Below are 47,346 nucleotides of genomic sequence, written 5' to 3'. Positions count from 1 at the left end.
GTGCGCTAAAGCCTCCAGCACGCCCTTGATCGAAATATCGTATGCCGGCTTAACCTCGAAGCTGAATACATCGAGGATCTTGTCGGGCAAGAACTCGTATTTCTTCACCCCGACCACGACAAGATCGGGACGCGACCAACTGCCGCCAGTATCACGCCGCCCCTGCAACGCAGTGATCTCGCAATGGGACTCGTACAGGCCAAGCCTCGCTGCCCAGCTTTTCTGAAGCTGCCGCAAGACAGGTTCATAAAGTTCAAGTTCACGGATATCGGTCTGAGCAAGCGCGCTGGCTTCGGAAATCAGTTCACTGACCTTTTCCTGACGCGCCGCCGCCTCTGCCACGACAACCGGATTGTCATTCCCAGCAAGGATGACTGTGCCGCCGTTCCCTCGGCCTTTTTCAATCTTGCCGGCCTCGAAAAGCTGCTGGTGGATTCCCCAGTATTTCTCGTCGGCCCAGCCCAGCAATTCGCGCAGCGCCCGGTTCCCAATCCTGCCATCCGCCGCCCGGACGGCATCGAGGAAAACATCAATATCCTTTTTTCGCGCCACGGGACTTCTCCACGCTGTCCAGATCTATCTATATTTTTAGTACAACGCCCCGTCACCGCGGCACCTGAACCACCTTGACCGCACCGCCCTGCGCGGAAAGCGCGATCTCGCCCGAGGCGAGCCGCAGCGCGTCGCGGCCGAAGACCTCGGCCCGCCAGCCGGTCAGCGCCGGCAGGTCGCGCGCGCCCGAGGCGATGGCGTCCAGTTCGGCGGCCGAGGCGATCAGCCGCGGCGCCACCCCGGCCGCATCGGCCTTGGCCTTCAGCAGCACTCGCAGCAGATCGGCCAGCGCGGCATTGCCGGGACGGCCCGGTTCATCGGGGGGCGGCTTGGGCAGGTCACGCGCCTCGACCCCGGCCTTGACCGCCGAAAGGATGCCGTTGGCGATCTCGCCCCGGCGGGCATCGCGCAGAAGCAGCCGGGACTTGGCCAGATCGGCCTCGGTCAGCGGCTTGGTTGAGGCCAGCTCGATCAGCGCGTCGTCCTTGAACACCCGGGTGCGGGGGATGTCACGCTCCTGCGCATAGGTCTCGCGGAAGCGGGCCAGTTCGCGCACCACCGCCAGGAAGCGCGGCGAGCCCGAGCGGGTGCGCACCCGCTCCCAAGCCTCCTCGGGGCGGGTGATGTAGGTTTCGGGGTTCAGGAGCACCGCGACCTCCTCGGCCAGCCAAGGCGCGCGGCCGGTCTTGTCGAGCTGGGTCGAGAGGAACTCGTAGATCGCCCGCAGATGCGTCACATCGGCCAGCGCATAGGCCGCCTGCGCATCCGAAAGCGGCCGGTGCGACCAGTCGGTGAAACGCGACGACTTGTCCAGCGGCTGGCGGGCGATCTTCTTGACCAGCGTTTCATAGCCGACCTGCTCGCCGAAGCCGCAGACCATGGCGGCGATCTGGGTGTCGAACAGCGGATCGGGCATCACGCCGGCGTCGTGGAAGAAGATCTCCAGATCCTGCCGCGCCGCATGGAACACCTTGACCGTCGCCTTGTGGCGGAAAAGCTCGTAGAGCGGCTCCAGCGACAGCCCGTCCGCCAGGGGGTCGATCAGCACGGCGGAGCCGCCCGCCGTCTTCACCGCCGAGGCGGGGGGCAGCGCGGCCTGGATCAGGCAAAGCCGGGAATAATAGGTCCGCTCGCGCAGGAATTCGGTGTCAAGCGTGACATAGGGCTGGGTCTTGGCCAGGGCACAGAATTCCGCCAGTTCGGCCGTGGTGGTGAGGGTGCGAATCTCGTGTTTTTGATCGTTCGTTGCTTTTGCGGGCATAGGGTTCTTTCAGGGGAGCGGTCTTTCCGCCGGCGATTCTCATCGGGATTATCGAAGCTTCGCCGAAATTCAAGGCACGACCCGGCATTTCACAGTGGATCGATGTCGCCCTGTGCCCGCATTGCCTCGAATTCGGCGACAAAGCCGGCCAGGGCGCCGCGCCCGATGGCATCGCGCAGCCCGGCCATCAGCTCCTGAAAGTAATGCAGGTTGTGCCAGGTCAGCAGCATGCCCGAGATCATCTCGCCGGTGCGGAAAACATGATGCAGATAGGCACGCGAATAGCCGGTGCAAGCCGGACAGGTGCAATCTTCGTCCAGCGGGCGCGGGTCGTCGGCATGCCGCGCGTTCTTGATGTTCACCTGCCCGCGCCGGGTCCAGGCCTGCCCCGTGCGCCCCGAGCGCGAGGGCAGCACGCAATCCATCATGTCCACGCCGCGCAGCACCGCGCCGACGATGTCGTCGGGCTTGCCGACGCCCATCAGGTAACGCGGCTTGTCCTGCGGCAGGAAGCCCGGCGCATAGTCCAGCACCCCGAACATCGCCTCCTGCCCCTCGCCCACCGCAAGGCCGCCGATGGCATAGCCGTCGAAGCCGATGGCCTTCAGCGCCTCTGCGGATTCCTCGCGCAATTCGCGGGTCACGCCGCCCTGCATGATGCCGAACAGCGCATGGCCGGGCCGGTCGCCGAAGGCATCGCGCGAGCGCTGCGCCCAACGCATCGACATGCGCATGGATTTCGCCACCACCTCTTCGGTCGCCGGCAGCGCCGGGCATTCGTCGAAGGCCATGACGATGTCCGAGCCCAGCAGGCGCTGGATCTCCATGCTGGTTTCGGGCGAGAGGTGATGCTTGGAGCCGTCGACATGGCTAGAGAAGGTCACGCCCTCTTCGGTCAGCTTGCGCAGGCTGGACAGCGACATGACCTGGAAGCCGCCCGAATCGGTCAGGATCGGGCGCGGCCAGTTCATGAACTTGTGCAGCCCGCCCAGCCGGGCGATGCGCTCGGCACCCGGGCGCAGCATCAGGTGATAGGTGTTGCCCAGCAGGATGTCGGCACCGGTGGCGCGCACCGATTCGGGCAGCATGGCCTTGACCGTGGCGGCGGTGCCGACCGGCATGAAGGCGGGGGTGCGGATCTCGCCCCGCGGCGTCTGGATGACACCGGCGCGGGCGCGGCCGTCAGTGGCCGAGACGGTGAATTGGAATCTGTCGCTCATGCCCGCGCAGATAGGCGGTTTCGCGGCCGGATGCAAAGCCGGCTTACGCCCCCGCCGCGCGCAAGAGCTTCGCCCGCCCCGGCGGAATGGCGCGGATCTCAAGCCCGGTGAAGACATGCAGCGTGTCGAGCTGGCGGTCCACCACCGCATGATCGCTGACCCAGCCCCCCATGGCGAGATAGGAGCGCAGAAGCGGTGGCATGGCCGCCATGGCCCGGCGCGGATCCGCCTGGCGCAGCCGCAAGGCGCGGGCAAAGCGAAACACCTGCGGCGCCTTGACCCGCGGCAGCCAGCGTTTCGGCGCCAGATGCCGCTCGCGCAGCATGGCAAAGGCGTCCTCATAGCCATGGGTGTCGGTGCCAATGAAGCTGGAGCAGCCGAACAGCATATCGATCCCCTGCGCATCGACATGGCGGGCCAGCGCACCCCAGGCCAGGCGCAGGATATCCGGGTCATGCCGTTCAGGATGGATGCAGAAACGGCCGATCTCGACCATGCGGCCGCGGAAATCGCGCAACCGCGACAGGTTGTAATAGCGCGCCGCATAGCTGTCGCCGATCTTGGCTCCGTCCGACAGCGTCAGCATGCGAAAGCACGCAACCAGAGCGCCGCTGCCGCCGTCGCGAATCAGCACATGGTTGCAGCGGTCGTCGTAATCGTCGGCATCCAGCGCCTCGGGCGCCCCTGCATCCGGATGGCGGCTCAGGAAGCAAAGCCAGCGCAGCCGTTGCGCCTCGCGGATTTCCTGGGCGTTTTCGGCAAAGCCAACCTGGTAACGGCCCTTGCTCAGTGACATCATGGCGTCCCCGCCCGGCCCGTGAACCGGCCCCGCTCCGACTTGCTACTGCCCATACTGCGCCTATCTTGTAACAGCAGCATAGCAGGAATGAAGGGCCAAGATGTCAGAGCGGATCACCAAGACCGATGCGGAGTGGCGGGCGCAGCTGGACCCGGAAACCTATCGCGTGACCCGGCAGGCGGGGACCGAGCGGCCGTTCTCGCATCCGGGCTTTCCCGAGGGGCCGGGGCATTACGAATGCGTCTGTTGCGGGGCGCGGCTGTTCGACGGCGACGCCAAGTTCGAAAGCCATTGCGGCTGGCCCAGTTTTTCCCGGCCCAGTTCCGCGCAAGGCAGCGGCGCCATCGACGAGCATCGCGACGCCAGCCACGGCATGATCCGCACCGAGGTGCGCTGCCACCGCTGCGACGCGCATCTGGGCCACGTCTTCCCGGACGGGCCGCCGCCGACCGGCCTGCGCTATTGCATCAACGGCGTGGCGCTGCGCTTCGTGCCGGAACCGGCCTGAAACGGAAAAGGCCGCCCAGCGGCGGCCGTCCCGGTCAATCCCCCAGGAAATCACCGGCCTGGACGCGGCCGACATTGCCCAGAAGCTGGCGGATCAGGCCAAGGCTGGTCACGCCGGTATCGGTCACGCGGCGCGACAGCACCACCACCTGCCCGCGCTCCAGCCCGAACCGCTCGATATTGCGGACCACGCCGTTCTCGGCAAAGCTGATGGCGACCACCTGGCGGTCGATCTCGCGCGGCTCGCGAGGACCATAGAACTGCCAGCGCGAGCCGACGTAATACCAGGCCGAGCCGGTCAGCAGCCCCTGCGCCGAGGGCCGGCCGATCAGCCCCTCAAGCTCGGATTGCGCGGTCTGGCCGACGACCACCTGCGCCAATTGCTCCTCCGGGGGGATATAGCCATGGTTGCGATAGGTGGCCTGGCAAGCGGAAAGGCCAAGAGGTGCGGCCAGTGCAAGACCCATGAGCTGCCGCCGGGAAATCTTCATCTTCTCTCTGTCCCTTTACGCGCCTGTTGACGCCGCGCGACCGGCTTAGCAAACTCATGCCCCACGCTCAAGAATATCCAGACCCAGGGCGAACCCGCCCGCGAAAGGCCACCGATGACCGATTCCAAAGCCCCGCATACCCGGTTCCGGGTGGCCCATCTGAATCCGCGCCAGCCCACCGAGTTCGCGCTTTCTCCCGCCGCCCCGGCACGCGCGGCGCTGGCGGCCGAACTGGGGCTGAGCGCCCTGCCCCGGCTGCACTTTTCCGGCCGCATCCGCGCGCTGGCCAGCGACGCCTGGGAGGTGACCGGCGAGCTGGCGGCCCGCGTCGTGCAGCCCTGCGTGGTCACCCTGGCGCCGGTCGAGACCGACCTGCGCGAGGATGTGCATCGCGTCTTTTCGCCCCATATCGGTACACCCGAGGAAGACGAGGCCGAGATGCCCGACGAGGAGCTGGAGCCCCTGGGCCAGTTCATCGACATCGACGCGATCATGGCCGAGGCGCTGGTGCTGGCGCTGCCGCTTTATCCGCGTGCCGAGGGAGCCGCGCTCGACGCCCCCGAAGCCGAGCCGGAGGCGCAGACCCGCAAGCCCTTCGCCGGGCTTGCGGACCTGCTAAAGAGCTCCAAGAACGAGACGTAACCTAAGCCGATCGCTGGAGTTTTCTCCAATCCGGAGAAATCTCCGGCCCCAGGTTCAGCGGCGCCAGCATGCCTTGGCCCAGGATGTGATCGGCGGCCTTCTCGCCGGTCATGATCGAGGGCGCGTTCAGGTTGCCATTGGTGATGCGCGGAAAGATCGAGCTGTCCACGACGCGCAGCCCCTCGACGCCAATCACCCGCAGCTCGGGATCGACCACCGCCATCGGATCGTCGGCCCGGCCCATGCGCGCCGTGCCGCAGGGGTGAAAGGCCGACTCGGCATGTTCGCGGATGAAGGCGTCGATCTGCGCGTCGCTCACCACGCCGTCGCCCGGCTGGATCTCGTAGCCCTTGTATTCGGCAAAGGCCGGCTGCGCGAAGATCTCGCGGGTCAGCCGCACGCAGGCGCGGAACTCGGCCCAGTCGTCGGGATGCGACATGTAGTTGAAGCGGATCTCCGGCGCGTCCTTGGGATCGGTGGATTTGAGCCGCACCGTGCCGCGCGACTTCGACCGCATCGGCCCGACATGGACCTGGAAACCATGGCCCTCGGCCGCCGCCTTGCCGTCATAGCGCACGGCGAGCGGCAGGAAGTGATACTGGATGTCGGGATATTCCACCCCCGCCGCCGAACGGATGAAGCCGCAGCTCTCGAACTGGTTCGAGGCGCCGAGCCCCGTCCCGGTCGCCAGCCATTGCGCCCCGATCGAACCTTTCCCCCACAGGTTCCAGTGCTTGTAAAGCGTGATCGGCTTGGTCGCGGTATATTGCATGTAGATTTCCAGGTGGTCCTGAAGGTTCGCGCCCACCCCTGGCCGATCCGCCCTGACCGCGATGCCATGCTCGGCCAGATGCTCGGCCGGGCCGATGCCCGACAGCATCAGCAGCTTCGGCGTATTGATCGAGCTGGCCGAAAGGATCACTTCATGTTTGGCGCGGAACACATTGACGCCGCGGGTATTCCTGACCTCGACCCCCACGGCGCGGCCATCCTCGAAGATCACGCGCTGCGCCAGGCCGCGCCGCAGCCGCAACAGCCCGGTCGCCTGGGCCGGGCGCAGATAGGCATTGGCGGCCGACCAGCGCCGGCCCTCCCAGATCGTCGCCTCCATGGCGCCGAAGCCCTCCTGGCGGGCGCCGTTGTAATCCTCGGTCGTCGGATAGCCCGCCTCGCGGCCGGCGCGAATGAAGGCGTTGAACAGCGGGTTCCTGCGCGAGCCGCGCGTCACATGCAGCGGCCCCTCGGTGCCGCGATAGTCGCTGACCGCGCCATGCGAGGTCTCCATGCGCTTGAAATAGGGCAGCACATCGGCATAGGCCCAGCCGGCCGCACCGCTCTCGGCCCAGAAGTCGAAATCCTTGGCATGGCCGCGCACGAAGACCATGCCGTTGATCGAGCTCGACCCCCCGACCACCTTGCCGCGCGGCGTGACCAGCCGGCGCCCGCCCAGATGCTCCTCGGGTTCGGACGAAAACCCCCAGTCGTAACGGCGCATGTTCATCGGATAGCTCAGCGCCGCCGGCATCTGGATGAAAGGCCCGACATCGCTGCCGCCATATTCGATGACGTCCACGCGCTTGCCGGCCATCACCAGCCGGTAAGCCAGCGCGCAGCCGGCCGAGCCGGCGCCGACGATCACGTAATCCGGGATCATGCCTGTCTCCCCTGCACCGCCATTGCGGGCTTCTCCGTTGCCCAAATACCCATGCCCACCGCGCCACGGGCGCGGCGCCGATCAATAGGGCGCATCGACGCCTCCCATGCCGACATAGACGGATTTCAGCTGCGAATAATGCTCGATGGCCGCGGCCGAATTCTCGCGCCCGATCCCCGACAGCTTGACGCCGCCGAAGGGCGCCTCGACCGGGGTCAGGTTATAGGCGTTGATCCAGGCCGTCCCGGCCTGCAAATGCGCCGCGACCCGGTGGCCGCGCGCCAGGTCGCGGGTGAACACCCCGGCCGCCAGCCCATAGGGCGTGGCATTGGCGCGGGCGACGGCCTCGTCCTCGGTCGCGAAGCCCAGCACCGACATGACCGGGCCGAAGATCTCCTCGCGCACGATCCACATGTCATCGGTGGCATCGGCAAAGACGGTGGGCGGGATGAAGGCGCCCTCGCCCGCGCCCCCGCAGACCAGCCGCGCGCCCTCCTCGCGGCCGCGCTCGATGGCGGCGCGGATCTTCGCTGCCTGGCCCGGGCTGACGATGGGGCCGTGCTGGGTCGCCTCGTCCAGCGGATCGCCGATCCTGATCCGGGCGACGCGCTCGGCCAGCCGGTCGAGAAAGGCGGGCAGGATGCCACTCTGCACGAAGACCCGGGTGCCGTTCGAGCAGATCTGGCCCGAGGAATAGAAATTCGCCAGCATCGCCGCGCCGACCGCATCCTCCAGCGAGGCGTCGTCGAAGACGATCAGCGGCGACTTGCCGCCCAGTTCCATGGTGACATGGCGCATGCCCTCGGCCGCCGCGGCATAGACCCGCTGCCCGGTGGCGACCGAGCCGGTCAGCGACACCTTGGCGACGCGCGGATCCGTGACCAGCGCCGCCCCGACCGCGCCACGGCCCTGCACCACGTTGAAGATGCCCGGCGGCAGCCCGGCCTCGGTCAGGATCTCGGCCAGTTTCAGGGCGCCCAGCGGGGTTTCCTCGCTGGGCTTGAACACCATGGCATTGCCCATGGCCAAGGCCGGCGCCGCCTTCCAGCAAGCGATCTGACTGGGATAGTTCCAGGCGCCGATGCCGACGCAGACCCCCAGCGGCTCGCGGATCGTATAGACGAAATCGCCGCCCAGCGGGATCATCTGCCCGGTCACGGTGGGCGCCAGCCCGCCGAAATATTCCAGCGCATCGGCGCCCGAGGGCCAGTCGGCCACCCGCGTCTCCTGGATCGGCTTGCCGGTGTCCAGCGTCTCCAGCCGCGCCAGTTCCTCGGCCCGCTCGCGGATGATCTGCGCCGCGCGAATCAGCACCCGGCCGCGCTCGACCGGGCGCAGCGCCGCCCAGGCCGGCTGGGCGGTCGCCGCGGCGGCGGTGGCGCGCGCGACCTGGTCGCGGGCCGCCTCGCGCAGCCGCGCGATCACCGCGCCGGTATAGGGGTAATGCACCGGCAGCGCCTCGCCCTCGCCCTCGACATAGGCACCGTCGATATAGAGGCTCGCCTGCGGTTGCGCGTCATGGCTCATGGCAGCACCTTCTCCAGATAATCCAGCGTCATGCGTTCGGCAGCGGCGGCATCCGCCTCGTTGGACAGGGCCGCGCGCAGATAGAGTCCGTCGATCAGCGCCCCCAGCGTGCGGGCGATGCGCTCGGCCCCCGCCCCGGCCAGCGGTCGCAGCGCCACCAGCAGGTTCGAGCTGAGCCGCCGGTGATAGACGCGGAGCAGCCGCGCCGCCTCGGGCTCGACCAGCGCCAGCGCATAGAAATTCAGCCAGGCGGCGATGGTATCGCGCTCGAAATTGGCGCTGTCGAAACTGGCGGCGACGATGGCGTCCAGCCGCTCGCGCGGCGTCACCGCACCCTTCAGCGCCGCCCGCGTCGAGGCGCCGTATTGCGTCAGGATATGCCGCATCGCCGCCAGGAAGATCCGCTCCTTGGAGCCGAAATAGTGATGCGCCAAGGCCGAGGACATGCCCGCGGCGCGCGCGATCTGCGCCACGGTCACGTCCAGCGAGCCCGCCCGCCCCACAGTGGCAATCGCGGCGTTGATTAGCGCCGCTTTTCGGATAGGTTCAGCGCCAAGCTTGGGCATGACAGGACACCATTGTGCAGTTTCGTTCGAAAATTCGCGCAAGAGACCCGTATCTGGCAGATCTTTGATTGACTCGTCAATCAATGAAAGCCTTAATTGACTCGCCAGTCAACAAACCAGGGAGAACAAGATGACATTTCGCCACACCGCCGCAGCTCTTGCCGCCGGGCTGGTCGCCTCGCTCGCCACGGCCTGCATCGCCACGGCACAGGAGCCGATGGAGTGTCGCAAGGTCGTCTTCTCGGATGTCGGCTGGACCGATATCAGCGCCACCACAGCGCTTGCCTCGACCGTGCTCCAGGCGCTGGGATACCAGACCGAGGTCAAGATCCTCTCTGTGCCGGTGACCTATACCGCGCTGTCCACCGACGATGTGGACGTGTTCCTGGGCAATTGGATGCCGACGATGGAAGCCGATATCGCCCCCTATCGCGAGGCCGGCACCGTCGAGGTGCTGCGCACCAACCTGACCGGGGCGAAATACACCCTGGCGACCAACAAGGCCGGCGCCGATCTGGGCATCGACGATTTCGGCAAGATCGCCGCGCAGAAGGACGCGCTGGACGGCAAGATCTACGGCATCGAGCCGGGCAATGACGGCAACCGCCTGCTGCTGGAGATGGTGGCCGAGAACAAGTTCGATCTCGGCACCTTCGAGGTGGTCGAGAGCAGCGAACAGGGCATGCTGGCCCAGGTCGCGCGCGCCGATGCCTCGGGCAAGCCGGTGGTGTTCCTGGGCTGGGAGCCGCATCCGATGAACAGCCAGTTCCAGATGACCTACCTGTCCGGCGGCGACGAGGTCTTCGGCCCCGATTTCGGCGGCGCGCGGGTCGATACCAATGTGCGCGCCGGCTATGCCGAGGCCTGCCCGAACATCGGCACGTTCCTGCAAAACCTGGAATTCACCCTGCCCATGGAAAACGAGGTCATGGGCCTGATCCTGAACGAGGGCCAGGCGCCGGCCGACGCGGCGCTGCAATGGCTGAAGGCCAACCCGGACGCCGCCAAGCCCTGGCTGGCCGGCGTGACCACCGCCGATGGCGGCGATGCCGTCGCGGCCCTGGACAAGGCCCTGTCCGAGTGAGATCCGGCGGCGGCCCGGCAGCCTTGCTGCCCGCGCCGCCATGCTCTTGGGGCGGTTGCCTCTCCCCTAGCCGGGATATCGCGTCCGGGCCGTGTTGCCGCAACCTTTCGGCACCTGCCGGCCCCCCGACGCCCGAACACCCCAAACGGCAGAAAGAAAGGGACGCATGGACCAACTGACTGCACTTCTGACCGACACCAAGATACCGGTGGGCCGGACGGCCAAGGCGATCTTCGACTGGCTCAATGCCAATGCCGCGGTCGTCTTCAACTTCATCTCGACGCTGATGGACGGGCTGATCGGCGGCATCCTGAAGATGCTGGTGTTCCCCCATCCGCTGGTCTTCACCCTGCTGGCGGTGGCATTGACCTGGGGGCTGCAACGCAGCTGGAAAACCTGCCTGCTGGTCGCCCTGGGCTTTCTGTTCATCCTGAACCAGGGCTATTGGGACGCGACCATGCAATCGCTGACGCTGGTGCTGTCGGCCTGCGTGGTCTGCATGGCGATCGGCGTGCCGCTGGGCATCGCCGCCGCCCACCGGCCCCGGCTCTACGCCTGGATGCGGCCGGTGCTGGACCTGATGCAGACGCTGCCGACCTTCGTCTATCTGATCCCCGCCATCGTGTTCTTCGGCATCGGCATGGTGCCGGGGCTGATCGCCACGGTGATCTTCGTGCTGCCGGCGCCGATCCGGCTGACGCATCTGGGCGTCAGCTCGACGCCCAAGGCGCTGGTCGAGGCCGCCATCGCCTTCGGCGCCACGCCACGCCAGCTGTTGTGGAAGGTCGAGCTGCCAAGCGCCACGCCGCAGATCATGGCCGGGCTGAACCAGACCATCATGCTGTCGCTGTCCATGGTCGTCATCGCGGCGCTGGTCGGCGCCTCGGGGCTGGGCGTGCCGGTGGTGCGGGCGCTGAACAGCGTCAACACGGCGCTGGGATTTGAAAGCGGCTTCATCATCGTGGTGGTCGCCATCATGCTGGACCGGATGCTGCGGGTAAGAGGGCACGATGACTGAACGCATGCAAACCGCGCAGACCGCGGTCGAGTTCGACAATGTGAACATCGTTTTCGGCGACGCGCCCCAGACCGCGCTGCCGCTGATGGACCAGGGCCTTGATCGCGGCCCGATCAAGGCCGAGACCGGTCAGGTGCTGGGCGTGCACAATTGCTCGCTGACCGTGCGCGAGGGCGAGATCCTGGTGCTGATGGGCCTGTCCGGCTCGGGCAAGTCCACGCTGCTGCGGGCGGTGAACGGGCTCAACGCCGTCTGCCGGGGCGAGGTGCGGATCTGGGACGGCGACCGCATGGCCTCGGTCACGAAAGCCTCGGGCGCCGAGTTGAGGCGGCTCAGGCGCGAGCGCATCGCCATGGTCTTCCAGCAATTCGGCCTGCTGCCCTGGCGCTCGGTGCGCGAGAATGTGGGGCTGGGGCTTGAGCTTGCCGGTATTCCGGCCGCCGAGCGGCGTAAGCGCGTCGATGCGCAGCTCGCCACCGTCGGCCTGGCCGAATGGGCCGAGCGCAAGGTGGGCGACCTCTCGGGCGGCATGCAGCAGCGCGTCGGCCTGGCGCGCGCCTTCGCCACCGAGGCGCCGATCCTGCTGATGGACGAGCCCTTCTCGGCGCTGGACCCGCTGATCCGCAACCGGCTCCAGGACGAGTTGCTGGAATTGCAGCAGCGGTTCCAGCGCACCATCATCTTCGTCAGCCACGACCTCGACGAGGCATTCCGCATCGGCAACCGCATCGCGCTGATGGAGGGCGGCCGCATCGTCCAGGTCGGCACCGCGCGCGAGATCATCGCCAATCCGGTCAACGCCTATGTCGAGGATTTCGTCGCCCATATGAATCCGCTGGCGGTGCTGACCGCCGAGGACATGGCCGAGCCGGGCGAGGCGGCAGGCGAGCCCATCGACCGCGAAACCCCGGTGCGCGAGGTGATCCAGATGATGACCCAGACCGGCGTCGAGATGCTTCCCCTGCAAGGCGGCGGCCAGGTGACCCGACAGGGCATCATGGCCCGTCTGGTGGCGCAGCGCGGCCGGACCGGCGGCGCCGTCGAGCACTAGCGCGGCCACCATGGCGGGCCGCGCCCGGTCGGGGGCTGGCGCATGGGTCGCCAGGCCCGCGGCACCGAATGGTGATGCGGGCCTGCTTCAGGCGCCTCCCTCGCGCAGAATGCCCGGGCTGAAGAACGCGAGCGCGACTTACCAAGAACGCCAACCTTCCACTGCTTGTCCGCAAGGGATTGGCCCGGATTGCAAGGGTGAAACCGGAGCAAACCTTGTCCAATCCATCCAACAGGTTGGGCAAGGTCGCCCCATAACCGCATGAAAAGAGCGACGGATCATGATGAAGTGGCAGCCCGTAGGGGAGTCGAACCCCTCTTTTCAGGTTGAAAACCTGACGTCCTAACCGATAGACGAACGGGCCACGCCTGCGCCCGCACTATGGCTGGCGACACGGGCGCTCTTTAGGCCAGGTCGCAGGGTTGTGCAAGAGGCTCCGGCGCGTTCTGCTGTGGGTAACTATCAGAACGCATCGCAGCCACGGGCCGCGGCGATCAACCCTCGCGCACGTAGCGCATCAGCATCAGCGCCAGCGCCGAGCAAACCAGCGTCGCCAGGATGATCGGCCGGGCCGTCCCATCATAAAGCAGCCCGACCGGCGCCGCGATCACCACCGCGCCCAGCGTCGAAACCGCGCCGATGACCGAGGCCGCCATCCCCGCCACATGGCCCATGCGCTGCAACGCCATGGCATTCAGGTTGCCGAAGGTCACGCCGGCCATGAAGAACACGCTGACCGCCCAGAAGAAGAACGCCGGAAAGCGCAACGGCTCGGGCAGCAGGTCGCAAAACACCAGAAGCGTCATCGCGCCCGAGACCAGCACCTGCATGCCATAGGCCCAGCCGACGATCCGCCGCATGCCCAGCCGCATGACATAGCGCGCGTTCAGGACCGTCCCGCTGCCCGACAGCAGCGCCATGGCGGCGAACCACAGCGGAAAGCTGTCGCCCTTGCCATAGGTATCGGCGAACAGCTGCTGGGCCGAGCTCAGCAGCGCGAACATCTGCCCGAAGCCCAGCGTCATCACGACGGTCACCAGCTGCACTTGGGGGTTGCCCATGACCTCGCGCGCGGCAGAGGCCAGGCTGCGCAGGTTCAGGGGCCGGCGCACGGCCTCGGGCAGGGTCTCGGGGCGGCGCAGGTTCAGCCATAGGCTGCCGATCAGCGCCAGCACCACGAAAGAGCCGAACACCCCGCGCCAGCCGACGAAATGGATCACCACCGCGCCGATCGAGGGCGCCACCGCCGGCACCAGGATGAAGATCATCATGACGAAGCTGGTGATTCGCGCCATTTCGCGCCCCTGATACAGGTCGCGCACCATGGCCAGCGCCACGATGCGCGGCGCGGCGGCGCCGATGCCCTGCACGAATCGCGCCACCAGCAGCAGCTCCAGCGAATCGGCAAAGATCGCGGCCACGGCGGCAATGGCGTAAAGCGCGAAACCCGCGGTGATGACCGGCTTGCGTCCCAGCGCGTCGGAAAGCGGCCCGCCGACGAACAGCCCCAGTCCCAGGCCGCCGACGAAAGAGGTCAGCACCAGCTGCGCGCGGTTGACGTTCTCGGGCGTCAGGGCGGCGGCGATCTCGGGCAGCGCCGGCAGCATGGAATCGATCGAGAAGGCGATGACGGCAAAGATCAGCGCCAGCATCGCGATGAATTCCGGCAGGGATTGCCTGCGGATCGGTGGAGCAATCGGATCGGACATGATGTTTCCCACAACCAGCACCCGGGCGTAACGCCGCGGGCCGCCGGGTTCAAGGCCCGGCGGCGCGGCCGGGCCAAGCGAGCCAGCCGGTTGCACCGGCCCGCCGCCGGGCTATATCTGGCGCATGAGCGCATCCCTGAACCTGATGAAACTCTGCGTCGGTTGCGACGATCCGGCCGAACTCGCCGCATGGCAAAAGCACCGCTTCGGCGGCGGCCCGGCCCGGCACGTCACCCGCATGTGGCCCAAGCGCGAGGCCGAATTGCTGGACGGCGGCTCGATCTACTGGGTGTTCAAGGGCGTGATGCAGGCCCGCCAGCGCGTCCTGGAGTTGCAGGAGGTGCAGGGCGAGGACGGCATCCGCCGCTGCGCGCTGATTCTCGACCCCGAGTTGGTGCGCGTCGCCGCCGTGCCCCGCCGCCCCTTCCAGGGCTGGCGCTACCTGCCCGGCGCCGAGGCGCCGCCCGACCTGCCGGCGGGACGCGGGGACGAGCCGGACTTGCCGCCCGAAATCGCCCGGGCGCTGGCCGAGATGGGCCTGCGCTGAACCACTTCGCTTTTCAGGAAAGGCTGGAGCGGGTGAAGGGAATCGAACCCTCGTCTTCAGCTTGGGAAGCTGCGGCTCTACCATTGAGCTACACCCGCGAGGCCCGGCTTGCTTACTGTCTCGTGCCAGTCGCCGCAAGGCCAATCTGCGCCCGGCGCTTCTTCGTTCCCCCAATCCTCCCCGGGCCCGGCCGAAGCGGCAAGCGGCATTCCCTGGCAGCCCCGCCGCAGGGACCGGGCTTGCCCGCGGCTTTCCGCGGGGTTTTGCCGGTGGCGTAACGTCTCGGTCCGAAACGGTTTTGGGATTGATAATCCTGTGCGAAGCTGTTCGTTATGCTGGCGTCAGCAAATGCCGGAGCAAAACGATGTTCACGCTATCGCGCCGCATGGCGATTTCCGTGATCCTCCCGCTTGCGACGGGGTTTTTCCCCGTGGCGGCCATAGCGCAGGACCCCTCGCAGATGCCGCCGCAGCCGGTGACCGTGGTGACACTTCACGCGCAGGACGTGGCCCTGACCACCACCCTGCCCGGCCGCGTTACCGCCTCGGCCGAGGCCGAGGTGCGGCCGCAGGTCAACGGCATCGTCACCGAGCGCCTGTTCGAGGAAGGCAGCCGGGTGAAGGTCGGCGACCCGCTGTTCCGGATCGACGCCACCACCTATGAGGCGGCGGTGGCCCAGGCCGAGGCTGCCGTTGCCCAGGCCCGTGCCCAGGCCGAGGCGGCGCGCCGCGAGGCCGAGCGCGTCGGCGCCCTGCGCGACCGCCGCGTCGCCAGCGAAAGCACGACCGACAATGCCATCGCTGCCCGCGATTCCGCCGAGGCCGCGGTCAAGGTCGCCGAGGCGCAGTTGCAGACCGCCCGGATCGAACTGGAACGCACCACGATCCGCGCCGAGCTGGACGGCGAGATCGGCCTGGCGCAGACCAGCCAGGGCGCGCTGGTGACGGCCAGCCAGCCGACGCCGCTTGCCGTGATCCGCAAGCTCGATCCGGTGCATGTGGACGTGACGCAATCGGCGGCCGAACTCATCCGCTTTCGCCGCGAGATGGCGGCGCAAGGCGCCGAGGGCCAGCTGGACCGCAAGGTGACGCTGCGGCTGGCCGACGGCACCGAATACGGCCACGAAGGCCGGCTGACTGCCGCCGAGCCCTATGTGAACGAGACGACCGGCGTGGTGACGCTGCGGCTGTCCTTCGCCAATCCCGAGGGCATCCTGCTGCCCGGCATGTATGTGCAGGCCGTGGTGCAGCAAGCCACGGCGCGCAACGTGATCCTTGCCCCGCAAGAGGGCGTCACCCGCGACCGCCGCGGCCAGCCCATCGCCCTGGTGGTCGATGCCGACAATGCGGTCGAGCAACGCCAGTTGACCATCCTTCAGGACATGGGCAACAGCTGGATCGTCAGCGAGGGGCTGAATGACGGTGACCGCATTATCGTCGAGGGCTTGCAGAAGATCGGCCCCGGCATGACCGTCGCCCCCGAGGAACGCCAGGCCGCCGCGCCTGAAGCCGCGCAGGACGGGGCCGCGCAGGACGCGGAACCCGCCGCCGAGGCGGGGGCCGAAGGTGCCGGCGAACAGCCCGCGCCCGAAGCCGGGGCCGCCGACCAGCCGACAGAACCGCCCGCAGACCAGCCCGCCGCCGAAGACGCGGGGGCAGAGACCGCAACCGAGGCCGGCGCCGAACAGCCGGCGAACTGACCGCGGACGCCGCGAGGGAACAGCACAGGAACCGCACATGGCCCGCTTTTTCATCGACCGTCCGGTCTTTGCCTGGGTGATCTCGATCCTCATCATGGGGCTCGGGCTCCTGTCGATCGTGTCCCTGCCAGTGGCGCAATATCCGCAGATCGCGCCCCCTTCGGTCACGATCCGCGCCACCTATCCCGGCGCCTCGGCCGATACGGTGGCCAACACCGTCACCCAGATCATCGAACAGCAGATGACCGGGCTGGACGGGCTGCGCTATTTCTCGTCCAGCTCGACCTCGGCCGGGACCTCGACCACGACGCTGACCTTCGAGACCGGCACCGATCCCGACATCGCCCAGGTGCAGGTGCAGAACAAGCTGGCCCAGGCCACCGCGCTTCTGCCCGAACCGGTGCAGCGCCAAGGCATCACCGTCGAGAAATCCGCCTCGGGCTTCCTGATGGTCATCGGCCTGACCTCGTCGGACGACCGCTATGAGCAGGTGGACCTGGCGGACTACCTGATCTCGAACCTCGTGAACGACCTATCGCGGGTCGAAGGCGTGGGGTCGGTGCAGGTCTTCGGCGCGCAATATGCCATGCGGATCTGGCTCGATCCCTCGAAGCTCGCCGCCTACGAGCTGACGCCCTCGGACGTGGTGGCGGCGGTCTCCTCCGAGAACGCGCAGATCTCTGCCGGCTCCTTCGGCAGCCAGCCCGCGCCGCAGGGGCAGATGCTGAACGCCACCATCACCGCGCAATCGTTGCTGTCCACACCCGAGGATTTCGAGCAGATCGTGCTGCGCGCCGAACCGGACGGCGGGCTGATCCTGCTCAAGGACGTGGCCCGGGTCGAGATCGGCGCCGAGGACTACATGACCAATGCCCGTTACAACGGCCAGCCGGCCTCGGGCATGGCGATCAGCCTCGCCTCGGGGGCGAACGCGCTGGACACGGCGGAACGGGTCAAGGCGCGGATGGAGGAATTCGCCCGCTTCTTCCCCGAGGGCATGGATTACGTGATCCCCTTCGACACCACGCCCTTCGTGCTGATCTCCATCGAGGAGGTGGTCAAGACGCTGATCGAGGCCATCGTGCTGGTGTTCTTCGTCATGCTGCTGTTCTTGCAGAACTGGCGGGCGACGCTGATCCCGACGCTGGCGGTGCCGGTGGTGCTGCTTGGCACCTTCGGCGTGCTGGCGGCGCTTGGCTTCACCATCAACACGCTGACCATGCTGGCCATGGTGCTGGCCATCGGCCTGCTGGTCGACGACGCCATCGTCGTGGTCGAGAACGTCGAGCGCATCATGGAGGAGGAAGGGCTGGAGCCGCGCGAGGCGACGCGCAAGTCCATGGGCCAGATCACCGGAGCGCTGATCGGCATCGCGCTGGTGCTGTCGGCGGTCTTCGTGCCCATGGCCTTTTTCGGCGGCTCGACCGGGGTGATCTACAAGCAGTTCGCCATCACCATCGCCTCGGCCATGGGTCTGTCGGTGCTGGTGGCGTTGACGCTGACGCCGGCGCTTTGCGCCACCCTGCTGAAGAACGAGCACGGCCACAAGACGCGCGGCTTCTTCGGCCTGTTCAACCGCGGCTTCGACCGCACCATGCAGGGCTATGGCGGTTCGGTGAACTGGCTGATCCGCCGGCCGCTGCGGATGATGCTGATCTATCTGTGCATCGGCGCGGCCATGGTCTTCCTGTTCCTGCGCACCCCTACCGGCTTTCTGCCCGACGAGGACCAGGGCATCATGTTCGTCCTGGTCCAGGGCCCGACCGGCGCCACATCCGAGCGCACCGATACGGTGATCGACCAGATCCAGCAATATTTCGCGGCAAACGAATCCGAGAACGTCGAGTCCTTCTTCGGCGTCTCCGGCTTCAGCTTTGCCGGCTCGGGGCAGAACATGGGCATCGCCTTCCTGCGGCTCAGGGACTGGGACGATCGGCCGCTGCCCGAACAGTCGGTGCAGGCCATCGCCGGGCGCGCCTTCCCGGCGCTGATGGGCATTCGCGACGCCATGGTCTTTCCCATCGTGCCGCCCTCGGTGATCGAGCTGGGCAACGTCTCGGGCTTCGACTTCTACCTGCAAGCCCGCGCCGGCCAGGCGCATGAGCAATTGCTGGACGCGCGCAACCAGTTGCTCGGCATGTCCGGTCAGGACGGCCGCATCGCCTCGGCGCGGCCGAACGGGCTGGAGGACGCGGCGCAATACAATCTCGACGTGGACTGGCGCAAGGCGGGCGCGATGGGGGTTTCGGCGACCGATGTGGGCAGCCTGCTTTCGGTCGCCTGGGCGGGGCGCTACGTGAACGACTTCATCGACCGCGGCCGGATCAAGCGCGTCTATGTGCAGGGCGAATCCGAATCCCGCGCCGTGCCGACCGATATCGACAAATGGCGGGTGCGAAACAATTCGGGCGGGCTGGTGCCCTTCTCGAACTTCGCCGAGGGACGCTGGAGCTACGGGCCGCAGGGCCTGGACCGCTACAACGGCGTGCCCGCCATGCAGATCCAGGGCAGCCCGGCGCCGGGCGTCTCCAGCGGCCAGGCCATGGCGGCAATCGAGGAACTGGCCGCGCAGCTTCCGGCCGGCTTCGACGTGGCCTGGACCGGCCTGTCGCTCGAGGAGCAGCAGGCCGGCAACCAGACCATGCTGCTTTACGGCCTGTCGCTGGCGGTGGTGTTCCTGTGCCTGGCGGCGCTTTACGAGAGCTGGTCGATCCCCTTCGCGGTGATGCTGGCCATGCCCATCGGCGTCTTGGGTGCGCTGGTCGGGGCCTGGCTGGGCGGCTTCGACAATGGCGTGTTCTTCCAGGTCGGCCTGCTGACGGTGATCGGCCTCACCGGCAAGAACGCCATCCTGATCGTCGAATTCGCCCGCGAGCAGGCCGAGCAGGGCAAGCCGCTCTACGAGGCGGTGGTCGAGGCGGCGCGGCAGCGGTTCCGGCCGATCATCATGACCTCGGTCGCCTTCTCGCTGGGCGTGCTGCCGCTGGTGCTGTCCACCGGTGCCGGCGCCAACGGCCGCAACACCATCGGCGCCACGGTGCTCGGCGGCACGGTCTCGGCCACGGTGCTGGGCGTGCTGTTCGTGCCGCTGTTCTTCGTGCTGGTGCGCCGCGCGCTCGGCCGGCCCGACGTGTCCGAGCCCGCCCGCGCCGGCGCGTGAATCGGGGGCGGGCTGCCTCTTTTGTCGCGTGCAGCCCGCTTGCCCCGCCCCGATCCGCGTCCTAGTCTTTCTGCAGGGGGCCGCCGGCAAGCGGTGGGGAGGAGCATGGAGGCGACCAGCCATATCACGGCTGCGGCTAAGAACGTGCCGGCCCGGCGCGCGGCGTCGCACGGCGTCTCGCTGCGGCTTCTGGCGCTTGGCGGCTCGGCGCTGGCCTGGCTCGCCATGGTCGCCATCGTCGCCTCGGTGCTGATCCTGAACGCTCGCGGCTCGGTCCGCGACGAAACCGGCTCGGCTTTTCGCCTGGCCAATGCCTTCGCCACCCTGCACCTGCCCACCGCCTTTGAGCGGCGCGACATAATGGCAGAGGCCGCCCGCATCGCCGCCGAGATCGAGGCGCAGCGCCACCTGTCGGCCGAGTTGCGCGATGCCCGGGGCCAGCCGCTGGCGCTGGCGTTGCCGCCGCTCCTGCCGCCCGAACGGGTGCCGGAATGGTTCGCCGCGCTGATCCGCCCCGAGCCGCTGCGCGAAATGATCCCCGTCGCGCAGTATCCCAATGTGCTGGGCGTGCTGGAGATCCGCACCGATCCGCGGGACGAGATCGCCGAGGCCTGGGAGAATTTCCGGCTGATCCTGCCGCTGCTGGCCGCCATGGCCCTGGCGGCGATCGGCGTCACCATGGCGATCACCGGGCTGGTGCTGCGGCGGCTGGGCCTGCTGGGCGCGGCGCTCGACCGGATGCGGGCGGGCGACCTGGACCAGCGCGCGCCGCAGACCGGGCTGGCGGAACTGGCGACGCTGACCGATGGCGTCAATGCGCTGGCCGCGCATCTGGCCGGGGAACGGGCCGAGAACCGCCGCCTGCAAGGCCGGATGCTGACCCTGGCCGAGGCCGAGCGCGCCCGTATCGCCAGCGACCTGCATGACGGCATCGGCCCGCAGCTTTTCGCGCTGCAAGCGGCCGTGGGGCAAGCCGGCCGCGCCGCCGGGACTGCCCGCGACCCGGCTCTGGCCGAGGCGCTTTCCGCCGTCTCGCGCCATGCGCAGGCGATCCGGCAAAGTGCCCGCGCCGCCATCGACGACCTGCGCCTGGCCCCGACCGAGGGCGCGAGCCTTGCCGAGATGCTGCAAGAGCTGCTGATCGAATTTGCCGAGATCGAACCGGGGATCGACATCGCGCTGGATGGCCCGGCGGACCTGCCCGAGCCGGGCGAGGCCGGGCGGATCGCGCTTTACCGCTTCGTGCGGGAAAGCGTGCTGAACGCGCTGCGCCATGCCGCGCCCGGCACGATCCGGGTCCAACTTGCGCGCGAGGCCGGGGGCATCGCCGCGCGGGTCAGCGACGACGGCGATGGCCCCGCAGCCGCCGGCCGCGCGGGACTGGGCCAGACCGGCATGCGCGACCGTGCCAGCGCGCTTGGCGGGAGCTACCTGCCGCCCCGGCGCGAAGGCGGCTGGACCCTCACCGAATGCCACCTGCCCTGCCCGGCCGAACAAGGAGCCGCGCCATGACCGCCCCCGCCCCTGCCGATACCGCCGCCCCGCCGCTGCGCGTGCTGATCGTCGATGACCACCCGGTCGTCGCCGAGGGCTGGGAATGGATCACCCGAGGCCGGCTGGATTGCGAGGTGATCGCCGCGGCCGCGCCCTCGCAGGGCTGGCGGGCCTGGCGGCGGCAGGCGCCGGACGTGATCGTCGTCGACCTGACCATGGGCGAGGCCAAGCTGGCCGGGGTGCGGCTGATCGAGCGGCTGCGCGCCGCCGGTGCGACCCAGCCGATCCTGGTCTTCACCATGCATCGCAGCCCGATCATCGCCCGGCGTGCGCTTCAGGCCGGCTGCAACGGCATCATCATGAAGGATTCCCCCTCGGACGAGATCTGCGCGGCGCTGCGCGAGGTAGCGGGCGGCGGCGATTACGTCCCGGCCGATCTGGCGCGCCGCATCGCCCTGCTGGAGCGGCCCGGCGCCACGCCGCCCCGCCCGCGCCTGACCCCGCGCGAACTGGACATCCTGCGCGCCATCGCCGAGGGGCTGAGCTATCGCGAGATCGCCGAGCGGGCGAATATCAGCTACAAGACCGTCTCGAACGTCAGCCAGACGCTCAAGGACAAGCTGTCGGCGCAAAGCTTCGCCGATCTGGTCGTCAAGGCGATCCGCCATCTGGAGGAGACCCGCGACGGGATCTGAGCCGATGCCACGTTCCTCCCACCGCCATCCGGTCGCGCGCCCCCTGATCGGCACCCGCATCCGCGAGCGCCGCCTGTCGCTCGGCCGGCGCCAGACCGAGGTGGCGCGCCGGGCCGCGATCTCGGCCGCCTATCTGAACCTCATCGAGCACAACCGCCGCCCGGTCGGCGAGGAATTGCTGACGCGGCTGGCCGAGGCGCTGGAGATCGACGCGACCGAACTGGCCTCGGACCGCGAGGAGGCGCTGGTCGGCGCACTGCGCGAGGCGGCGGCGCGCGCTGCCGACCAGCCCGGCGCCCCGGTCGAGCTGGACCAGATCGCCGAATTCGCCGCGCGTTTTCCCGGCTGGGCCTCGGCGCTGGCCGGGGCCACGCGCCGCGCCGACGCGATGGAGCGGCGGCTGATTGCGCTGTCGGACCGCATGACCCGCGATCCCTATCTGCTGGCGACGCTGCACGAGGTGCAATCGGCGGTCACCGCGCTGCGCTCGACCGCCTCGATCCTGGCCGAGACGCCCGAGATCGAGCCGGAATGGCGCGACCGCTTCCACGCCAATCTCGACAGCGACAGCCAGCGCCTGTCGCGCACCGCGCAGTCGCTGGTGGCCTATCTGGACAGTTTCGAGGACGAGGCGGTGCCAATGTCGCCGCGGGAGGAGGTCGAGGCCTGGATCGCCGCAGGCCAGCCCGAGCCGGCCGAGGCGGCGGAACTGGTCTCGGACGCGGCACGAGTCATGGCGCAGGACCTGCTGGCGACACAGGCCCGCGACCGCGCCGCCCTGCCCGACGCGGCGCTGGCGGCGGCAGTGGACGAGGCGGGCGAGGCCGCCGACGATCCGGCGCTGATCGCCGCGCGGCTGGGCCGGCCGCTGGACCTGGTGCTGCGCCGGCTGGGCATGCTGCGCCCCGGCCCCTGGACGCAGGCCGGGCTGGTCGTCTGCGACGGCTCTGGCGCCACGCTGTTCCGCCACGCCGCCCCGGGGTTCGAGCTGCCGCGCCCGGGCGAGGGCTGCGCGCTCTGGCCGCTGTTCGAGGCGCTGGCCCAGCCGCAACTGCCGGTGGCGCGGCTGATCGAGACCACGAACGGCAACCGCTTCGCCGCCTGGGCCGTGGCCGAGCGGCTGCTGCCCATGGGCTTTGACGGCCCGGCGCTCAGCCGCGCGCAGATGCTGATCCGCCCCGCCATGAGCCGCGACACCCGACCCCCGCTGGCGGTCGGGCCGGCCTGCCGCATCTGTCCGCGCCCCACCTGCCCCGCCCGGCACGAGCCCTCGATCCTGGGACCGGTCTGAGCCGGAGGCAACCCGATTTTGACAACGCCCGCGCCCGCCGCCATGATCGCCGCAAAGCCCCAGGAGTGCCGCCCGTGACCGCAAGTGTCGATGTGCTGCTGATCGAGGACGAACCCAGCATCGCCGAGGCGGTCCGCTTCATCCTGTCGCGCGAGGGCTGGCAATGCGAGCAATGGCCCGAGGGCAGCGACGCCCTTCAGCGCATCCGCGCGCTGGCGCCGCGGCTGGTGATCCTGGACGTGATGCTGCCCGGCCGCAGCGGCGCCGAGGTGCTGGCCGATCTGCGCGCCGATCCCGAATTGCAGGCGCTGCCGGTGCTGCTGCTCAGCGCGCGCGGCATGGCGAACCTGCCCGAGGGCGCCGACCGGACGCTTGCCAAGCCCTTTGCCAATGCCGATCTGCGCGCCGTGGTGCGCGAGCTTCTGGACGCGGGCTGAGGTCGCGCATGCGCCGGCTGTTCCTTGGCCGCGACGCCTATCGCAAGCGCCGGCTGGGCGACGCCCTCCGCGTCCTGCCGGTGGTGTTCGCGATGCTGGCGGTGCTGCCGCCGCTATGGCTGCCGCAATATTTCAGCTACGCGCGCGGCGCGGTCTGGCTGGCGGCAAGCTGGGCGCTGACCATCGCCGTGACCGCCGCGCTGCACCGCCTGATCGGGCGCGGAAAGGCGGAGGACGAGGATGACGCCTGAAACCCTGGGCGCCGCCTCGGTGATCTATGTCGCGCTGATGTTCCTGCTGGCCCATGCCGCCGACCGCGCCGCCGCCGCCGGCCGCTGGCGCTGGATGGACCGGCCGGTGATCTATACCCTGTCGCTGTCGGTCTATTGCTCGGCCTGGACCTTCTATGGCGCCGTCGGCTACGCCACCCGCTCGGGACTGGAGTTCCTGACCATCTATCTTGGCCCCGGCATCGTCTTTGCCGGCGCCTGGTGGGGCCTCAGGCGCCTGGTCCGGGTCGCGCGGCTGCATCGCGTGACCTCGATCGCCGACCTGATCTCCAGCCGCTTCGGCAAATCCGCGGGACTCGCGGCGCTGGTGACGCTGATCGGCGTGCTGGCCTCGACCCCCTATATCGCGCTGCAACTGCAATCTGTCTCGATGGCGCTTTCGGCATTCGCCACCAGCGGCCATCCGCTGCCCGGCAATATCGCGCTGTGGGTGGCGGTCGGGCTGGCCGCCTTCGCCATCCTGTTCGGCACCCGCAACCTGGCTGCGAACGAACGCCATCACGGCGTGGTCATCGCCATCGCCGTCGAGGCGGTGGTCAAGCTTGCCGCCTTTCTGGCGGTCGGCGCCTATGTGCTGTGGGGCATCGCCGACGGGCCGGCCGACGTGCTGGCGCGCATCGACCGCATGGCCGTCTCGGCCGGGGGCGAGGGCTGGCTGATCCGGCCGGACCGCTGGTTCACGCTGATCCTGCTCTCGGGCGCGGCGATCATGGTGCTGCCGCGCATGTTCCACGTCCTGGTGGTCGAGGCCAATGACGAGGATCGCCTGCGCCAGGCCGGCTGGGCCTTTCCCGCCTATCTCGCCGCCATGTCCTTTCTGGTGCTGCCCATCGCCGTGGTCGGCGCGGACCTGCTGCCCAAGGGCTCGAATCCCGACCTCTACGTGCTGGCCCTGCCACTGTCGCAGGGCCGCGACACGCTGGCGGCGCTGGTGTTCCTGGGCGGCTTTTCCTCGGCCATGTCGATGGTGGTGGTCAGCGCCATCGCATTGTCGACGATGATGGCGAACCATTGGCTGGTGCCCCTGTGGCTGTGGCTGCGCCAGACCGCGCTGTCCGAGCCGGCGCAAGCCCGCGACGATCTGGGCGCATTGATGCTGAACGCGCGGCGGCTGGCCATCGTCTCGGTGATCGGCGCGGGCTGGCTCTATCACCGTACGACCGGCGGCACCACGGCGCTGGCCGCCATGGGCACGGTCGCCTTTTCCGGCATGGCGCAGGTGCTGCCGGCCATGGTCGCGGGGCTGATCTGGCGCGGCGCGACCCGGCGCGGCGCCATCGCCGGCATCGTCGCGGGGGCGCTGATCTGGGGCCGGGCGGTCTTCCTTCCCTCGCTGGGGCTGGCCGCGCCGCCGGCCTTTCCGGCGGGAATCGACGCCTTCGCCGGCGCGGTGCTGCTGGCGCTGGCGGTGAACCTGCTGCTTCTGGTGCTGATCTCGCTCTTGGATTTCCCCGACCCGACCGAGCGGTTGCAGGCGCTGTCCTTCGTCCATGCCATCGCCCCCGATGCCGCCGCCAGCGAAACCGCCCCGGCGGTGCAGGCCGAGGCGCTTCTGACGCTCGCCGGGCGGATCTGGGGCAATGAACATGCGCTGGAAGTGTTCCGCAAGGCCGCGGAGGAACAGGGAAAATCCGGCTATCTTCCGGACCTGACTCCCCGCTTTCTCGCCGGGTTCGAGCGCCATCTGGCCGGCACGGTGGGCGCGGCGACGGCCTCGGCGCTGATGGCGCGGGTCGGCGGGCGCGGCAGCGTCACCGTGGCCGACCTGATGGAAGTCGCGGGCGAGGCCAGCCGCGCGCGCGAGGACAATCGCCGGCTGGAGCTGACCTCGGCCGAATTGGCAAGAACCGCCGCCATGTTGCGGGAAAGCAACGAGAAACTGACCCTGCTTTCGGCGCAGAAGGACGCCTTTCTCGGCCAGATCAGCCATGAGCTACGCACGCCCATGACCTCGATCCGCGCCTTTTCCGAGATCCTGATGGAGCCGGACCTGCCCGCCGAGGACCGCGCCCGCTTCGCCGGCATCATCCAGGACGAGGCCGGGCGCATGACCCGGTTGCTGGACGACCTGCTGGACATCTCGGTGCTGGAATCCGGCCGGGCGCAGCTGAAACCCGGCGTCTTCAACCTGCACGACCTGATCGAGCGCGCGCTGGCCGCGGCCGGGGCAAGCGCCGCGGGGCGCGATTTCGCCATCCGCCGCAACCCCGTCGCCGAGCATCTGCCGATGATCACCGACCCCGACCGGCTGTTGCAGGTGCTCATCAACGTCATCTCGAATGCGCGGAAATATTGCGATGCCGACGAGCCGGCGATCCGCATCGACACCCGCCGCAATCCGCAGGGTTGGACCGAGATCGACATTCACGACAACGGCTCGGGCATCGGTCCGGAAAACCGGGCGCTGATCTTCGAGAAATTCGCCCGGCTGGACGATCCCGCGCGCGCCGGCGGTGCCGGGCTGGGGCTGGCGATCTGCAAGGAGATCATGGGCTTCCTGGGCGGGTCGATCAGCTATCTGCCGGGCCGGGGCGGTGCTTGCTTCAGGATCGCCCTGCCGCCGCGCCCGCCACGCCGGGCGGAAAATACCGCGAATGCGACGGGTTAAACCTTTTCGCAACCAGTCCATGCCATCTTGCGCCAAAGACAGTATCGATTCGGTCGGGTATGGAAAGCGCGGCAAGGCAACAATCTGGCGACCCGGGACAGGGCACGGCGGACCGGGGCGGCCCCCCCGCCCCGCCGCCCGGCCAAGTGCTGCGCCGCTGGATCGCCGAGCGCGACCGGACCCGCGCGGCGGCAGGACCGCCCACGCAGCAGACCGACGAATTCCGGCTGGAGCGCGCCGCCGCCACCGCCCTGGCTCGCGCCGCCGAAAAGCAATTACGTCTGCCGGTCTTTGTCGAAAGGCTGGAGCGGATGGGCATGACGCTGGCCGAACTGCCCGAACTCCTGCCCGAGCGCGCCCTGCTCGCGGTGGTCGGGGGCCGACGCGATGCGCTCGGCGTGGTCGCGCTCTGCCCCGACCTGCTGGCCGCGCTGATCGAGATGCAGGCGATCGGCCGCGTGACCTCGCGCCCTGCGCCGCCGCGCAAGCCGACGCGAACCGATGCCGCGATCTCGGCCGATTTCGTGAACGCACTGCTGGCGGAACTGGGCCGGGAATGCGCGGCACGCGACGGCTGCCCCGATTTCGGGGCCTTTCGCTACGTCACCTATATGGACGATCCGCGCCCGCTGTCGTTGATGCTGGAAGATGGCGAGATGACGCATCTGAGCTTTCATTTCCGCATGGGCGGCAGCGGGCAGCGCGACGGCAGGCTGCTGATCGCCCTGCCGGCCGAGATCGCCCCGCGCACCGACGCGCCGCCCTCGAGCGGGCGAAACCAGCCGCAATTGCCGGTCGCGCAATCCGCGCCGCTCGCCCCCCCGCCAGCCCCGGCATCGCTGGCCGAGACGGTGCAGCAGGCGCCGATCCGGTTGACGGGCATTCTCTGCCGCCGCCGGCTGAGCCTGCATCAGCTGCGCAGCCTGACCCCCGGGTCGCTGCTGCCCCTGACCCAGAACGTGCTCGACGAGGCCAGGGTGGAGACCGCGCACGGCCAGCTTCTTGCCCGCGGCCGGCTGGGGGAAAAGGACGGGTTCCACGCCATCCGCCTGCGCAATATCGGCCAGGACGCAGAGTCCGCCGCCACCACGCCGACTCAGGATGCCTGGCGGCCGGAAAGCTTCGGGCCGCCCTTTGACGGAGCGCCGCCGCCGGAGCAGACCGGGCTGCCACTTGCCGATCTCGACCACCCCGATGCCTTCCGTCTGGCCGAAACCATGCCTTCCATGGTCAAGGCCGGCTGAACCGCCGGCCCGAAACCAAGGTCCGACTGTCGCAATCGCACAACTTTTCCATGAAATAGCCCGCTCCGGCATGGCGCTGGGTCGTGGAAAGCCCGGACAAGTCCAGATTCCCCTTGAAAAACGGCCCGTCTGGACGCATGTAGCTTGCGCCCGCCCAAAACGCGGGTCACCCCACAGGAGAGAACATGGCCAAGGAAGAAATGCTCGAATTTCCCGGCGTCGTGAAGGAACTCCTGCCCAACGCGACATTCCGGGTCGAGCTAGAGAACGGCCATGAGATCATCGCGCATATGGCAGGAAAGATGCGCAAGAACCGCATCCGCGTCCTCGCCGGCGACAAGGTGCAGGTGGAAATGAACACCTATGACCTGACAAAGGGGCGGATCAATTACCGCTTCAAATAAGGCCGCCGGTGCGGAGCCCGACCTGTCCACAGCGGATGCCCCGCAGGACACCGGAATCCGCCCCGCGCCCCACGCCGCCATCCCGGAACAAGACGTCCCGACGCTGATTCTCGGCTCGGCCAGCCCGCGTCGGCTGGAGCTGCTGGCCCAGATCGGCATCGTGCCCGACAGGGTTCTGCCGGCGGAAATCGACGAAGCCCCGCGGCGCGGCGAAAGCCCGCGCGACTATGTCCGGCGCATGGCCCGCGAAAAGGCCGCGGCGCTCGCCGACAGCGCCGAGGGCGCCATTCTCTGCGCCGACACGGCTGTGGTCGCGGGACGCAGGATCCTCGGCAAGCCCGAGGATGCCGCCGAGGCGCGGCACTACCTGCAACTGCTTTCCGGGCGCCGGCACCGGGTGCTGACCTCGGTTGCCCTGGCCCATGACGGCCGGCTGCGCGAACGCCTGGTGGAAACCATCATCCGTTTCCGTCCCCTCACCATGGCGCAGGTCGAAGCCTATCTCGCCACCGGCGAATGGCAGGGCAAGGCGGGCGCCTATGCCATCCAGGGCCATGCCTCGGCCTTCGCGATCTGGATGCAGGGCTCCTACAGCGGCGTGGTCGGGCTGCCGCTGGCCGAAACTGCCTGTCTGCTCGCCGCCATCGGAATTCAAGGAACAGCGACATGAAGGGACGCCAGATCGTCCTTGGGCAGATCTTCGGCCGCGATGCGGCGGCCCTGATGCAGGACGGCCGGCTCGAGGATCTGATCGTCGATCCGGCGGGTGCGACCCCGCTTGCCCCCGGCGCGATCTGCCGTGCCAAGGTCGACCGGTTGGTCAAGGGCCAGGGCGGCGTCTTCCTGCGCCTGCCCGAAGGGGCCAGGGGCTTCCTGCGCGACCGCTCCGGCCTGCGCGAAGGCCAATCGCTGCTGGTCCAGGTCAGCGGCAGCACCGAGGATGGCAAGGCGGTTCCGGTCTCGGCCCGGCTGAACTTCCGCGGCCGGCATGTCATCGTGACGCCCGGGGCACCCGGCGTGAACGTCTCGCGCCGGATCCGCGACGGCGCGCTGCGCGACGGGCTTGTCCACCTGGGCGAAACCGCCCAGGCCGGCCTGGAAAATCCACCCGGCATCGTCTTCCGCTCCATCGCGGCCACCGCCCGGGACGACGAAATCGCGACAGAGCTCGCACAGCTTCTGGAACTCGCGCAAGCCGTCGCGGCCGATCGCGAAGGCGCCCCCGAACTGCTGCTCGACGCGCCGGAGCCCGCCGACCAGGCTTGGCAGGATTGGGCTGATCCGGCGCCGGACAGCATCGAGGACGGGGCCGATGCCTTCGAGGCGAGCGGAGCCGAGGCCGCGGTGCTGCAAATGCTGTCCTCGCGCGCGGAACTGGGCGGCGGCGCCTGGGCCGAGATCGAGGCGCTGCGCGCGCTGGTCGCCATCGACGTCAATACCGGCAGCGACCATTCGCCGGCGGCGGGGCTCAAGGCGAATATCGCGCTGGCCCGCGACCTGCCGCGGCAATTGCGCCTGCGCGGTCTCGGCGGCCAGATCGTGGTCGATTTCGCGCCCATGCCCAAGCGTGACCGCGGCACGCTGGAACAGGTACTGCGCGCCGCCTTCCGCGCTGAATCGGCAGAGACGGTGCTGATCGGCTGGACGGCGATGGGACTTTACGAGATCAGCCGCAAGCGCGACCGCATCCCGCTGGCGCGGCTGGCCAGGACGGAGGACGGCGCATGAAATGCCCGATCTGCCGCAAGCCCGCCTCCGAGCGTTATCGCCCCTTCTGCTCGCGCCGCTGCGCGGATGTCGACTTGGCGCACTGGCTGCGCGGCGACTACCGCATTCCCGGAGATCCGGTTGCGGACGGAGATCCGGTTGCAGATAATGACAGGGACGAGTGAAAATTTTGCTTTTGGCTCTGGACACCGGAACGGCCCTGCCATAACAACGCGCCAGTCCGAAGCAAGACGCTCCGGCGCCCGGATAGCTCAGTTGGTAGAGCAGCGGATTGAAAATCCGCGTGTCGGTGGTTCGAATCCGCCTCCGGGCACCATTCTCTCAAAAATATAACTGTTATTTCGCCATTCGGGGCATCGGCTTCCTGTCTGTCTCGCACTGCTCACTGGGCTTTCCCGGCGCCTGATGCAGGGGAGACCGACTTACTTCCGGACAGAGGGGATTCAGACCTCCCCGACCCCAAGATCCGGCGGGAGAAGGTTCTGTGAATGGCGTGGGACCATACGCTGGAGATCGGCGCGGCTGCACATTGCCTTGCCGTCGTCATCCTGGCAGCCCCAACAGGGCGGATCGAGATAGAGCAGCATGTCGGTGCTGTCATAGCGCAGGATGAAGTCGGCCCGCAGTCGATTAGGATGCCTGTGAGACAGCTATCCGACCCGCAGATCCTCTGATGGATGTCGAGGTAGCCGATTAGAGACGGCGCCACCCGATGCGGATGAGCGGACAGGAACGCCGCCAGGGCGCGGCTCTCCGGATCGAGGACCGAGCATCCATGTTCCGCCCGCAGCCGCGCAATCAACACCGGATCTTCGATGCGGATGCAAATCCATCTGCGGCTGGTCGAGGCCCGTGTCGGACAACATTGCCGCGCCGTCCCAAGTCGGCCTTCGGGCGGGCAGAGCGAGACGCCTGGGTGCCAGCGACGCAGGTGCGGGCTCATCGCCTCGCAGGCGCCGGACAGATCGCCCAGCCGCAGCCGGCGCGGCGGCGGGCCGGTCGCGACATGGTGGAACTCGGCGATGGCGCCGAAGGCCCATCGACCAGCCGGGCGCTCGGCGTCCCGGTCATCGGGCGTCTTGCTGAATGGTGTCGAGTGGCTGGAACAGGATGCCGCCGGGACCCGGCGCCAGGTGGGCGGTGATGCCGAAGACGCGGGCAAGGTTTTCGGCCGTCAGCACCGTCTCCGGCGGGCCGTCGGCAGCGATCCGGCCCCGATGCAGCATGACCAGCCGCGTGCAATGCCGCGCCGCCAACCCCAGATCGTGCAGCGAGGCCAGCACCGCGTGACCCTGGTCGGCAAGCTGGCGAAACAGCCGCATCACCTCGATCTGCGCCGCCGGGTCCAACCCGGCGATCGGTTCATCGGCGATCAGCAGCGGTGTTTCCTGCGCCAGAGCGCGGGCGATCAGCGTGCGGGCCTGCTCGCCCCCCGACAGCGCAGTGGCGCGGCGGTGGCGCAGCGGGCCAAGATGCAGCGCCGCGATGGCGCGCTCGATGGCGGCGCGGTCGGCCTGGCTTGCGGAATGCGGATGCGCGATGCGGCCAAGCCCAACCAGCGCCTCGACCGGCATCGGCCAGGCGATCTCGCGGCCCTGCGGCATATAGGCGGCGGCGCGGGCGCGCTCACGCACCGGCAGCGCGGCCAGCGAGGAATGGCCTTGCGCCGGCAAAAGCCCCAGCGCCGCGCGCAAGAGCGTGGTCTTGCCGGCGCCGTTCGGACCCAGCAGGCCGACGAAATCGCCCGCGCCGAGGCGGAGGTCGATGCCGTCCAGAACCGCCTGCCCGGCGCGATGCAGAGAGAGGGCGCGCAGTTCCAGCATGGTCACAGCCCCTCGCGCCGGGTCTTGAGGATCAGGTGCAGGAAGAAGGGCGCACCGACCAGCGCCGTCAGCACCCCGAGCTTGAGGTCGCGCCCCGGCGCCAGCCAGCGCACCGCGATGTCGGCGGCCAGCACCGTGGCCGCGCCCCCCAGCGCCGCGGCGGGGACCAGCCGCGCCGGGCTGGCGCCGACGGCGCGGCGCAGCACATGCGGCACCACCAGCCCGACGAAGCCCACCGTGCCGGCGACCGCCGTGGCGCCGCCGATCAGCGCGGCGATGCCCGCGACCAGCATCAGCCGCAGCCGGCCCAGATGCACGCCGCTGGAAGCCGCCGCATCCTCGCCCAGCGTCAGCGCCTCGAGCGCGCGGCGGGTGGGCCAGAGCATCGCGAAGCCCAGCAGCATGAAGGGCGCCGCGATCCAGACATGCAGCATCGAGCGATCCGCCAGCGAGCCCATCATCCAGAACACGATCTCATTGGCGGCAAAGGGATTGGGCGACAGGTTCAGCACCAGCGAGGTCCCCGCCCCTGCCAGCGCGGAGATGGCGATGCCGGCCAGGATCAGCGCCAGCGTGCCGCCGCGCGGCCCGGCAAGCGCCAGCACCAGCAGCACCGACAGCGCCGCGCCGGTCAGCGCCGCCAACGGCAGGGCCAGCGGAAAGGCCGCCGATAGCCCGGTCTGGATCGCCAGCACCGCCCCCAGCGCCGCCGAGGTGCTGGTGCCGATCAGCCCCGGCTCGGCCAGCGGGTTGCGCAGGAAGCCTTGCAGCACCGCACCCGCCATCCCCAGCGCCGCACCGACCATCAGGCCCAGGATGGCGCGGGGCAGGCGCAGCTCGCGCATGACCAGGGTCAGCATCTCCTCGCCGCCGCCAAACAGCGCGGCGAGGCTCTGGCCGGCGCCGATCCCGGCCGGGCCAGTCAGCAGCGAGGCCAGAAACAGCGCCGCGACCAGCACCGAAAGCCCGGCGATCAGCAACGGATAGCGCAGGCGGGTCATGGCCGGGCCTGCAAGGCAAGGCGCGCGTCGCGCAGCTGGGCTATGGCGTGCAGGATATGGGGCGTGCCGCAGACCCAGTCGGGATCGGACATGACCTCGGCGGGTCGGCCCCGGGTCAGCGCCCTGAGCGCGGGGTGGTCCAGCACCTCCTGCGCGCGGGCGTTGCCCGGGTAGCGGCGGCCCTCGACCAACAGGTCGGGGTCCGAGAGCAGCAGCGTCTCCAGCGCCAGCACCCCGCCCGCGGGCAGGCCCAACTCGTCGGCGATATTGTCGAAACCGGCCAGGGCGACGATCTGTCCCGCCAGGCTGTCCCGGCCCGAACTATAGCCGTTCGCGGCGTAGAGCGCCGCGCGCGGCCGCGGACCGGGGGACCCATCGGCCAGCCGTGCCAGATCGGCGTCGAACCGCGCCAGCAGCGCCTCGGCCGCGGCCTGCCGGCCCAACACCTCACCCATGCGGCGGATATTGGCGCGGATGCCGGCGATGTCGGTCTCGACCGGAAAGATTTCCACCGGGACGTTCAGGCGTTGCAACAGCCGGATCGTCTCGGGCGGGCTCCAGGCGCCGGCCAGCACCAGATCGGGCCGCATCAGGAAGATCTCCTCGGCCAGGCCATGGTTGGCGGGCAGGCGCGCGGCCGCCTGCGGCATGGCCGAGGCCGTGGGGTCCTGCGCCAGATACGAGACCGAGACCAGTTGCCCCGGCGCGGCGAGCATCATCGCCAACTGGTCGGTGCAGAGGTTCATCGACAGCACCCGGCGCGGCGGCTCGGCCGCGGCGGGCAGAATCAGGCCGGCCAGCAGGCAGGCGGCAAGGCAGAACCGCCCTACCATGCCGCCGCCAGGCCGGCGTAGAAAGTGCGGCCCTGGCCGTAATAGCCCCAGGCTTCGGAATAATCGCGGTCGAACAGGTTCACGACGCGGCCGGTCAGGCGCAGGTTTTCGGTCAGGTCGTATTGCGCGGCAAGGTTAACGGTCATGAAATCGGGCAGCTCGGTGGTGGGCGGAGTCCAGCTTCTGAACCATTCCTGGTCGTAATTGCCCGCGACATAGCGCAGATCGGCCGTGACTGAGCCGCGCCCCTGCGCGACATCGGCCGTCGCGTGCAGCCCAAGCTGGTGGCGCGGCTGGCGCGGGACGGGATCGTCGTTTTCCGTGCGGGCGTCCATATAGGTATAGGTAGCCCCCAGCCGCAGCCAATCGGTCGCGTCATAGTCCAGATCGGCCTCGAACCCCTTGCGCGTGCTGGTGCCGGCGATGTTCTGCGACGTGGTGCCGGCCCCGACGATCATGTCCTCGACCTTGCTGGTGAACAGGGTCGCCCCCAGCGCCGCTCGTCCCGCTGCAAAGGTCCAGTCGGCGCCGATCTCATAACTGCGGCTGGTTTCCGGCCTCAGATCCGGGTTGCCGCGATAGCTGCCCGGCGCATAGCCATAGAGCTCGAACATGGTGGGATTGACGATGGCCTTGCCCGCCGCCGCGCGCAGCCGCAACTCGCGGCCGGGCAATTGCCATGCGCCCGCGATGCTCCAGGTGGTCGCGTTGCGGAAATCGTCGTTGAAATCGCGCCGCAGCCCGGCCTGCATGCCGATCCCGCCGTTGAACTGGCCCTGATATTCCAGCGCGACCGATCTGGTGTCACGCTCATACCGGCCGCCCGGTGCAAAGGAGTTCTCATAGGTTTCGCGCTTCTTCTGCACCGCGACATTCAGCTTTTGCGCGGCATCGCGGGCATTGCCGCCATCCAGCGCCCAGGTGCCGGTAAACTTGAAATCCCGCAACCGCGAGGCGTCGTCATACTCCGGCACTCCATCGTTGAAATGGTCGGTGGCCTGGTTGGAGCCCGAGACGACGAAGCGGCTCAGCAGCCTGCCCTCCAGCGCCTCGGCCTCGATCCAGAGCGAGCCATAGGTTTCGTTGCGGTCGGCCGTGTGCGGTGTGTCGATCACATGGTCGTCGGGAGAATCCACCGGGTCGACCGCCTTGTCATAACCGTATTCCTGCCAGGTCCGGCGCAGGGTGAAACCGGCGGTCACGGCCTCGGTCAATTCGTAGGAGCCAGTCAGGCCAAGCGTGTCGTGCCTGTTGAACTCGGTATCCCCGCCCGGGGTGCGCGACGCATCCTCGCCGTCGGTGCGGCGCGCTACCGCCGAAAGACTGATATCGCCGCGTTCACCCTGGGCCTGCACGAAGGCGCTGGCGGTGCGGGTGTCCAGCCCGCCGATCTCGACCGTGCCGCCATAGCCCAACCCGGGGGCCGAGGCATGGCGGGTGGTGATCGAGATCACCCCCGAGGCGGCGTTGGCGCCGTAGATGGTCGATTGCGGGCCGCGCAGCACTTCGATGCGCTCGATATCCTCGGCCAGCATGCCGCTAAAGATATAGTCTCCGCTGCCGGGCGAATTGGCCTCGACCCCGTCGATCAGCACCAGCACGTGGTTCGCCTCCCCGCCACGGATGCGGACCTTGGTCAGGGTCTCGCCGGTCGAGGTGACGGCAAGGCCGGGCACGGCGCGCAATGCGTCCTGAACGGTGGTGACCCGGCGCTGCTGCAAATCCTCGGCGGTGAGGATGGTATAGGCCCGGCCATATGCGCTTTCGGCCACCGGCGACAGCCCGCCCGACAGGATCACGGGATCGAGCAGCACCGGCTGCTGGTTGTCCTGGCCCATGGCCACCGCCGGCAGAAGGGCGGCGGCGACGACCAGCATGGAGACCGGGGTTCTGAACATTCCAAAGCCTTTCCAGCGCGGGACCCGGCCCGCGATTTGCAGAATGGCCCTGCGGATAGGCTGGAGGCAGCCCGGCCGCAGGACGGCGACTGTCACCTCTGCGGAACGGCCGCTTTCCAGACGCGCCCCGCGCCGGAAATGGGTGATCGCTGCGGCAGGTCTCCTGGCTTGCGGATCACCGCTCGGGCCGGCCTTCCCGGGGCTATGCCCAGTGGCGCCTGCGGCCTTCGCTCACCGCATACAGTTGCGGGGGCAGCCCCGGCCTTGCCCTGGCCGCATCGCGGTCCATCGGCGCACCGGTGTTCCCTTTTCATCCGGCGGGTCGCGCCGGAACCGTAGCGGCCCCCGGATTGCCGCAGGCGGGCGCCGGCTGTCAAGCGCCATCCCTTGCCCCGGGGGCGCGGCATTCTGTCCGGCGGCGGCCGCCGGGCCGCGGAACCTGCCCCGCGGCGGTCGCATTGGGTCCAGAGACTCGTGCGCGAAAGGGGGGACAAAGCGATGGCCATGCCGCAGATCCTGGCGGTGCTGATCCTCTGCGCGATGATGGCGCTGTTCGTCTGGGGACGGCTGCGCTACGACGTGGTGGCGCTGATCGCGCTGCTCGCCTCGCTGCTGGCCGGCACGGTCAAGCCGGAGGAGGCGTTCCGCGGCTTCAGCGACGACATCGTCGTCATCGTCGGCAGCGCGCTGGTGGTCAGCGCCGGCATCTCGCAATCGGGCGTGATCGAGGCGGTGATGCGCCGCGTTCTCTTGCGGTTGCGCCGGCTGCGCTGGCAGCTTCTGGTGCTGGTCGGCTCGGTCACCTTCCTGTCGGCGCTGGTCAAGAACATCGGCGCGCTGGCCATGCTGATGCCGGCTGCGCTGAAGATGGCGCGGCGCTCGGGGCATTCGCCCTCGGCCTATCTGATGCCGATGGCCTTCGGCTCGCTCCTGGGCGGGCTGATCACGCTGGTCGGCACCTCGCCCAACATCATCGTCTCGCGGGTGCGCGAGCAGATGACGGGCCAGCCCTTCACCATGTTCGACTATGCGCCGGTCGGCCTCGGGCTGTCGCTGGTCGGGCTGGTCTTCCTGCAATTCGCCCATCGCCTGCTACCGCACGACCGCCGTGCCACCGCATCCTTGAGCGAGGCGGTGAACATCAGCGACTATCATACCGAGGCCACCGTCCCCGAAGGCGCCGACATCGTCGGCATGACGGTCGGCGACTATCTCAGCGCCGTCGATGGCGAGGTGGCCGTCACCGGCCTGATCCGCGGCGGCGCGCGGCGCGCGGTGACGCTGCCCGACACGGTGATCGAGACGGGCGACACGCTGCTGTTGCGCGGCGAGCCGAATGCGCTGGAGCGCGCTGTGACCAAGGTCGGCATGGAGCTGGTCCGGCAGGATGCCGCCGCCGAAAAGGGCCTCCCCGCCGACAAGATCGGCGTGATCGAGGCGGTGATCGCGCCCGCCTCGCTTCTGGTCGGCCAGACGGTCGGGCGGATCGCGCTGTTCGACCAGCATGGCGTGAACCTGATCGCGATTTCGCGCGCCGGGCATCGCATGACGCAGCGGCTCAGCCAGACGGTGCTGGCGGCGGGCGACGTGCTGCTGGTGCAAGGGCCCATCGACCTCCTGCCCGAGCGGATGCGAGTGTTGGGGCTGCTGCCGCTGGCCGAGCGCCGCATCCGGCTGGGCGGGGTGCGCAAGCAATTGCTGCCGGTGCTGATCCTGGCCGTGACCATGGCGGCGACGGCGGCGGGGCTGGTGCCGGTTGCCATCGCCTTCTTCGCCGCTGCCGTGCTGATGATCCTGACCGGGGCGATCAGCGCCGAGGAGGCCTATGAGGCCATCGAATGGCCGATCCTGGTCATGCTGGGCGCGCTGATCCCGGTCAGCGAGGCGCTGCAAAGGACCGGCGTGACCGACCTGCTGGGCGCCTGGCTGTCGCAGGCGGCGATGGGCCTGCCGGTCTGGGGCGCGGTGACGCTGATCCTGGTCGCGGCGATGGCGGTGACGCCGTTTCTGAACAATGCCGCGACGGTGCTGGTCATGGCGCCGATCGCGGCGACCTTCGCCAGCCAGCTCGGCTATCGGCCCGACGCCTTCCTGATGGCGGTGGCGGTGGGCGCGGGCTGCGACTTCCTGACCCCCATCGGGCATCAGTGCAACACGCTGGTCATGGGGCCGGGCGGCTATCGCTTCGGCGACTACGCCCGGCTGGGCGCGCCGCTGTCGGCGCTGGTGGTGCTGACCGGCGTGCCGCTGATCCTGCTGGTCTGGCCGGTGTGATGGGCCGGCTCAGCCGGCCTCGGCCAGCGCGGCGCGGATGGCGCGGGCCAGGCGGCGGCAACCCTCCTCGAGCCGCTCGGGCGGGTTCAGGGTGAAGTTGATCCGCAGCGAGCGCCGGTCCAGCCCCTCGGGGTCGAAGACACTGGAGGGCGAAATGCAGACCCCCTCGGCCATCGCGTGATGCAGAAGCCGGTCGGTATCCAGCCGCGGATCGCGCGCCGTGGCCCAGACGAACATGCCGCCGACCGGCACCTGCCAGTCCAGGTCGCCCGCCAGATGGGCCTGCATGGCCGCGCAAAGCGCGTCGCGCCGGGCGCGATAGATCGCCAGCACCTCGGGGCGGATGCGGTCGGTGATCCCCGCCTCCAGCGCGCGCAACGCCAGCATTTGCGACAACCCGCTGGTGCACATGTCCGAGCCCTGCTTGGCGGTGGCCAGCGCCGCGATCATGTCGGGCGCGGCGATCACCCAGCCGATGCGCAGCCCCGGCGCTAGTTCCTTGGAGAGCGAGCCCATATAGACCACCGGCCCGTCATAGGGGCCGGGCCGCTCGGCCGCCGACAGCTCGATCAGCCGCGGCAGCGGCTCGCCCTCGTAATAAAGCGCGCCATAGGGGTCGTCCTCGATCAGCCAGGTGCCGGTGGCATGGGCGGCGGCGACCAGCGCCTGCCGCTCGGGCAGCGCCACCAGCCGGCCGCTGGGATTCGAAAAATTCGGCACCGTATAGGCGAATTGCGCGCCCGCCAGCGCGGCATGGGGATCGAAATCGTTCCCCTCGATCCGCATGGGGCGATAGCGCGGCGCATGCGGCATCCAGGCGTCGAGCGCGCCCAGATAGGCCGGGCTTTGCGCCGCGACCGGTCCGCCCGGCTCCAGCAGCACCTTGCCCATCAGCTCCAGCGCCTGCATCCCGCCGGTGGTGATGAGCACGTTCCCGCGCGAAAGCCGCAGCGCATCGGTCGAGAAGCGCGCGGCGATCAGGTCACGTAGCGCCGGCAGGCCGGGGATCGGGCCATAGCCCAGCGTCGCGTCCGGCTGGCTGCGGATCGCCTCGGCGGCGAGATCGGCCAGTTCCTGGACCGGCCAGACCGAGGGCTCGGGCAGGCCGCCGGCCAGGTTGACCAGGTCCGGCACCTGGCCCGCCGCCAGGAAGACCGAGGTCACGTCATTGCTGCGGGACAGCCAGGGGGCAAAAGCGGGGCGCATCGTCGGAACCGTTTCATCGGACATGATCCTGCTGTGACCGTTTTTCGCCCAAGGGGCAAGCGTCATGGCATCACGCCCTGCCCCGGCTTGTGCCCGCTGCCGATGTATATCAGACAGGGGCGACCGCGCGACGAGGAAGGCCATGCACGCATTGAAACGGATCGGCATCGACACCTACATGCTGCTGCTGATCGGCATGGTGCTGCTGGGGCTGTTCCTGCCCGCCCGCGGCCAGGCGGCCGATCTGCTGCGCGGCGCCACCTTCTGGGCGGTGACGCTGCTGTTCTTCCTCTACGGCGCCAAGCTCGACCCGGCCTCGGTCCGGGCGGGTTTACTGAACCTGCGGCTCCAGGGCCTGACCTTCGGCGCCACCTATGCACTGTTCCCGGCTCTGGGCATCCTGCTGGCCGCGCTGTTCGGCGGCGTGCTGGGGCCCGAACTGACGCTGGGATTGCTGTTCCTGGCCGTGCTGCCCTCGACGGTGCAAAGCTCGATCGCCTTCACCTCGATCGCGGGCGGCAACGTGCCGGCGGCGATCTGCGCGGCCTCGCTGTCGAACCTGGTGGGCGTGGTGCTGACGCCGCTGCTGGTCACGCATCTTCTGCATCAGGAGGGCGGCGGCGCCAGTCTCGACGCCATCGAGAAGATCGCCGTGCAGATCCTCTTGCCCTTCGTCGCCGGGCAATTGCTGCGGCGCTGGATCGGCGGCTTCGTCCAGCGCCACCGGCTGCTGACCATGGTGGTGGACCGGGGCTCGATCCTGCTGATCGTCTATTCCGCCTTCGGCGCCGGCACCGTCGCGGGCATCTGGTCGGCGATCCCGGTGCCGGGGCTCGTGCTTTGCTTCCTGGTCACCGCGCTGCTGCTGGCGCTGGCCATGGGCATCATGGTCGGCGCCGGGCGGCTGTTCCGGTTGCCGCCCGAGGACCGGGCGGTGCTGTTCTTCTGCGGCTCGACCAAAAGCCTCGCCAGCGGGTTGCCCATCGCCACCGCGATCTTTCCGGCGGCGACGGTCGGGGCGACCGTGCTGCCGGTGATGATCTATCACATGACGCAACTGCTGGTCTGCTCGGCCATCGCGCAGCGGCTGGCGCGGGCCCGGGCCTGATCGAAGCGCGCTTACCCGTTCCGCATGCAAAGTCAATGACGTCGTCTCCGCACTCGTGGCGTCGCGCCGGGCCTGGTCGAGATGGTGCTGGCAGCAGCGCGGTGGTCGTTGGCGTTGTCGGCGCCTGATGGTGCGCCGGCCCTGCGCGGGCGGGCCTGGACCTCGTGCATGCCGTCTCGGTGGGGGCGGGTCAGGCGAATATGGCGGCCGGCAACAGAACCGGCAGACACAAGGAGCCCCGCGCGAATATCGACGGGCCGAGGGCAATTCGCCGGGCCTCCCACCGGCCGATCTTTCCAAGCTTGCCTGCCGCAATGATTTATAATCAACTGCGAAAGATTCCTGCGTTCACGAAAATAACGTTTATTGAAGGATAGGATATGAGACGGAACCTCCTCGGCATCTGCGGGCTCCTTGCCCCGGCGCTGATTACGCGGCCTGCCTCTGCCAAAAACCGTTGGGATGGGCAAACTCCCCCCTATGTCTGAATTATCAGATGAACGACAATCTTTGTGTCTCGGCCGGCTACCGGCATTATGACAGCGGCGGCACACGGCTCGACCGGACCATGGCCGGACCGCTTTTGGATATGACCTGGCGTTTCTGAGCGGAGATAGACGATGTTTCGAAAACTGACCGCCGCCTTTGCGTTGACCGCGGCCCTGTCCGCCCCCGCGGCCGATGCCTGCACCCGGGTGACCTATCTAGGCCCGGAGGGCCGCGTCCTGACCGGCCGCTCCATGGACTGGAGCATGCCGATGCTCAGCAACCTCTGGCTGCTTCCCCGCGGCATGAAGCGCGACGGGGCCGCAGGGCCGCGTTCGGTCGAATGGGTCTCGAAATATGGCAGCGTCGTGGTGTCGGGCTATGACATCTCGACCGTGGACGGCATGAACGAGGCAGGGCTGGCCGCGAACATGCTGTGGCTGCTGAAATCGCAATATCCCGAGGATGACGGGCAGACGCCCCGCATGTCGCTGTCGGTCTGGGCACAGTTCTTCCTGGACAATTTCGCGACGGTGGACGAAGCGGTGAAATACCTACGCGCTCATCCTTTCCACACGGTCACCAAGGACGTGCCGATCCAGCCCGGCAAGCTGACCACAGTGCATCTGTCGCTCTCTGATGCCACGGGTGACAGCGCGATCCTGGAATGGATCGACGGCGAGTTGCAGATCCATCACGGCCGCGAATATCGCGTCATGACCAACGACCCGCCCTATGCCGAGCAACTGGCGATCGTCGATTACTGGAAAGGCATGAATCCGCGCGAATCCCTTCCCGGCAGCACCCGCGCGGCCGACCGCTTCGTGCGCGCCGGCACCTATATCGACATGGTCGTGCAAAGCGACGATCCGCGCGTTGCCGCGGCTGCGGTGTTCAGCGTGGTTCGTAATGCCTCGGTTCCCTATGGCGTCAGCATTCCCGACGCCCCCAACCTGTCCACCACGCGCTGGCGGGTCGTGGCCGATCAGAAAAGCCGCATCTATTATGTGGAATCGGCGATTTCGCCCAACACTCTCTGGGTCGAAATGGAGAAGCTCGATTTTTCCGAGGGAGCGCCGGTGCGCAAGCTGGATCTCGGCATGGACATGGCGACGATCCACTCCGGCGAGGTCTCGGGCGCATTTGCCGAGGCCGAGCCTTTCCCGTTTGAGCCAGCCGATTAGCCCGCTCGCGGTTCGCTGTGCGGATGCGGCGGATCGCCTTTCACTCCCTTTTCCGCCGGAACTCCGACAGGTTCCGGCACCGTCGGAAAAACGGGCGCGCCGATCCGCAAAATCCTCGGACATGCGCCGACCGTCGGCGTCCGCTGAGGGCGCCCGCAGCCGGAATCACGCCGAATTATCCGCGGCTCTGGCAGCACATGCAGGGAACAACCCGGGCCGGGCCGGGTTCGGCCTGAGAGCGATCCTCACAGGAAGGGGCATGACATGGCCGAGGAGCCCGAGTTCTCGCTGGGCATCGAGGAGGAATATCTGCTGGTCGATGCCGAAACCGGCGACGTGCGCGAGGCGCCCGATGCGCTGATGGCTGCCTGCAAGGCCGAACTGGCCGATCAGGTCGGCCCCGAATTCCTGCGCTGCCAGATCGAGGTCGGCACCCCGGTCGCCGCCAATGTGACCGAGGCGCGCGCCCATCTGGCGCGGCTGCGCGACAGCATCGCGCGCCATGCCGCCGAATTCGGACTGGCGCCGATCTCGGTCGCCTGCCACCCGCTCGCGGACTGGCGGGCGCAGGGCCGCACCGACAAGGACCGCTACAACCAGATCTCGCGAGAGATGGGCGGCGTCGCCCGGCGCATGCTGATCTGCGGCATGCATGTTCATGTCGGCATCCCGGACAGGGACATGCGCATCGACCTGATGAACCAGTTCTCCTGGTTCCTGCCGCCTCTGCTGGCGCTGTCCGCGTCGAGCCCGTTCTGGCAGGGCGAGGACACGCTGCTCGCCTCCTACCGCACCACGGTCTTTGCCGGCTATCCCCGCACCGGCCTGCCGCCGCGCCTGGGCAGCTGGGCCGAATACGAGCGCTCGGTCACGGCACTGACCGAGACCGGCATCATCGAGGATGCCAGCAAGATCTGGTGGGACCTGCGCCCCTCGGCCCGCTTTCCGACGCTGGAGACCCGGGTCTGCGACGCCTGCCCGCGGCTTGACGACACGATCACCCTGGTGGCGTTGGTGCAGGCCACGTTGCGCATGCTGTGGCGGCTGTCGCGGCGCAACCTGCGCTGGCGGCAATACGACAATTTCCTGCTGGGCGAGAACCGCTGGCGGGCTATGCGCTACGGACTGACCGAGGGGCTGATCGACTTCGGCATCCGCCGCATCGTCCCCTTCGACGAGATCGCCGAGGACTGGTTGGCCGCGATCGCCGAGGATGCCGACCGGCTGGACTGCCAGCCCGCCTTGGCCGGGCTGCGCGATATGATCGCCCGCGGCACGGCGGCCGAGCACCAGCGGGCGCTGTTCGCCGCCGCCGTCGCCGCCGGCGCCACGCCGCAGGAAGCCTTTCGCGGCATCGTAGGCTGGCTGATCGAGGAATTCCGCCGCGACCTGTAAGCGGGCCGGGACGGAGGCGGATTTCCGCCCTGGCGCGGAACAAAGCGTCGCGGCACGGGTTCCGTCCCCCGACAGGCGTGAACTGGAGGAAAAGCAATGCGCAACCATCTCGTGGCCCTTGGCCTTGCCCTGTTGCCGATCTCGGCCCAGGCGCAGGATGCGAAGGCAACCTTTCTCGACGGCGAAGGACGGGAGGCCGGAACGGCGGCACTGACCGCGACGCCGGACGGTGTGCTGATCGAGGTCGAGGCGACCGGGCTGCCGGCAAGCCACTGGGTGGCGTTCCACATCCACGAGACGGGCACATGCGACCACAGCACCGGCCATGAATCCGCCGGCGGCCATTTCAACCCCGCGGACGCGCCGCATGGCGTGCTGTCCGACGGCGGCCCCCATGCCGGCGACATGCCCAATATCTGGGTCGATGCCGAGGGCACGGCGCGGGCGCAGGTCTTCAACCCGATGGTGACGCTGGCCGAAGGCGACAATGCGATCAAGGGCCGGGCGCTGATGATTCATGCCGGGCCCGACGATTATCAGACCCAACCCACCGGCGGCGCCGGGGACCGGCTGGCCTGCGCGGTGATCGAATAGGCGGCAAGCCGGGCCGGGGATCAGTGCGGCGCGCCCTGGCCCACGCCCAGATGGCACATCCGGCTGCGCAATTCGCAGCGCAGCCCGGCGGGGTCGGGAAACATCACGCTCTCGCCCATGAAATCCTGCGCCAGCGCCTGTTCGATGATGAGCGAGCCGAAGCCCTTGCCGGAGCAGGAAGCGACGGGCGGGCCGCCGGTTTCCGCCCAAAGCAGCCGGAACGGGTCGTCGCTGTTGGGCCGGCCGCCGGTCCAGTTCAGATCGACGGCGCCCTGGGGAACCGACAGCGCGCCGTATTTCAGCGCATTGGTCGCCAGCTCGTTGATGGCCAGCGCCAAGGTCAGCGCCTGCTTGGCCGACAGCCTGACCGGCGGGCCGCCGATGCGAAAGCGCCGCTGGCCGGTGCGGAACGGCATCAGCGCCTGTTCCACCACCCCGCCGATCTCGGCGTCCAGCGCGCCGGAATCGGTCAGCAGCGATTGCGCCTGCGCCAGCGCGCCGATGCGCTGGCGCAGGATCCGGCGCGCCTCGGCACCGTCATGGCTGTTCAGCGTCTGGTTGACGATGGCCGAGACCACGGTCAGCGTGTTCTTGATCCGGTGGCCGAGCTCGCCGTTCACAAGCCGCAGCTGGCGGCTGCTCTCGACCTTGCCGGTGGTCTCGATCACCGTGTCGATCATGCCGCGCACCACGCCGTTCTCGTCGCGGATCGGGCTGTAGCAGAAGGTGAAGTGGCATTGCTCGGGATAGCCGTAGCGGTCGATTACCAGCGGAAAATCCTCGATGAAGGTCGCCTCGCCGGCATAGGCGCGCTCGGCGATGGGGCCGATCTCGGGCCAGACCTCGCTCCAGATATCGGCAAAGGAACGGCCCAGAACATGGCCCTTGTCGCCGAGGATCGGGCGAAAGGCATCGTTGTAGAGCGCGACAAGCCCCGGTCCCCAGACGATGCATTTCGGGAATTTCGAGTTCAGCGCCATGCCGAGCGCGATCTTTAGCGCCGAGGGCCAGCCATCGGGTTGGCCAAGCTCGTTGTCGGACCAGTCGTGCTCGCGGATGGCCTTGGCCATTTCGCCGCCGCCATCCAGAAAATGCACAGATCCCATCCTGTCCCCTCTCGTTCCTGCTGTCGCACACCCGCCGCCGCGCCGGCCCTCGCCAGGGCACGCCCCAGCGCAACGCAGAAACCGGCTCCGGGTTTCTCGGCCAAACGACCGGGAAACAAATGAAAAGCCAGCCGATACGGCGAGGCAGCCCTTCCGCAGAATGTTTCCGGAAAACGCCCGTGTCCGGGAAGGCGATGGAACGATTTCCCGCCCATCCTGTTGCTGATCGGAGGACCCCATCACCGGCACCGGTTCCATGGCAGACACGCTCAGATTTGGCCCGCTGGGCCCCGAAACGCTGCATCTTTGCATCGACATGCAGCGGTTGTTCGCCCCTGGCTCGCCCTGGGCGGTGCCGTGGATCGAAAAAATCCTGCCCGCGGTCGCGACCCTGGTCGCGGCCCGGCCCGAGCGTACACTGTTCACCCGCTTCATCCCGCCGGCCCGGCTCGATGCGGCGCAGGGCGCCTGGGCGCGCTATTACGCCCAGTGGCCCGAGATGCTGCGCGAGCGGCTGGACGGGGAATGGCTGGAACTGCTGCCGGAACTGGAGCGGCACAGGCCGCCGGCCCGGGTAATCGACAAGCCGGTCTATTCGCCCTGGCACGACGGCCGCCTGCACGCGCTGCTGCGCGGCGCCGGCATCACGACGCTGGTGGTCACCGGCGGCGAAACCGATGTCTGCGTGCTGGGCACGGTGATGGGCGCGGTCGATCTGGGCTATCGGGTGGTTCTGGTCAGCGATGCGGTCTGCTCCTCGACCGACCGGGGCCATGACGCGGCGATGACGCTTTATCGCAGCCGCTTCTCGCAGCAGATCGAGACCGCGCCGCTGGCCGAGGTGCTCGATGCCTGGGCCATGGGGTGAGGCAGGGAACAACCCGGCCGCAAGCAGGTTTCCTTACCATGGCCGCGCGCGAGGGGGCGCCCCACATAATCCATAGGAGGTTCCAATGTCCGCACCACGCACCGATCTGGAAAAGCAGAAGCGCCACCACATGGTCCCGATCATCGGCATCATCGTGGCGGTGCTGGTCGTGCTGGCGGGTTTCGTCTGGTGGTTCAACGACGAGACCACCGACCCCGAGATACCCGGGGAGGTGCCGGGGCCGGTGGACGAGATCGCCGAACCGCCCGCAACCGGCACGGCTCCGGTCGAGGCGCCCGCCGACGGGGCCGAAACCGCCCCTGCCGCCGGAACCGCGGAGCCGGCGCAATGACCCTTGCGCCCGACCGCCTTTCCGCTCGGCCAGCATAAGGATCAGAGGATGCCCAACCGGAAAATCCCCTCATGCGTCTCTCCGGCGGGGGTCCGGTATTTCTACCGCAACGCCGATCTGCGCGGGCTGCGGCTGGCGCTGTGGGAGGATGAGGGGCCCGACACCTGCTCGGTCGCGGATTATCTGCGCGAGGCCGGCGCGTCGGTCGAGGTCCTGATCGGCAGCGGCAGTTCCACGCAGCCCACCGCGCTGCCGCCGATGATGGCGCGCCACCGGCTGACATCCTTCTGGTCGGAGGATGAGGCAGCCGATATCCGCCTGCCCGGCCTGGGCATCGCCGGCGCGGTGTCCGATCCGCGCGACCTGCTTCAGATCGACGTGGCGGTCCTGAACCTGCGCGATCCGGCGCCGCTGGCGGAAAGCCTGCAATCGGCCGGCATCCCCTTCGTCATGGTCACCAGGGATCTCAGACAGCGGCTGCGCCACTATGCCCATGCCTGCTGCGTGCCCCGCCATGACGGGCCCGAGGCGCTGGCCTCGGCGGTGCTGCTGCATACTGCGCTTTACGGCGCCGGGCTGCACTGCACGCCCGAGATGACGGTCATGGACCTGCTGCCGCGGCTTCGGGCGATGGCGCGTTTCCTGGTGCATGAGGCCTCTCTGGCCGATGATTTGGTTTCGGATGCTCTTGAGGAGGCACTGGGTTTCCTGCCCTATCTGGCCTCGGATCGGGAACTCGGCGCCCTGCTGGTGCTGCTGATCGAGCGGGTCTGGCACCGGCAGAAGATGTCGCGGCCGATCTGATCCGGGTCAGAAGCGCAAACTCGGCAAGACCAGCAGCAGCGCATCCATGCAGAACCAGGATCTGCCGCGCTGGCGGGGCTGTGCAACGGCGGTCTCGCCCCCGGCTCGCGGGGCGGCCGATGCCCGGACCTGCCCTGCTTCGGTGCGGCGGATCGGGCCATCCGCAGCTGCTCGCGGCTGATCGGCATGCCCGCCGCCCCGTCGTCGCTGCCCAGCGGACCCGCCAAATCGACCTTGCCGCCGGTCCGGCCGCGCCCGATGTCGTCGCAGAGCGTCAGCGGGCTTGTGCCGCGTCTCCCCTCGCTGCCGGTCATCAGCTCTCCTCCAGAGGCCCCCTTCGGCGGCCCCTTCCCCCGCGCATCAGCGCCCCCGCGCGAGGCGTGGCAGCGGTCGCCGTCATCGTCGTCGCGGCGCTGGTCCCAGCCGCGACGCGCCGCCCGGCCAGTTCCAGCGGCCCCGTCGAATGCCTCGGGCGGCCGCAACGCGCCGCTGCGCGCGCATCACCCGGCGCTGCCGGCGCTGCTGGGCGAATGCGCCGAGGCGCCCGTTGCCGAGACGGTCCGGATCCGGCCGGCTCCTCCGGCCGATCCCCCTCCCGGAGCTTGTTGCCGGATGCCTCCGGGCTGTGGGGCCGGCGAACCGGCCAGGGCGGAAACGTTCCCGCGGCAAACCCGCCTCGGTGGCGGCAGGCCGGGCCGGGCACCGCCGCGCCGTCCGGCGGGCTGCTTCGCCCGAA

Annotated in this window: 43 protein-coding genes, 3 tRNA genes and 1 riboswitch; of the genes, 29 read left to right on the top strand and 17 right to left on the bottom strand. The window is 68.7% G+C overall.

Annotated features, from left to right (window positions below; genetic code table 11):
* The 4 genes from AQY21_RS24590 to AQY21_RS24575 all read right to left on the bottom strand — a co-directional run.
* A partial coding sequence (locus AQY21_RS24590) for a hypothetical protein (RefSeq protein ID WP_058100216.1) occupies nucleotides 1–552 on the bottom strand: 552 nt, incomplete at its 3' end.
* 52 nt (nucleotides 553–604) lie between these two features.
* A complete protein-coding gene (gene rnd / locus AQY21_RS24585) occupies nucleotides 605–1,777 on the bottom strand; it encodes a ribonuclease D (protein WP_058100218.1) in 1,173 nt (390 codons plus the stop codon).
* A 125-nt stretch (nucleotides 1,778–1,902) separates the two neighbouring features.
* A complete protein-coding gene (tgt, locus tag AQY21_RS24580; RefSeq protein ID WP_058100215.1) occupies nucleotides 1,903–3,033 on the bottom strand; it encodes a tRNA guanosine(34) transglycosylase Tgt in 1,131 nt (376 codons plus the stop codon).
* A gap of 43 nt (nucleotides 3,034–3,076) precedes the next feature.
* Entirely contained in the window at nucleotides 3,077–3,832 is a 756-nt protein-coding gene (locus AQY21_RS24575; RefSeq protein ID WP_058100214.1) for a GNAT family N-acetyltransferase, read from the bottom strand.
* 100 nt (nucleotides 3,833–3,932) lie between these two features.
* Between AQY21_RS24575 and msrB the strand changes: the two genes are divergently transcribed.
* Complete coding sequence (msrB, locus tag AQY21_RS24570; RefSeq protein ID WP_058100213.1) at nucleotides 3,933–4,340, top strand: peptide-methionine (R)-S-oxide reductase MsrB; 408 nt, start codon at nucleotides 3,933–3,935, stop codon at nucleotides 4,338–4,340.
* A 34-nt stretch (nucleotides 4,341–4,374) separates the two neighbouring features.
* Here the strand turns inward: msrB and AQY21_RS24565 are convergent, their stop codons facing one another.
* A complete protein-coding gene (locus AQY21_RS24565) occupies nucleotides 4,375–4,830 on the bottom strand; it encodes an outer membrane protein assembly factor BamE (protein WP_058100212.1) in 456 nt (151 codons plus the stop codon).
* Between the two features lie 114 nt (nucleotides 4,831–4,944).
* Here AQY21_RS24565 and AQY21_RS24560 point away from each other — a divergent pair, with 114 nt between their 5' ends.
* A complete protein-coding gene (locus tag AQY21_RS24560; RefSeq protein ID WP_058100211.1) occupies nucleotides 4,945–5,472 on the top strand; it encodes a DUF177 domain-containing protein in 528 nt (175 codons plus the stop codon).
* A gap of 1 nt (nucleotide 5,473) precedes the next feature.
* Here AQY21_RS24560 and betA read toward each other — a convergent pair whose 3' ends face one another.
* From betA to betI, 3 genes are all read right to left on the bottom strand, one after another.
* On the bottom strand, nucleotides 5,474–7,126 hold the full coding sequence (gene betA, locus AQY21_RS24555) for a choline dehydrogenase (RefSeq protein ID WP_058100210.1): 1,653 nt from the start codon (nucleotides 7,124–7,126) through the stop codon (nucleotides 5,474–5,476).
* Between the two features lie 81 nt (nucleotides 7,127–7,207).
* Entirely contained in the window at nucleotides 7,208–8,653 is a 1,446-nt protein-coding gene (betB, locus tag AQY21_RS24550; RefSeq protein WP_058100209.1) for a betaine-aldehyde dehydrogenase, read from the bottom strand.
* Nucleotides 8,650–9,219 carry a transcriptional regulator BetI gene (gene betI / locus AQY21_RS24545; RefSeq protein WP_058100208.1) on the bottom strand — a complete coding sequence of 190 codons (570 nt, stop codon included), beginning with the start codon at nucleotides 9,217–9,219 and terminating at the stop codon, nucleotides 8,650–8,652. The genes betB and betI overlap by 4 nt, the downstream gene beginning before the upstream one ends.
* Before the next feature lie 130 nt (nucleotides 9,220–9,349).
* On the opposite strand from betI, the gene AQY21_RS24540 reads away from it, so the two are divergent.
* The 3 genes from AQY21_RS24540 (at nucleotide 9,350) to choV (ending at nucleotide 12,372) form a co-directional block, all read left to right on the top strand.
* Nucleotides 9,350–10,303 carry a choline ABC transporter substrate-binding protein gene (locus tag AQY21_RS24540; RefSeq protein ID WP_058100207.1) on the top strand — a complete coding sequence of 318 codons (954 nt, stop codon included), beginning with the start codon at nucleotides 9,350–9,352 and terminating at the stop codon, nucleotides 10,301–10,303.
* Nucleotides 10,304–10,469: 166 nt separating this feature from the next.
* On the top strand, nucleotides 10,470–11,321 hold the full coding sequence (gene choW, locus AQY21_RS24535) for a choline ABC transporter permease subunit (RefSeq protein ID WP_058100206.1): 852 nt from the start codon (nucleotides 10,470–10,472) through the stop codon (nucleotides 11,319–11,321).
* Entirely contained in the window at nucleotides 11,314–12,372 is a 1,059-nt protein-coding gene (choV, locus tag AQY21_RS24530; protein WP_058100205.1) for a choline ABC transporter ATP-binding protein, read from the top strand. Before choW ends, choV begins: the two co-directional genes overlap by 8 nt.
* Nucleotides 12,373–12,661: 289 nt before the next feature.
* Here the strand turns inward: choV and AQY21_RS24525 are convergent.
* Together AQY21_RS24525 and AQY21_RS24520 are read right to left on the bottom strand one after the other, a co-directional pair.
* Nucleotides 12,662–12,736 (bottom strand) — tRNA-Glu (locus AQY21_RS24525).
* Nucleotides 12,737–12,866: 130 nt separating this feature from the next.
* On the bottom strand, nucleotides 12,867–14,081 hold the full coding sequence (locus AQY21_RS24520) for a Bcr/CflA family efflux MFS transporter (protein ID WP_058100217.1): 1,215 nt from the start codon (nucleotides 14,079–14,081) through the stop codon (nucleotides 12,867–12,869).
* Between the two features lie 124 nt (nucleotides 14,082–14,205).
* Between AQY21_RS24520 and AQY21_RS24515 the strand changes: the two genes are divergently transcribed.
* A complete protein-coding gene (locus AQY21_RS24515; protein ID WP_058100204.1) occupies nucleotides 14,206–14,628 on the top strand; it encodes a DUF1489 family protein in 423 nt (140 codons plus the stop codon).
* Between the two features lie 24 nt (nucleotides 14,629–14,652).
* On the opposite strand, the gene AQY21_RS24510 is transcribed toward AQY21_RS24515, so the two are convergent.
* Nucleotides 14,653–14,726: transfer RNA gene (locus tag AQY21_RS24510), tRNA-Gly, on the bottom strand.
* Between the two features lie 266 nt (nucleotides 14,727–14,992).
* Here AQY21_RS24510 and AQY21_RS24505 point away from each other — a divergent pair.
* The 15 genes from AQY21_RS24505 to AQY21_RS24435 all read left to right on the top strand — a co-directional run bounded on the left by AQY21_RS24505 (nucleotide 14,993) and on the right by AQY21_RS24435 (nucleotide 30,352).
* Nucleotides 14,993–16,327, top strand: coding sequence for an efflux RND transporter periplasmic adaptor subunit (locus tag AQY21_RS24505; RefSeq protein ID WP_058100203.1), 1,335 nt, complete (start codon nucleotides 14,993–14,995; stop codon nucleotides 16,325–16,327).
* Between the two features lie 37 nt (nucleotides 16,328–16,364).
* Nucleotides 16,365–19,487 carry an efflux RND transporter permease subunit gene (locus AQY21_RS24500; protein WP_058100202.1) on the top strand — a complete coding sequence of 1,041 codons (3,123 nt, stop codon included), beginning with the start codon at nucleotides 16,365–16,367 and terminating at the stop codon, nucleotides 19,485–19,487.
* A gap of 105 nt (nucleotides 19,488–19,592) precedes the next feature.
* Complete coding sequence (locus AQY21_RS24495; RefSeq protein ID WP_058100201.1) at nucleotides 19,593–20,999, top strand: LapD/MoxY N-terminal periplasmic domain-containing protein; 1,407 nt, start codon at nucleotides 19,593–19,595, stop codon at nucleotides 20,997–20,999.
* On the top strand, nucleotides 20,996–21,676 hold the full coding sequence (locus AQY21_RS24490) for a response regulator transcription factor (protein WP_058100200.1): 681 nt from the start codon (nucleotides 20,996–20,998) through the stop codon (nucleotides 21,674–21,676). The genes AQY21_RS24495 and AQY21_RS24490 overlap by 4 nt, the downstream gene beginning before the upstream one ends.
* 4 nt (nucleotides 21,677–21,680) lie before the next feature.
* The gene (locus AQY21_RS24485; protein ID WP_058100199.1) at nucleotides 21,681–22,967 is read left to right on the top strand and encodes a helix-turn-helix transcriptional regulator; all 1,287 of its coding nucleotides are present in this window, start codon (nucleotides 21,681–21,683) and stop codon (nucleotides 22,965–22,967) included.
* Nucleotides 22,968–23,041: 74 nt separating this feature from the next.
* Nucleotides 23,042–23,404, top strand: coding sequence for a response regulator transcription factor (locus tag AQY21_RS24480; protein ID WP_058100198.1), 363 nt, complete (start codon nucleotides 23,042–23,044; stop codon nucleotides 23,402–23,404).
* A gap of 8 nt (nucleotides 23,405–23,412) precedes the next feature.
* Nucleotides 23,413–23,655, top strand: coding sequence for a hypothetical protein (locus AQY21_RS24475; RefSeq protein ID WP_058100197.1), 243 nt, complete (start codon nucleotides 23,413–23,415; stop codon nucleotides 23,653–23,655).
* Nucleotides 23,645–26,302: an ATP-binding protein gene (locus AQY21_RS24470; RefSeq protein WP_058100196.1), complete on the top strand. Its 2,658-nt coding sequence runs from the start codon at nucleotides 23,645–23,647 to the stop codon at nucleotides 26,300–26,302. The genes AQY21_RS24475 and AQY21_RS24470 overlap by 11 nt, the downstream gene beginning before the upstream one ends.
* Nucleotides 26,303–26,448: 146 nt before the next feature.
* Nucleotides 26,449–27,546, top strand: coding sequence for a FliM/FliN family flagellar motor C-terminal domain-containing protein (locus tag AQY21_RS24465; protein WP_238986894.1), 1,098 nt, complete (start codon nucleotides 26,449–26,451; stop codon nucleotides 27,544–27,546).
* A 185-nt stretch (nucleotides 27,547–27,731) separates the two neighbouring features.
* Complete coding sequence (gene infA / locus AQY21_RS24460; RefSeq protein ID WP_010397442.1) at nucleotides 27,732–27,950, top strand: translation initiation factor IF-1; 219 nt, start codon at nucleotides 27,732–27,734, stop codon at nucleotides 27,948–27,950.
* A gap of 55 nt (nucleotides 27,951–28,005) precedes the next feature.
* The gene (locus AQY21_RS24455; protein WP_082658254.1) at nucleotides 28,006–28,620 is read left to right on the top strand and encodes a Maf family protein; all 615 of its coding nucleotides are present in this window, start codon (nucleotides 28,006–28,008) and stop codon (nucleotides 28,618–28,620) included.
* Entirely contained in the window at nucleotides 28,617–29,678 is a 1,062-nt protein-coding gene (locus AQY21_RS24450; RefSeq protein ID WP_058100193.1) for a ribonuclease E/G, read from the top strand. Before AQY21_RS24455 ends, AQY21_RS24450 begins: the two co-directional genes overlap by 4 nt.
* On the top strand, nucleotides 29,675–29,842 hold the full coding sequence (locus AQY21_RS24445; RefSeq protein WP_058100192.1) for a DNA gyrase inhibitor YacG: 168 nt from the start codon (nucleotides 29,675–29,677) through the stop codon (nucleotides 29,840–29,842). Before AQY21_RS24450 ends, AQY21_RS24445 begins: the two co-directional genes overlap by 4 nt.
* A gap of 76 nt (nucleotides 29,843–29,918) precedes the next feature.
* A tRNA-Phe gene (locus tag AQY21_RS24440) sits at nucleotides 29,919–29,994 on the top strand.
* Between the two features lie 172 nt (nucleotides 29,995–30,166).
* On the top strand, nucleotides 30,167–30,352 hold the full coding sequence (locus AQY21_RS24435) for a hypothetical protein (protein ID WP_058100191.1): 186 nt from the start codon (nucleotides 30,167–30,169) through the stop codon (nucleotides 30,350–30,352).
* A 393-nt stretch (nucleotides 30,353–30,745) separates the two neighbouring features.
* Here AQY21_RS24435 and AQY21_RS24430 read toward each other — a convergent pair whose 3' ends face one another.
* From AQY21_RS24430 to AQY21_RS24415, 4 genes are read right to left on the bottom strand one after another with little or no spacing between them, the layout of a single operon-like run.
* Nucleotides 30,746–31,501, bottom strand: coding sequence for an ABC transporter ATP-binding protein (locus AQY21_RS24430; RefSeq protein ID WP_152988336.1), 756 nt, complete (start codon nucleotides 31,499–31,501; stop codon nucleotides 30,746–30,748).
* Between the two features lie 2 nt (nucleotides 31,502–31,503).
* Nucleotides 31,504–32,502 (bottom strand): iron ABC transporter permease, encoded by a 999-nt coding sequence (locus tag AQY21_RS24425; protein ID WP_058100189.1) that lies wholly within the window; start codon nucleotides 32,500–32,502, stop codon nucleotides 31,504–31,506.
* The gene (locus AQY21_RS24420; RefSeq protein ID WP_058100188.1) at nucleotides 32,499–33,335 is read right to left on the bottom strand and encodes an ABC transporter substrate-binding protein; all 837 of its coding nucleotides are present in this window, start codon (nucleotides 33,333–33,335) and stop codon (nucleotides 32,499–32,501) included. The genes AQY21_RS24425 and AQY21_RS24420 overlap by 4 nt, the downstream gene beginning before the upstream one ends.
* Nucleotides 33,329–35,233 (bottom strand): TonB-dependent siderophore receptor, encoded by a 1,905-nt coding sequence (locus tag AQY21_RS24415; RefSeq protein ID WP_058100187.1) that lies wholly within the window; start codon nucleotides 35,231–35,233, stop codon nucleotides 33,329–33,331. The genes AQY21_RS24420 and AQY21_RS24415 overlap by 7 nt, the downstream gene beginning before the upstream one ends.
* A 135-nt stretch (nucleotides 35,234–35,368) precedes the next feature.
* Nucleotides 35,369–35,586, bottom strand: a riboswitch (cobalamin riboswitch).
* Nucleotides 35,587–35,731: 145 nt separating this feature from the next.
* On the opposite strand from AQY21_RS24415, the gene AQY21_RS24410 reads away from it, so the two are divergent.
* Nucleotides 35,732–37,507, top strand: a complete 1,776-nt coding sequence (locus tag AQY21_RS24410) for an SLC13 family permease (RefSeq protein ID WP_058100186.1) — start codon at nucleotides 35,732–35,734, stop codon at nucleotides 37,505–37,507.
* 9 nt (nucleotides 37,508–37,516) lie between these two features.
* Here AQY21_RS24410 and AQY21_RS24405 read toward each other — a convergent pair whose 3' ends face one another.
* Nucleotides 37,517–38,737, bottom strand: a complete 1,221-nt coding sequence (locus AQY21_RS24405) for a PLP-dependent aminotransferase family protein (protein ID WP_058100185.1) — start codon at nucleotides 38,735–38,737, stop codon at nucleotides 37,517–37,519.
* 118 nt (nucleotides 38,738–38,855) lie between these two features.
* On the opposite strand from AQY21_RS24405, the gene AQY21_RS24400 reads away from it, so the two are divergent.
* The 4 genes from AQY21_RS24400 (at nucleotide 38,856) to AQY21_RS24385 (ending at nucleotide 43,480) form a co-directional block, all read left to right on the top strand.
* Nucleotides 38,856–39,821: a bile acid:sodium symporter family protein gene (locus AQY21_RS24400; RefSeq protein WP_058100184.1), complete on the top strand. Its 966-nt coding sequence runs from the start codon at nucleotides 38,856–38,858 to the stop codon at nucleotides 39,819–39,821.
* A gap of 620 nt (nucleotides 39,822–40,441) precedes the next feature.
* Entirely contained in the window at nucleotides 40,442–41,491 is a 1,050-nt protein-coding gene (locus AQY21_RS24395; protein ID WP_058100183.1) for a linear amide C-N hydrolase, read from the top strand.
* Nucleotides 41,492–41,755: 264 nt separating this feature from the next.
* Nucleotides 41,756–42,886 carry a carboxylate-amine ligase gene (locus AQY21_RS24390; RefSeq protein ID WP_058100182.1) on the top strand — a complete coding sequence of 377 codons (1,131 nt, stop codon included), beginning with the start codon at nucleotides 41,756–41,758 and terminating at the stop codon, nucleotides 42,884–42,886.
* A 96-nt stretch (nucleotides 42,887–42,982) separates the two neighbouring features.
* Entirely contained in the window at nucleotides 42,983–43,480 is a 498-nt protein-coding gene (locus AQY21_RS24385) for a superoxide dismutase family protein (protein WP_058100181.1), read from the top strand.
* Nucleotides 43,481–43,500: 20 nt separating this feature from the next.
* Here the strand turns inward: AQY21_RS24385 and AQY21_RS24380 are convergent, their stop codons facing one another.
* Entirely contained in the window at nucleotides 43,501–44,586 is a 1,086-nt protein-coding gene (locus tag AQY21_RS24380; protein WP_058100180.1) for a sensor histidine kinase, read from the bottom strand.
* Nucleotides 44,587–44,842: 256 nt separating this feature from the next.
* On the opposite strand from AQY21_RS24380, the gene AQY21_RS24375 reads away from it, so the two are divergent.
* From AQY21_RS24375 to AQY21_RS24365, 3 genes are all read left to right on the top strand, one after another.
* On the top strand, nucleotides 44,843–45,454 hold the full coding sequence (locus tag AQY21_RS24375) for a cysteine hydrolase family protein (RefSeq protein ID WP_058100179.1): 612 nt from the start codon (nucleotides 44,843–44,845) through the stop codon (nucleotides 45,452–45,454).
* Nucleotides 45,455–45,539: 85 nt separating this feature from the next.
* Nucleotides 45,540–45,806 carry a hypothetical protein gene (locus AQY21_RS24370; RefSeq protein WP_058100178.1) on the top strand — a complete coding sequence of 89 codons (267 nt, stop codon included), beginning with the start codon at nucleotides 45,540–45,542 and terminating at the stop codon, nucleotides 45,804–45,806.
* 48 nt (nucleotides 45,807–45,854) lie between these two features.
* Nucleotides 45,855–46,610 (top strand): hypothetical protein, encoded by a 756-nt coding sequence (locus tag AQY21_RS24365; protein WP_058100177.1) that lies wholly within the window; start codon nucleotides 45,855–45,857, stop codon nucleotides 46,608–46,610.
* The last annotated feature ends 736 nt before the right edge of the window (nucleotides 46,611–47,346 follow it).

This window comes from Paracoccus sp. MKU1, assembly GCF_001447385.1.
Taxonomy (GTDB): Bacteria; Pseudomonadota; Alphaproteobacteria; order Rhodobacterales; family Rhodobacteraceae; genus Paracoccus.
Note: the sequence above shows the minus strand (reverse complement) of the source record. Positions and strands in the feature narration are given on the sequence as shown.

What these genes read in the sequence shown, in the direction of transcription:
- AQY21_RS24415 (WP_058100187.1), bottom strand. Translation starts at nt 35,233, where the DNA reads ATGTTCAGAACCCCGGTCTCCATGCTGGTCGTCGCCGCCGCCCTTCTG.
- choV (WP_058100205.1), top strand. Translation starts at nt 11,314, where the DNA reads ATGACTGAACGCATGCAAACCGCGCAGACCGCGGTCGAGTTCGACAAT.
- AQY21_RS24385 (WP_058100181.1), top strand. Translation starts at nt 42,983, where the DNA reads ATGCGCAACCATCTCGTGGCCCTTGGCCTTGCCCTGTTGCCGATCTCG.
- AQY21_RS24565 (WP_058100212.1), bottom strand. Translation starts at nt 4,830, where the DNA reads ATGAAGATTTCCCGGCGGCAGCTCATGGGTCTTGCACTGGCCGCACCT.
- AQY21_RS24380 (WP_058100180.1), bottom strand. Translation starts at nt 44,586, where the DNA reads ATGGGATCTGTGCATTTTCTGGATGGCGGCGGCGAAATGGCCAAGGCC.
- infA (WP_010397442.1), top strand. Translation starts at nt 27,732, where the DNA reads ATGGCCAAGGAAGAAATGCTCGAATTTCCCGGCGTCGTGAAGGAACTC.
- betI (WP_058100208.1), bottom strand. Translation starts at nt 9,219, where the DNA reads ATGCCCAAGCTTGGCGCTGAACCTATCCGAAAAGCGGCGCTAATCAAC.
- AQY21_RS24400 (WP_058100184.1), top strand. Translation starts at nt 38,856, where the DNA reads ATGCACGCATTGAAACGGATCGGCATCGACACCTACATGCTGCTGCTG.
- AQY21_RS24375 (WP_058100179.1), top strand. Translation starts at nt 44,843, where the DNA reads ATGGCAGACACGCTCAGATTTGGCCCGCTGGGCCCCGAAACGCTGCAT.
- AQY21_RS24445 (WP_058100192.1), top strand. Translation starts at nt 29,675, where the DNA reads ATGAAATGCCCGATCTGCCGCAAGCCCGCCTCCGAGCGTTATCGCCCC.
- AQY21_RS24495 (WP_058100201.1), top strand. Translation starts at nt 19,593, where the DNA reads ATGGAGGCGACCAGCCATATCACGGCTGCGGCTAAGAACGTGCCGGCC.
- AQY21_RS24435 (WP_058100191.1), top strand. Translation starts at nt 30,167, where the DNA reads ATGGCGTGGGACCATACGCTGGAGATCGGCGCGGCTGCACATTGCCTT.
- AQY21_RS24410 (WP_058100186.1), top strand. Translation starts at nt 35,732, where the DNA reads ATGGCCATGCCGCAGATCCTGGCGGTGCTGATCCTCTGCGCGATGATG.
- AQY21_RS24505 (WP_058100203.1), top strand. Translation starts at nt 14,993, where the DNA reads ATGTTCACGCTATCGCGCCGCATGGCGATTTCCGTGATCCTCCCGCTT.
- AQY21_RS24365 (WP_058100177.1), top strand. Translation starts at nt 45,855, where the DNA reads ATGCCCAACCGGAAAATCCCCTCATGCGTCTCTCCGGCGGGGGTCCGG.
- AQY21_RS24470 (WP_058100196.1), top strand. Translation starts at nt 23,645, where the DNA reads ATGACGCCTGAAACCCTGGGCGCCGCCTCGGTGATCTATGTCGCGCTG.
- AQY21_RS24540 (WP_058100207.1), top strand. Translation starts at nt 9,350, where the DNA reads ATGACATTTCGCCACACCGCCGCAGCTCTTGCCGCCGGGCTGGTCGCC.
- AQY21_RS24430 (WP_152988336.1), bottom strand. Translation starts at nt 31,501, where the DNA reads ATGCTGGAACTGCGCGCCCTCTCTCTGCATCGCGCCGGGCAGGCGGTT.
- AQY21_RS24420 (WP_058100188.1), bottom strand. Translation starts at nt 33,335, where the DNA reads ATGGTAGGGCGGTTCTGCCTTGCCGCCTGCCTGCTGGCCGGCCTGATT.
- AQY21_RS24490 (WP_058100200.1), top strand. Translation starts at nt 20,996, where the DNA reads ATGACCGCCCCCGCCCCTGCCGATACCGCCGCCCCGCCGCTGCGCGTG.
- tgt (WP_058100215.1), bottom strand. Translation starts at nt 3,033, where the DNA reads ATGAGCGACAGATTCCAATTCACCGTCTCGGCCACTGACGGCCGCGCC.
- AQY21_RS24475 (WP_058100197.1), top strand. Translation starts at nt 23,413, where the DNA reads ATGCGCCGGCTGTTCCTTGGCCGCGACGCCTATCGCAAGCGCCGGCTG.
- betA (WP_058100210.1), bottom strand. Translation starts at nt 7,126, where the DNA reads ATGATCCCGGATTACGTGATCGTCGGCGCCGGCTCGGCCGGCTGCGCG.
- AQY21_RS24485 (WP_058100199.1), top strand. Translation starts at nt 21,681, where the DNA reads ATGCCACGTTCCTCCCACCGCCATCCGGTCGCGCGCCCCCTGATCGGC.
- AQY21_RS24450 (WP_058100193.1), top strand. Translation starts at nt 28,617, where the DNA reads ATGAAGGGACGCCAGATCGTCCTTGGGCAGATCTTCGGCCGCGATGCG.
- AQY21_RS24575 (WP_058100214.1), bottom strand. Translation starts at nt 3,832, where the DNA reads ATGATGTCACTGAGCAAGGGCCGTTACCAGGTTGGCTTTGCCGAAAAC.
- AQY21_RS24390 (WP_058100182.1), top strand. Translation starts at nt 41,756, where the DNA reads ATGGCCGAGGAGCCCGAGTTCTCGCTGGGCATCGAGGAGGAATATCTG.
- AQY21_RS24520 (WP_058100217.1), bottom strand. Translation starts at nt 14,081, where the DNA reads ATGTCCGATCCGATTGCTCCACCGATCCGCAGGCAATCCCTGCCGGAA.
- AQY21_RS24500 (WP_058100202.1), top strand. Translation starts at nt 16,365, where the DNA reads ATGGCCCGCTTTTTCATCGACCGTCCGGTCTTTGCCTGGGTGATCTCG.
- AQY21_RS24370 (WP_058100178.1), top strand. Translation starts at nt 45,540, where the DNA reads ATGTCCGCACCACGCACCGATCTGGAAAAGCAGAAGCGCCACCACATG.
- AQY21_RS24425 (WP_058100189.1), bottom strand. Translation starts at nt 32,502, where the DNA reads ATGACCCGCCTGCGCTATCCGTTGCTGATCGCCGGGCTTTCGGTGCTG.
- AQY21_RS24405 (WP_058100185.1), bottom strand. Translation starts at nt 38,737, where the DNA reads ATGTCCGATGAAACGGTTCCGACGATGCGCCCCGCTTTTGCCCCCTGG.
- AQY21_RS24395 (WP_058100183.1), top strand. Translation starts at nt 40,442, where the DNA reads ATGTTTCGAAAACTGACCGCCGCCTTTGCGTTGACCGCGGCCCTGTCC.
- choW (WP_058100206.1), top strand. Translation starts at nt 10,470, where the DNA reads ATGGACCAACTGACTGCACTTCTGACCGACACCAAGATACCGGTGGGC.
- msrB (WP_058100213.1), top strand. Translation starts at nt 3,933, where the DNA reads ATGTCAGAGCGGATCACCAAGACCGATGCGGAGTGGCGGGCGCAGCTG.
- AQY21_RS24560 (WP_058100211.1), top strand. Translation starts at nt 4,945, where the DNA reads ATGACCGATTCCAAAGCCCCGCATACCCGGTTCCGGGTGGCCCATCTG.
- betB (WP_058100209.1), bottom strand. Translation starts at nt 8,653, where the DNA reads ATGAGCCATGACGCGCAACCGCAGGCGAGCCTCTATATCGACGGTGCC.
- AQY21_RS24515 (WP_058100204.1), top strand. Translation starts at nt 14,206, where the DNA reads ATGAGCGCATCCCTGAACCTGATGAAACTCTGCGTCGGTTGCGACGAT.